Annotated in this window: 43 protein-coding genes, 1 rRNA gene and 1 pseudogene (2 of these 45 cut by a window edge); 27 read left to right on the top strand and 18 right to left on the bottom strand. The window is 73.5% G+C overall.

What is annotated here, in order from left to right:
- The 7 genes from AAC944_RS06140 to AAC944_RS06110 all read left to right on the top strand — a co-directional run.
- On the top strand, positions 1–676 hold the 3' portion of the coding sequence (locus tag AAC944_RS06140) for a pseudouridine-5'-phosphate glycosidase (RefSeq protein ID WP_030624168.1). It extends 245 nt beyond the left edge of the window; 676 of the gene's 921 nt are visible here — the last part of the coding sequence; the start codon falls outside the window, past its left edge; its stop codon occupies positions 674–676.
- Positions 677–685: 9 nt separating this feature from the next.
- Positions 686–1,579: a carbohydrate kinase family protein gene (locus tag AAC944_RS06135; RefSeq protein WP_196943360.1), complete on the top strand. Its 894-nt coding sequence runs from the start codon at positions 686–688 to the stop codon at positions 1,577–1,579.
- A 102-nt stretch (positions 1,580–1,681) separates the two neighbouring features.
- Positions 1,682–2,806 carry a glycosyltransferase family 4 protein gene (locus tag AAC944_RS06130; RefSeq protein ID WP_030624172.1) on the top strand — a complete coding sequence of 375 codons (1,125 nt, stop codon included), beginning with the start codon at positions 1,682–1,684 and terminating at the stop codon, positions 2,804–2,806.
- A complete protein-coding gene (locus AAC944_RS06125) occupies positions 2,803–4,047 on the top strand; it encodes a glycosyltransferase (protein ID WP_078888972.1) in 1,245 nt (414 codons plus the stop codon). The genes AAC944_RS06130 and AAC944_RS06125 overlap by 4 nt, the downstream gene beginning before the upstream one ends.
- A gap of 89 nt (positions 4,048–4,136) precedes the next feature.
- Positions 4,137–7,739, top strand: a complete 3,603-nt coding sequence (locus tag AAC944_RS06120) for a hydantoinase B/oxoprolinase family protein (protein ID WP_030624179.1) — start codon at positions 4,137–4,139, stop codon at positions 7,737–7,739.
- 129 nt (positions 7,740–7,868) lie between these two features.
- Complete coding sequence (locus tag AAC944_RS06115; protein ID WP_078888973.1) at positions 7,869–8,459, top strand: helix-turn-helix domain-containing protein; 591 nt, start codon at positions 7,869–7,871, stop codon at positions 8,457–8,459.
- A gap of 15 nt (positions 8,460–8,474) precedes the next feature.
- Entirely contained in the window at positions 8,475–9,845 is a 1,371-nt protein-coding gene (locus AAC944_RS06110) for an NAD(P)/FAD-dependent oxidoreductase (protein WP_030624184.1), read from the top strand.
- Between the two features lie 114 nt (positions 9,846–9,959).
- On the opposite strand, the gene AAC944_RS06105 is transcribed toward AAC944_RS06110, so the two are convergent.
- Genes AAC944_RS06105 through AAC944_RS06095 form a run of 3 tightly spaced genes read right to left on the bottom strand, consistent with a single transcriptional unit; the run spans position 9,960 to position 12,291 of the window.
- The gene (locus AAC944_RS06105; RefSeq protein WP_030624186.1) at positions 9,960–10,847 is read right to left on the bottom strand and encodes a 5-oxoprolinase subunit C family protein; all 888 of its coding nucleotides are present in this window, start codon (positions 10,845–10,847) and stop codon (positions 9,960–9,962) included.
- On the bottom strand, positions 10,844–11,485 hold the full coding sequence (gene pxpB / locus AAC944_RS06100) for a 5-oxoprolinase subunit PxpB (RefSeq protein ID WP_030624188.1): 642 nt from the start codon (positions 11,483–11,485) through the stop codon (positions 10,844–10,846). The genes AAC944_RS06105 and pxpB overlap by 4 nt, the downstream gene beginning before the upstream one ends.
- 41 nt (positions 11,486–11,526) lie before the next feature.
- Positions 11,527–12,291: a LamB/YcsF family protein gene (locus AAC944_RS06095; protein WP_030624192.1), complete on the bottom strand. Its 765-nt coding sequence runs from the start codon at positions 12,289–12,291 to the stop codon at positions 11,527–11,529.
- A gap of 262 nt (positions 12,292–12,553) precedes the next feature.
- Here AAC944_RS06095 and AAC944_RS06090 point away from each other — a divergent pair, with 262 nt between their 5' ends.
- From AAC944_RS06090 to AAC944_RS06050, 9 genes are all read left to right on the top strand, one after another.
- Entirely contained in the window at positions 12,554–13,279 is a 726-nt protein-coding gene (locus tag AAC944_RS06090) for a GntR family transcriptional regulator (RefSeq protein ID WP_051872407.1), read from the top strand.
- 99 nt (positions 13,280–13,378) lie between these two features.
- Entirely contained in the window at positions 13,379–14,086 is a 708-nt protein-coding gene (locus AAC944_RS06085; protein ID WP_030624199.1) for a DUF969 domain-containing protein, read from the top strand.
- On the top strand, positions 14,083–15,051 hold the full coding sequence (locus AAC944_RS06080) for a DUF979 domain-containing protein (RefSeq protein ID WP_030624202.1): 969 nt from the start codon (positions 14,083–14,085) through the stop codon (positions 15,049–15,051). The genes AAC944_RS06085 and AAC944_RS06080 overlap by 4 nt, the downstream gene beginning before the upstream one ends.
- 39 nt (positions 15,052–15,090) lie before the next feature.
- A complete protein-coding gene (gene pcp / locus AAC944_RS06075) occupies positions 15,091–15,735 on the top strand; it encodes a pyroglutamyl-peptidase I (protein WP_030624204.1) in 645 nt (214 codons plus the stop codon).
- Positions 15,736–15,791: 56 nt separating this feature from the next.
- The gene (locus tag AAC944_RS06070) at positions 15,792–17,315 is read left to right on the top strand and encodes a hypothetical protein (RefSeq protein WP_030624207.1); all 1,524 of its coding nucleotides are present in this window, start codon (positions 15,792–15,794) and stop codon (positions 17,313–17,315) included.
- A 163-nt stretch (positions 17,316–17,478) separates the two neighbouring features.
- The gene (locus AAC944_RS06065; protein ID WP_030624210.1) at positions 17,479–18,414 is read left to right on the top strand and encodes a hypothetical protein; all 936 of its coding nucleotides are present in this window, start codon (positions 17,479–17,481) and stop codon (positions 18,412–18,414) included.
- 90 nt (positions 18,415–18,504) lie between these two features.
- Positions 18,505–23,937: a coiled-coil domain-containing protein gene (locus AAC944_RS06060; protein WP_368396928.1), complete on the top strand. Its 5,433-nt coding sequence runs from the start codon at positions 18,505–18,507 to the stop codon at positions 23,935–23,937.
- A 101-nt stretch (positions 23,938–24,038) separates the two neighbouring features.
- Complete coding sequence (locus AAC944_RS06055; RefSeq protein WP_438272783.1) at positions 24,039–25,517, top strand: sensor histidine kinase; 1,479 nt, start codon at positions 24,039–24,041, stop codon at positions 25,515–25,517.
- Positions 25,514–26,194 (top strand): response regulator, encoded by a 681-nt coding sequence (locus AAC944_RS06050; protein ID WP_030624219.1) that lies wholly within the window; start codon positions 25,514–25,516, stop codon positions 26,192–26,194. The genes AAC944_RS06055 and AAC944_RS06050 overlap by 4 nt, the downstream gene beginning before the upstream one ends.
- Before the next feature lie 45 nt (positions 26,195–26,239).
- On the opposite strand, the pseudogene AAC944_RS06045 reads toward AAC944_RS06050, so the two are convergent.
- The 4 genes and pseudogenes from AAC944_RS06045 to AAC944_RS06030 form a co-directional block, all read right to left on the bottom strand.
- A pseudogene (locus AAC944_RS06045) lies at positions 26,240–26,872 on the bottom strand (phosphatase PAP2 family protein); the annotation flags it as partial.
- Positions 26,873–27,001: 129 nt separating this feature from the next.
- Positions 27,002–28,087: an S-(hydroxymethyl)mycothiol dehydrogenase gene (locus AAC944_RS06040; protein WP_030624225.1), complete on the bottom strand. Its 1,086-nt coding sequence runs from the start codon at positions 28,085–28,087 to the stop codon at positions 27,002–27,004.
- A 147-nt stretch (positions 28,088–28,234) separates the two neighbouring features.
- The gene (locus AAC944_RS06035) at positions 28,235–29,053 is read right to left on the bottom strand and encodes an IclR family transcriptional regulator (protein WP_030624228.1); all 819 of its coding nucleotides are present in this window, start codon (positions 29,051–29,053) and stop codon (positions 28,235–28,237) included.
- 241 nt (positions 29,054–29,294) lie between these two features.
- Positions 29,295–29,651: a hypothetical protein gene (locus AAC944_RS06030; protein ID WP_030624231.1), complete on the bottom strand. Its 357-nt coding sequence runs from the start codon at positions 29,649–29,651 to the stop codon at positions 29,295–29,297.
- A 372-nt stretch (positions 29,652–30,023) separates the two neighbouring features.
- Between AAC944_RS06030 and AAC944_RS06025 the strand changes: the two genes are divergently transcribed.
- From AAC944_RS06025 to AAC944_RS06015, 3 genes are read left to right on the top strand one after another with little or no spacing between them, the layout of a single operon-like run.
- Positions 30,024–32,657, top strand: a complete 2,634-nt coding sequence (locus tag AAC944_RS06025; RefSeq protein ID WP_030624234.1) for a sensor histidine kinase — start codon at positions 30,024–30,026, stop codon at positions 32,655–32,657.
- Complete coding sequence (locus AAC944_RS06020; RefSeq protein WP_030624237.1) at positions 32,654–33,088, top strand: roadblock/LC7 domain-containing protein; 435 nt, start codon at positions 32,654–32,656, stop codon at positions 33,086–33,088. Before AAC944_RS06025 ends, AAC944_RS06020 begins: the two co-directional genes overlap by 4 nt.
- A gap of 19 nt (positions 33,089–33,107) precedes the next feature.
- Entirely contained in the window at positions 33,108–33,518 is a 411-nt protein-coding gene (locus AAC944_RS06015; RefSeq protein ID WP_030624240.1) for a DUF742 domain-containing protein, read from the top strand.
- Between the two features lie 55 nt (positions 33,519–33,573).
- Here the strand turns inward: AAC944_RS06015 and AAC944_RS06010 are convergent, their stop codons facing one another.
- Together AAC944_RS06010 and AAC944_RS06005 are read right to left on the bottom strand one after the other, a co-directional pair.
- On the bottom strand, positions 33,574–34,347 hold the full coding sequence (locus AAC944_RS06010; RefSeq protein ID WP_030624243.1) for a sulfite exporter TauE/SafE family protein: 774 nt from the start codon (positions 34,345–34,347) through the stop codon (positions 33,574–33,576).
- Complete coding sequence (locus AAC944_RS06005; protein WP_051872408.1) at positions 34,344–35,138, bottom strand: GntR family transcriptional regulator; 795 nt, start codon at positions 35,136–35,138, stop codon at positions 34,344–34,346. Before AAC944_RS06005 ends, AAC944_RS06010 begins: the two co-directional genes overlap by 4 nt.
- 366 nt (positions 35,139–35,504) lie before the next feature.
- Here AAC944_RS06005 and AAC944_RS06000 point away from each other — a divergent pair, with 366 nt between their 5' ends.
- Positions 35,505–36,113, top strand: coding sequence for a GTP-binding protein (locus AAC944_RS06000; RefSeq protein WP_030624248.1), 609 nt, complete (start codon positions 35,505–35,507; stop codon positions 36,111–36,113).
- Positions 36,114–36,339: 226 nt separating this feature from the next.
- Here the strand turns inward: AAC944_RS06000 and glpK are convergent, their stop codons facing one another.
- From glpK to AAC944_RS05985, 3 genes are all read right to left on the bottom strand, one after another.
- Positions 36,340–37,956, bottom strand: coding sequence for a glycerol kinase GlpK (gene glpK / locus AAC944_RS05995; protein WP_368396927.1), 1,617 nt, complete (start codon positions 37,954–37,956; stop codon positions 36,340–36,342).
- A 152-nt stretch (positions 37,957–38,108) separates the two neighbouring features.
- On the bottom strand, positions 38,109–38,876 hold the full coding sequence (locus AAC944_RS05990; protein ID WP_030624253.1) for an MIP/aquaporin family protein: 768 nt from the start codon (positions 38,874–38,876) through the stop codon (positions 38,109–38,111).
- A 451-nt stretch (positions 38,877–39,327) separates the two neighbouring features.
- Positions 39,328–41,178 carry an EAL domain-containing protein gene (locus AAC944_RS05985; protein WP_078888975.1) on the bottom strand — a complete coding sequence of 617 codons (1,851 nt, stop codon included), beginning with the start codon at positions 41,176–41,178 and terminating at the stop codon, positions 39,328–39,330.
- 320 nt (positions 41,179–41,498) lie between these two features.
- Here AAC944_RS05985 and AAC944_RS05980 point away from each other — a divergent pair, with 320 nt between their 5' ends.
- From AAC944_RS05980 to AAC944_RS05965, 4 genes are all read left to right on the top strand, one after another.
- On the top strand, positions 41,499–42,611 hold the full coding sequence (locus AAC944_RS05980) for an ABC transporter ATP-binding protein (RefSeq protein WP_030624258.1): 1,113 nt from the start codon (positions 41,499–41,501) through the stop codon (positions 42,609–42,611).
- A 218-nt stretch (positions 42,612–42,829) separates the two neighbouring features.
- Positions 42,830–44,038, top strand: a complete 1,209-nt coding sequence (locus AAC944_RS05975; RefSeq protein ID WP_030624261.1) for an ABC transporter substrate-binding protein — start codon at positions 42,830–42,832, stop codon at positions 44,036–44,038.
- On the top strand, positions 44,005–44,994 hold the full coding sequence (locus AAC944_RS05970) for an ABC transporter permease (RefSeq protein ID WP_078888976.1): 990 nt from the start codon (positions 44,005–44,007) through the stop codon (positions 44,992–44,994). The genes AAC944_RS05975 and AAC944_RS05970 overlap by 34 nt, the downstream gene beginning before the upstream one ends.
- Positions 44,995–45,186: 192 nt before the next feature.
- Positions 45,187–45,999, top strand: a complete 813-nt coding sequence (locus AAC944_RS05965; RefSeq protein WP_030624266.1) for an ABC transporter permease — start codon at positions 45,187–45,189, stop codon at positions 45,997–45,999.
- Positions 46,000–46,004: 5 nt separating this feature from the next.
- Here the strand turns inward: AAC944_RS05965 and AAC944_RS05960 are convergent, their stop codons facing one another.
- The 4 genes from AAC944_RS05960 to AAC944_RS05945 all read right to left on the bottom strand — a co-directional run bounded on the left by AAC944_RS05960 (position 46,005) and on the right by AAC944_RS05945 (position 51,120).
- Positions 46,005–46,355 carry an Mpo1-like protein gene (locus tag AAC944_RS05960; protein ID WP_030624268.1) on the bottom strand — a complete coding sequence of 117 codons (351 nt, stop codon included), beginning with the start codon at positions 46,353–46,355 and terminating at the stop codon, positions 46,005–46,007.
- A 115-nt stretch (positions 46,356–46,470) separates the two neighbouring features.
- A complete protein-coding gene (locus AAC944_RS05955) occupies positions 46,471–47,340 on the bottom strand; it encodes a M15 family metallopeptidase (protein WP_030624270.1) in 870 nt (289 codons plus the stop codon).
- 186 nt (positions 47,341–47,526) lie between these two features.
- On the bottom strand, positions 47,527–48,477 hold the full coding sequence (locus AAC944_RS05950; protein ID WP_051872411.1) for a methyltransferase: 951 nt from the start codon (positions 48,475–48,477) through the stop codon (positions 47,527–47,529).
- A gap of 144 nt (positions 48,478–48,621) precedes the next feature.
- Positions 48,622–51,120, bottom strand: coding sequence for a glycoside hydrolase family 31 protein (locus AAC944_RS05945; protein ID WP_051872409.1), 2,499 nt, complete (start codon positions 51,118–51,120; stop codon positions 48,622–48,624).
- A 340-nt stretch (positions 51,121–51,460) separates the two neighbouring features.
- Here AAC944_RS05945 and AAC944_RS05940 point away from each other — a divergent pair, with 340 nt between their 5' ends.
- The gene (locus tag AAC944_RS05940; RefSeq protein ID WP_030624280.1) at positions 51,461–53,470 is read left to right on the top strand and encodes an acetoacetate--CoA ligase; all 2,010 of its coding nucleotides are present in this window, start codon (positions 51,461–51,463) and stop codon (positions 53,468–53,470) included.
- Positions 53,471–53,647: 177 nt separating this feature from the next.
- Positions 53,648–54,631 carry a DUF8829 domain-containing protein gene (locus AAC944_RS05935; protein ID WP_368396925.1) on the top strand — a complete coding sequence of 328 codons (984 nt, stop codon included), beginning with the start codon at positions 53,648–53,650 and terminating at the stop codon, positions 54,629–54,631.
- Positions 54,632–54,739: 108 nt separating this feature from the next.
- Here the strand turns inward: AAC944_RS05935 and ptsP are convergent, their stop codons facing one another.
- Together ptsP and AAC944_RS05925 are read right to left on the bottom strand one after the other, a co-directional pair.
- Positions 54,740–56,410: a phosphoenolpyruvate--protein phosphotransferase gene (gene ptsP, locus AAC944_RS05930; protein ID WP_030624286.1), complete on the bottom strand. Its 1,671-nt coding sequence runs from the start codon at positions 56,408–56,410 to the stop codon at positions 54,740–54,742.
- Positions 56,411–56,547: 137 nt separating this feature from the next.
- Positions 56,548–56,997 (bottom strand): glucose PTS transporter subunit IIA, encoded by a 450-nt coding sequence (locus AAC944_RS05925; RefSeq protein WP_030624289.1) that lies wholly within the window; start codon positions 56,995–56,997, stop codon positions 56,548–56,550.
- Between the two features lie 633 nt (positions 56,998–57,630).
- Here AAC944_RS05925 and AAC944_RS05920 point away from each other — a divergent pair.
- A 16S ribosomal RNA gene (locus tag AAC944_RS05920) occupies positions 57,631–57,671 on the top strand; it runs 1,488 nt beyond the window's last position.

Below are 57,671 nucleotides of genomic sequence, written 5' to 3'. Positions count from 1 at the left end.
GTGCACCGCGGACGGCGTGACCAAGGCCGGTGAACGCGATCTGCCGGGCGCTGTGGCCACCGGGCGGGACGCCGGGACCACGGTGTCCGCCACGGCGTTCCTGGCCCGCCTGGCGGGCGTCCAGGTCTTCGCGACCGGCGGCCTCGGCGGCGTGCACCACGGCGCGCGGACCACCTTCGACGAGTCCGCCGACCTGGTGACCCTCGCGCGCACCCCGTTGACCGTGGTCAGCGCCGGAGTGAAGTCCGTCCTGGACATCGCGGCGACCCTGGAGCGCCTGGAGACCCTGAGCATCCCGGTCGTCGGCTACCGCACCCGCCGCTTCCCCGGCTTCTACGTGGCCGACTCCGGGCACGAGATCGGGACGTCGGCGGAGTCGCCCGAGGAGGTCGCCGCGATGATCCGGGCCCGGGACGCGCTCGGCCTGCCCGCGGCGCTGCTCGTCGCCAATCCGGTACCGGCCGACCGGCAGCTCGACCCGGACCTGCACGAGCGGGCGCTGGCCGAGGCGTGGGAGGCGGCCGCGCGGCGGGGCGTCTCGGGCGCCGCCATCACGCCGTTCCTGCTGGACCGCATACGGAGCGCGACCGGCGGCCGCAGTCTGGACGTCAACGCCGAGGTCTACCGCAACAACGTGACCGTCGGCGCCGCCATCGCGCGGGCGCTCGCCGCCTGAGGGCGGCGCGTGACCGTGCTCGGGGTCCTCGGCGATCTGCTCGACGACCATGTGGTGTGGCTGCGGGAGCCGCTGCGCGAGGCGTCGGACACCGAGGTGACCATGTACCGCGTACGGGGCGGCAGCGCGGCCAACGTCGCCGCCCTCGCGGGGCAGCGCCACCCCACCCGGTTCATCGGCTGTGTCGGCCCCGACCTGGAGGGCGACCGGCTCGTGGCGGAGCTGGCGTCGCGCGGCGTCGACGTACGCGTCCAGCGCGCCGGGCGGACCGGCAGCGTGGTGGTCCTGGTCGACCCGTCCGGTGAGCGCACGATGCTGCCCTACCGGGGCGCCGCCGCGCTTCTGGGGCCGGTGGACCCGGAGTGGACCGAGGGCCTGGCACATCTGCACGTACCGGCGTACGCGTTCGCGGAGGAGCCCGCGGCGACGGCGGCGGCCGACGCGCTGCGCCGTACGGCCGTGCGAGGCGGGACGGTCTCCGTCGACGCCTCGTCCACCGGAATGCTGCGCGCCTACGGGGAGCGGCGGTTCCTGCGGCTGCTCGGCACCCTGGCGCCGCACTTCCTCTTCGCCAACCGCGCGGAGGCGGCGGCGCTGGCCCACGGGAGCGGCGGTCCGGGTCCGGCCGGCGACGACCTGTGTGCCCTGGCCCGGCGGCTGCGCCGTACCACCGTGATCGTCAAGGACGGTGCCCGGCCCACCACGGTGCTCGCCCCCGATCAGCCGCCCCTGCGGGTGGCCGTGGCACCGGTCGACGGCATTCGCGATCTGACGGGTGCCGGGGACGCCTTCGCCGCCGGCTTCCTCACCGCGTACCTGGAGGGCGCCGGCCTCCGTGAGGCGTGCGGGACGGGCCACTCCGAGGCCGCGCGGGTCCTGCGTACACCGGGCGCTTCGGCCTGACCCCGCGCCCCACGGGCCCGAGGACGCAACGCTCATGGGACGTTCCCCCGTTGGAAAGATCCCCTTGGCCCCGTCCACGCCCGGCCCGCCGACAACACCGGTATGCGTGTCGCCATCGTCACCGAATCCTTCCCGCCCGACGTCAACGGCGTCGCGCACTGCACCCTGGAAACCGCCCGGCACCTGGTACGGCGCGGACACGAACCGCTGGTCGTCGCCCCGGTGGCGGCGCAGGACCCGAGTGCCGGGCGGACCCCGCCGTGCCCGGTCGTCCGGGTGCCCTCGCTGCCGCTCCCGGGCTACGCGCAGGTGCGGATCGCGCTGCCGGGCCGCCGGCTGGCCACCGCGCTCGCCGCGCACCGGCCCGACCTCGTCCACCTCGCGAGCCCCTTCGTCCTCGGCGTGCGCGGCATGGCGGCCGCCGCCCGCCTCGGCGTACCGGCCGTCGCCGTCTACCAGACCGACCTGGGCCGCTACGCCCGTACGTACCTGGGCACGGGCACCGCGGCGGCCTGGCGGCGGCTGCGTGCCGTGCACAGCGCGGCGGACCGCACCCTGGCGCCCTCCACGGCCGCCGCCCGGGAACTGGCCGAGCACGGCGTGCCCGGGGTGCGCCTGTGGCCGCGCGGGGTGGACTCCATGCGCTTCCACCCGGACCGCCGCGACGAGGTGCTGCGCAGTTCGCTGGCCGCCGGGCGCGAGGTGCTGGTGGGGTACATCGGGCGGCTCGCGCCGGAGAAGGAGGTCGGGCTGCTGCGTGAGGCGGCCCGGCTGCCGGGCGTACGGACCGTCGTGATCGGCGACGGGCCGAGCGCCCCGGGGCTGCGCGCTGCGCTGCCCGAGGCCCGCTTCCTGGGCCGCAGAACCGGGGACGAACTGGCCCGGCTCTTCGCCAGCCTGGACGTGTTCGTGCACACCGGGCCGTACGAGACCTTCGGGCAGACCGTGCAGGAGGCGATGGCCAGCGGGGTGCCGGTCGTGGCGCCGGCGGCGGGCGGCCCGCTGGACCTGGTGTCCCACGGGCGGACCGGGTTGCTCGTCACACCGGGTGACGCGGCCGCGGTACGGGGCGCGGTGCAGGTGCTCGCAGCGCATCCGAAGCTGCGCGCCGCGTACGGGGCCGCTGGGCGGGCGGCGGTCGCGGACCGCACCTGGGAGGCGGTCGGCGACCAGCTGCTGGCGCACTACGAGGACGTACTGGGAGAACGGGAGGCGGTGCCGGTATGAGGCGCGACGGTAGGGAACACAGCGGCACGGAGCACACCGAACGGCAGTGGGGCACCGCCCACGAGGGGGACACACGGCGCGAGGGACTGCGCATCGTGCGCCTCGCGAACTTCGTCACCCCGGCGTCGGGTGGTCTGCGCACGGCGCTGCGCGAACTGGGCGAGGGATACCGGGCGGCCGGCCACGACCCGGTGCTCGTCGTGCCGGGCCCGGCCGCGGGCGACGAACGGACCCCGCAGGGACGTGTGATCACTTTGCCCGGCCCGGTGCTGCCCGGCACCGGCGGCTACCGGGTCCTCACCGGACGCGCGCGTCTGGAACGCCTGCTGCGCATCCTGGCCCCGGACCGCCTGGAGGTCTCCGACCGTACGACACTGCGCTGGACCGGGGAGTGGGCGCGACGCGCCCGGGTGCCCGCGGTGATGGTCTCGCACGAGAGCGTGGAGGGGGTGCTGCACACGTGGGGTGTCCCCCGGCACGCCGCCCGTTGGGCCGGTGACCGGCTCAACTCCCGTACCGCACACGCCTACAGCCGGGTCGTCTGCACGACCGAGTGGGCCGCGGCCGAGTTCCTCCGGACGGGCGCGCGCAACGTGGTCACCGCGCCGCTCGGCGTCGACCTGGCCCGCGCCCATCCGGGCTGCCGCAGCGGGGAACTGCATCGGCGGATCGGCGGCGGCGCGCAGGCGCTGCTCCTCCTCTGCTCCCGGCTGTCGGTGGAGAAGCGCCCGGGAAGGGCCCTGGACGCCCTCTCCTGGCTCCGCGCCGGCGGGGTGGACGCCGCGCTGGCCGTGGCGGGTGACGGCCCGCTCCGTGCCCGCCTGGAGTCCCGGGCCCGAGCGGAGCGGCTGCCGGTCGCCTTCCTCGGCCACGTCGCCGACCCCTGTGCCCTCGCCGCCCTCCAGGCCAGCGCCGACGTCCTCCTGGCGCCGGGCCCCGCCGAGACCTTCGGGCTCGCCGCCCTGGAGGCACTGGCCTGCGGCACCCCCGTGGTGGCCAACGCCGGCTCCGCACTCGCCGGCCTGATCGGCCCCGCGGGGGAGACCGCCCTCGACGACGGTGACAGCATCGCCACCGCCGTACGGCGCGTCCTGGCCCGCCCCGAGGAGCCGCGCCGCGCCGCCGCCCGCGCCCGCGCCGAGAACTTCGGCTGGCACGCCGCGGTCAACGCCTTCCTCACCGCCCACGAAGCGGCACCGCTCGCCTCCTCCCACCCCTCCGCCCTCAGGGGAGCGGCCTGACCTCCGAGGGCAGCGCAGCCGCCGTTCCGTAGGCGACGCGCCGTCCGGACGAGCGGTCCGCCGCGCGGCTCCGTTGTCACAATGGGCAGATGACGGGACGCTGGGAGTTCTGGATCGACCGCGGCGGGACCTTCACGGACGTGGTGGCGCGGCGGCCGGACGGCACGCTGGTCACGCGGAAGCTGCTCTCGCACCATCCCGAGCGGTACGACGACGCGGCCGTCGCCGGGGTCCGTGAGGTGCTGGGGATCGCGCCCGGGGAGCCGGTGCCGGCGGAACGGGTGGCCGTCGTGAAGATGGGCACCACCGTGGCCACCAACGCCCTTTTGGAGCGCAAGGGTGAGCCCACCGTGCTCGTCACCACCCGCGGCTTCCGGGACGCGCTGCGTATCGCGTACCAGAACCGGCCCCGGCTGTTCGACCGGCACATCGTGCTGCCGGACGCGCTGTACGACCGGGTGATCGAGGTACCGGAGCGGGTGGACGCGCACGGGGAGACGGTCACGCCTCTCGATGCCGGCGCGGCCCGGGGAGCGCTGACCGCTGCGTACGAAGCGGGCCTCCGCAGCGCCGCCGTCGTACTACTCCACGGGTACCGTCACCCGGCGCACGAGAAGCGGCTCGCCGAGCTGGCCACGGAGGCGGGGTTCACACAGGTCAGCTGCTCGCACGAGGTGAGCCCGCTGATGAAGCTCGTACCGCGTGGCGACACCACCGTGGTGGACGCCTACCTGTCGCCCATTCTGCGGCGCTACGTGGAGGAAGTCGCCGCGCAGCTTCCCGGTATCCGGCTGATGTTCATGCAGTCCAACGGGGGGCTGCGGCAGGCCGAGCACTTCCGGGGGAAGGACGCGGTGCTCTCCGGTCCGGCCGGCGGCGTCGTGGGCATGGTCCGCTCCGCCGCCGAGGCCGGGCACGACAAGGTCATCGGCTTCGACATGGGCGGCACGTCGACCGATGTGTCGCACTACGCGGGCGAGTTCGAGCGCGTCTTCGGCAGTGAGGTGGCGGGCGTCCGGATGCGCGCGCCCATGATGAACATCCACACGGTCGCGGCCGGTGGCGGCTCCGTCCTGCACTTCGACGGGCGCCGCTACCGGGTGGGGCCCGACTCGGCGGGCGCCGTCCCCGGGCCTGCCTGCTACCGCCGCGGTGGCCCGCTCACGGTCACGGACGCCAACGTCATGCTCGGCCGCGTCCAGCCCGCGCACTTCCCGGCGGTGTTCGGGCCGCACGGTGACCAGCCGCTGGACGCGGCCGAGGTCCGCGAGCGCTTCGAAGCGCTCGCGCGGGAGGCGGAGAAGGCGGTGGGGGACCGGCGCGGCCCTGAGGAGGTCGCCGCGGGCTTCCTGGACATCGCCGTGCTCAACATGGCCAACGCGGTCAAGAAGATCTCCGTGCAGCGCGGCCACGACGTGACCCGGTACGCGCTCACCAGCTTCGGCGGCGCGGGCGGCCAGCACGCCTGCGCGGTCGCCGACGCGCTCGGCATCGGCACGGTGATCGTGCCGCCGCTGGCGGGCGTGCTCTCCGCGTACGGCATCGGGGTCGCCGACGCCACCGCGATGCGGGAGCAGGCCATCGAGACCGAGCTGACGGCCGGTGCGATGGACCGGATCCGCGCGACCTGCGACGCGCTGGCCGGCCGTACCCGGGACGAACTCCTCGCCGACGGCGTCCCTGAGGAGAGCGTCACCACCCGGGCCCGCGTCGTCCTCCGCTACGCGGGTACCGACGCCGGCATCCCCGTACCGCTCGCCGAGGCGGACGGCATGGCCGCCGAGTTCGCCCGCGTCCACCGCGCCCGGTACGCCTTCACCATGGACAAGCCGCTGATCGCCGAGGCGGCCTCCGTGGAGGCGGTGGGCGCGGCCGGCGGCACGTCCCGGCACCGGAGCCTCGCGGCGGACCGGGAGGGCGCCCTGCGGCCGCTGGACACCGTCCGGATGTTCACGGGCGGGCGGTGGCGGGAGACCCGTCTGTACCGGCGCACGGACCTGCGGCCCGGGGACACCGTGACCGGGCCCGCGATCCTCGTGGAGGACGACGCGACCACCGTCGTCGACCCGGGCTGGCAGGCGGCCGCGGGCGACCACGGGCACCTGCTGCTCACCCGTGTCGAGGCCCGCCCGGAGCGCACGGCCGTCGGCACCGCCGCCGACCCGGTCATGCTGGAGGTCTTCAACAGCCTCTTCATGGCCATCGCCGAGCAGATGGGCGTGCGCCTGGAACACACCGCGCACTCCGTCAACATCAAGGAGCGGCTCGACTTCTCCTGCGCGCTCTTCGACGCCGACGGCAACCTGATCGCCAACGCACCGCACATCCCGGTGCACCTCGGGTCGATGGGCGAGTCCATCAAGGAGGTGCTGCGGCGGCGCAAGGAAGACATGCGCCCCGGCGACGTGTACGCGATCAACGACCCGTACCACGGCGGCACGCACCTCCCCGATGTCACGGTCGTCACCCCCGTCTTCGACGAGCGGGGCGCGGAGCTGCTCTTCCTGGTGGCCTCCCGCGGACACCATGCGGAGATCGGCGGCATCACACCGGGCTCCATGCCCGCGTTCAGCCGCACGGTCCAGGAGGAGGGCGTGCTCTTCGACAACTGGCTCCTCGTGCGGGACGGCCGGCTGCGCGAGGAGGAGACGCGGCGGCTGCTCACCGAAGGGCCGTACCCCTCGCGCTCCCCGGACGCCAACATCGCCGACCTGCGGGCGCAGATCGCCGCCAACGAGAAGGGCATCAGGGAACTGCACAGAATGATCGGGCAGTTCGGGCTCGACGTGGTGCGCGCCTACATGGGGCACGTGCAGGACAACGCCGAGGAATCGGTGCGCCGGATCATTGCCGGGCTCACCGACGGCTCCTTCCGGTACGAGACCGACAGCGGCGCGGAGATCCGCGTCGCGCTGACGGTGGACCACGAAGAGCGCGGCGCGGTGCTCGACTTCGCCGGTACCTCGCCCCAGCAGCCCGGCAACGCCAACGCGCCCAGTTCCGTGGTGATGGCCGCCGTCCTGTACGTCTTCCGCACCCTGGTCGCCGAGGACATCCCGCTCAACAGCGGCTGCCTCAAGCCCCTCCAGGTGCGCATCCCGGAGGGCTCGATGCTCGCGCCGGTCTTCCCGGCAGCCACCGTCGCCGGAAACGTGGAGACCTCCCAGGCGGTCACCGGAGCGCTCTACGGGGCGCTGGGTGTGCAGGCCGAGGGCGCCGGCACGATGAACAACGTCACCTTCGGCAACGACCGCGTGCAGTACTACGAGACGGTCGCCAGCGGCTCCGGAGCGGGTGACGGCTTCCACGGGGCCGACGCCGTGCAGACCCACATGACCAACTCCCGGCTCACCGACCCCGAAGTGCTGGAGTGGCGCTACCCGGTACGCGTGGAGGACTTCTCCGTACGGGAGGGCAGCGGCGGCCGCGGGCAGTGGCACGGCGGCTCCGGCGTCACACGCCGCATCCGCTTCCTGGAGCCGATGACGGTGGCGCTGCTGACCGGGCACCGCAGGGTGCCGCCGTACGGCATGGCGGGCGGCGCGCCGGGCGCACCGGGCGAGAACCTCGTGGAGCGCGCCGACGGCCGCACGGAGCGGCTGGCGGGCTGCGACGTGGCCGAGGTGGGCGCGGGTGACGTGCTGGTGGTCCGTACGCCGGGCGGAGGCGGGTACGGGACGCCGTCCCCGTAGCGCGTGGCGGCGAGCGGCGTGCGGCATGCGGCGAGAGGCACGTCAGTCGCACGCCGCGTCAGTGAATATTTCTGAGGTGCTGTGTAAGAACTCTTGTCCCGGAAGCCAGAGTTCTTTAGCTTCCCGGCCATGGCACATGAGCCCGCCGACGGGCGGCACGACGACGGTGCCGGGGACGTCCCCGTGGGCGGCCGGCTGCGCACCCTGCGCCGCGCCCGGCGGCTGACGCTGCGGGCGGTCGCCGAAGCGGCCGGGATCAGCGAGGGCTACCTCAGCCAGGTCGAGCGCGGCATCGCCAACCCGAGCATCGCCACGCTCCAGCAGATCGCCGCGGCGCTCGGCCTGAAGACGGGTGACCTGTTCGCCGCCGACTACACGACCGGCCCGCGGGTCCTGAGGGCGGCCGCAGCGCCGGGCCTGACCTTCGGTGTGCTGGGGCGCAAGTTCCGGCTCACTCCGGGGCCGCAGCACCATCTGGAGGCGTTCCTCGGCGAGTTCGAGCCCGGCGGGTCCACCGGCGACCGCCCCTGTACGCACGGCGACTCCGAGGAATTCCTCTACGTGCTGGAAGGCGAGGTCGAACTGCACCTCGGGGACGAGCGGTTCTCCCTGGGGCCCGGCGACAGCATCCGGCACAGCAGCGCCGTGCCGCACAAGCTCGTGGAGACCGGCGGGGACGGAGCCAGGGTCCTGTGGGTGATCAGCCCGCCCAGCTACTGAGCGACGGAGGACGCGATGACGTTGAACGGCCACATCTCCTTCTGGTATCGCCGGACCGGCGTCCCCAGCCGGCGCGATCCCCTGGACGGGCCGGCCGACGCCGACGTGTGCGTCGTCGGCGCCGGCTTCACCGGGCTGTGGACCGCGTACTACCTCAAGAAGGCCGACCCGGGCCTGGACATCGTCGTACTGGAGCGGGAGTTCGCCGGCTTCGGCGCCTCGGGGCGGAACGCCGGCTGGCTCAGCGCGAAGATCGCCGGATCGCCCGCGGTGTACGCGCGGGAGCGGGGCCGGCAGTCCGTTCTGGAGCTGCAACGGGCCATGAACGCCACGGTGGACGAGGTCATCGCGGTGGCCGACGCCGAGGGCATCGACGCCGACGTCGTCAAGAGCGGCTACCTGAGCGTGGCCCACCGGCCCGCCCAGCTGCCGCGGCTGCGCGCCGCGCACGAGAAGTCGCGGTACTGGGGCAACGAGGACGAGGTCCTGCTCTCGGGGCGCGAGGTGCGCGACCGTATCGATGTGGCCGGCGCACTGGGTGGCGTGCACAACCCGCACTGCGCCCGTGTCCACCCGGCCAAGCTCGTCCAGGGGCTCGCCCGGGCGGTCGCGGCCCTCGGAGTGCGCATCCACGAGTCCACGCCCGTCACCCGCATCGCCCCCGGACGCGCCGACACGCCCTTCGGGACGGTGCGCGCCCGCCGGGTCCTGCGCGCCACCGAGGGCTTCACCAGCGACCTCGAAGGCGAGCGCCGCACCTGGCTGCCGATGAACTCCTCCATGGTCGTCACGGAGCCGCTCCCCGACGCCGCCTGGAAGGCCATCGGCTGGGACGGCCAGGAGCTGCTCAGCGATCTCACACACGCCTACATGTACGCGCAGCGCACCGCGGACGGCCGTATCGCGATCGGCGGGCGCGGCGTCCCGTACCGCTTCGGGTCCCGCGTGGACCGGGACGGGCGGACCAGCCCGAAGACCGTACGGGCGCTGCGCGACACCCTGAACCGGCTGCTGCCCGCGACCGTCGGGGCGCGGATCGACCACGCCTGGTCAGGAGTGCTCGCCGTACCGCGCGACTGGTGCGCGTCCGTCTCCTTCGACCGGACCACGGGACTGGGCTGGGCGGGTGGCTACGCGGGCCACGGCGTCGCGGCCACCAACCTGGCCGGCCGGACCCTGCGCGACCTCGTGCTGGAGCGGGACACCGAGCTGACCCGGCTGCCGTGGACCGGCCACCGGACCCGGGCCTGGGAGCCGGAGCCCGCCCGCTGGCTCGGCGTGCACGGCATGTACGCCGCCTACCGGGCCGCGGACCGCAGTGAGGCGGCGCGCCGCACCACCACCGCACCGATCGCGAAGCTCGCCGACCGCATCGCGGGGCGCTGACATGGACGCCACCACGAAGGCCGGCACGGCTCCGCTGGTCTGCTCCCTCGTGGTGCTCGCCCGCAGTGCGCGGACGGCCGAGGAGCAGCGGCGGACGCCGTGCCCGAGGAGGGCTCAGACGCCGCGCACCCGGGGGCTGCGATGCGCCCGTACGAAGCGCACCGGAGTCCCCGGCGCGGCCTGTGCGGCGGCCGGCAGCGCGGCCTCCTGGACGACGCCGACGACCGGGTAGCCGCCGGTCGTCGGGTGGTCGGCCAGGAAGAGCACCGGGAGGCCGTTCGGCGGCACCTGGACGGCGCCCAGGGGCATGCCCTCGCTGGGGAGTTCGCCGTCCCGGGCACGTTCCAGGGCCGGGCCCTCCGTGCGCAGGCCGATGCGGTTGCTCGCGGACGACACCCGCCAGACACCGGTGAGGAGGGTCCGCAGCCCGGCCGCGGTGAACCAGTCGTCGCGCGGCCCGAGGCGGACCGGCAGGACCAGTTCGCGTACCGGTCCGGAGTGCGGCACCGCGTCGGCCGCCGGAACCGGCGCGCCCGGTGTGCCGAGCGGCAGGACGGCGCCGTCGGCGAGCGGGTCGGGGCCGAGCCCCGAGAGCAGGTCGGTGGCGCGGCTGCCCAGTACCGGTTCGGCTTCGATGCCGCCCGCGAAGGCCAGGTAGCTGCGCAGCCCGTGGGTGGCGGTGCCCACCTCCAGTACGGCGTCGGCCGGCACGTGCACCGGTGCGCCCCAGGCGGCGGGGCGGCCGTCGACGGTCACCGGGCACGGGGCTCCGGTGACGGCCACGGTGGCCGCGCAGCGCATGCGTACCGCGCAGCCGGTGACGGTGGTCTCCAGGGTCGCGGCCCCGGGGGCGTTGCCGACGAGGCGGTTGGCCAGGCGGTGGGCGTCGGCGTCGAGCGCGCCGGAGCGCGGGACGCCCAGGTGGGCGTGGCCGGCGCGGCCGAGGTCCTGGACGGTGGTCAGTGCCCCGGCGCGTACGACGGCGAATGCGCGGTCGGTCACTGGGCCGCCTCCGGGCGCTGATCGAAGGGTTGCGGGACGAAGCGTACGAGTGTGCCGGGTGCGAACAGTGCCGCCGGCTCCCGGGACGCGTCCCACAGCACGGCGTCCGTGGTGCCCAGCAGTTGCCAGCCTCCGGGGGAGGAGCGCGGGTACACGCCCGTGTACGGGCCCGCGAGGGCCACCGAGCCCACCGGGAGGCGGGTCCTCGGGGTGGCGCGGCGCGGCACGTGGTAGCGCTCGGGCAGGCCGGTGAGGTATCCGAAGCCGGGGGCGAAGCCGCAGAAGGCGACGCGGAATTCGGTGCCGGAGTGGATCCGTACGACCTCCTCCGGGGTGACGCCCCACAGCTCGGCGACGTCGGCGAGGTCGGGGCCGTCGTATCGGACGGGGACCTCGATGGTCCGCGCACCGGAGCGGGTGGCCGGCGGGACGTCCCAGCGGGCCAGCTCGGCGGCGAACCGCTCCGGTTCGGCGAGTCCGTCGATCAGCACGGTGCGTGCCGCGGGCACGATCTCGCGGGTGGCGGGCAGCCGGCCGGCTGCGGCGCGGCGCAGCAGCTCCGCGTGGAGCGCTTCGACGGCCTCGCCGCTGTCCAGCTCGACGAGCAGACCGTGGTCGCCCACGGGCAGGGCGCGCATACGGAGGGCGCGGTCCTCGGCGGTGCCGGCCGGGAGTGCGGTCATGCGAACGCCGCCACACGGACGCCGGCGGCCGTCAGTTCGTCGCGTACCCGCCGGGCGAGTGCCGCGGCGCCCGGGGTGTCACCGTGCAGGCACAGGGACTGGAGGTCGACCTCCACGCGCTCCCCGTCGATCGAGGTGACGGCGTGGTCGCGGGCGAGGCCGAGGGAGCGCTTGACGACGGCATCCGGGTCGTGGACGACCGCGCCGGGCTCGCGGCGTGACACCAGCGTGCCGGCGGCGGTGTAGGCGCGGTCGGCGAACGCCTCGGCGACGGCGGGCAGTCCCGCGGCGCGCGCCTCCGCGTGCAACTCCGAACCGGGAAGCCCGAGGACGGGCAGCGGACCGGCAGCGCGCCGGATGCCCGCCACGACGGCGGCCGCCTGTTCGGCGTCGTGCACGGCACGGTTGTAGAGGGCTCCGTGCGGCTTGACGTACGAGACCCGGGACCCGGCGGCGCGCGCGAAGACCTCCAGGGCGCCGATCTGGTAAGCGATCTCGTCGGCGAGTTCGTCCGGGGGCACGTCCATGGCGCGGCGGCCGAAGCCGGCGAGGTCGCGGTAGGAGACCTGGGCGCCGATGCGGACACCGCGCTCGGCTGCCGTCTCGCACACCCTGCGCATCGTCGAGGGGTCGCCCGCGTGGAAGCCGCATGCGACGTTGGCGCTGGTGACGACGGAGAGGAGACTGTCGTCGTCGGTGAGGTGCCACCGTCCGAACCCTTCACCGAGGTCGGCGTTGAGGTCGATCACCGGGTCCGTCATGTGGGTCCGTTCCAACAGGCCGGCGGTGCCGGGCGAGGGGCAGGGCAGGGCAGAGCCGGCCGGCCCGTTCCGTAGCGGCTGTCCTCCTGGGGCGCTCGGGCCGACCGGCTTACCGCTTCAAGCTAGAGGATTGTTGAACGATAGGACAAGAGGGTTGTTGTCTTGTCCGGCGATCTGGGATTGACTGCGTGCCCTTGTGAGCGGCCGCGGGGCCGCTGTCGTACGCGGTCGCGGTGACCGGGGGACGAAAGTGAGGCACGACGTGGCGAAGGGCATCGACCGGCGGCTCCCGGAGCCGGCGGGACTGGCGGTGGACCGCGCGCTGCTGGGGCGGACGAGCACCGCTGAGCGGGTCGCCGACATACTGCGCGACCGTATCGCGGAGGGGTTCTTCCCGCCCGGAGTGCGGCTGTCGGAGGACTCCATCGGCGGGGCCCTGGGGGTCTCGCGCAACACCTTGCGGGAGGCGTTCCGGCTGCTCACGCACGAACGGCTGCTGGTGCACGAGCTGAACCGGGGCGTCTTCGTGCGGGTGGTCGCGGTGGACGACCTCCTCGACATCTACCGGGTGCGCGGCATGGTCGAGTGCGCCGTGGTACGCGGCCTCGGTGAGCCGCCGTACGACCTGGACCAGGTCGAGGCGGCCGTGGTGGCGGGGGAGCGGGCCGCCCTGGAGCGGTCCTGGCAGGACCTGTCGACCGCCAACATCCGCTTCCATCAGGCGCTGGTGGCGCTGGCCGGCAGCCCGCGCACGGACGAGCTGATGCGCGGCGTCCTCGCCGAGCTGCGGCTGGTGTTCCACGTGATGGACGATCCGCGCCGCTTCCACGAGCCGTACCTCACGCGGAACCGGCAGATCCTCGAAGCGCTCCAGGGCGGCGACACCGTGCAGGCCGAACGGCTTCTCGCGTCCTACCTGGAGGACTCCCGGGCGCAGCTGGCGAGCGCGTACGCCCAGCGGCTGCCCGGACAAGCTTCCGGCCGGTAACAGAACGTTCAACCTATTGTCGGATCGTAGAACGATCCTCTACCGTCCTGGCACATCCTCACGACACCCCGTGGGGTCCTGCGTGCGAAAGGCGGTCCGGTGATCGTTCTTCTGGGCGTTCTCGTGGTGATCATCGGATTCGCCACGCGGCGCAACCCCTTGCTGGTCGTGGGGGTGGCGGGCATCGCCACCGGCTTCCTCGGCGGACTGTCCCCCCAGAAGGTCCTCGCGGCCTTCGGGGACGGCTTCGCCTCCAGCCGAGCCGTGACGATCTTCGTCATCACGCTGCCGGTCATCGGCCTCCTGGAGCGCTACGGCCTTCAGGAGCAGGCGCGCAACCTCATCTCGCGCTTCGCCAAGCTGACCACCGGGCGCTTCCTGACGCTGTACCTCGTGCTGCGGCAGGGCTTCGCCGCGCTCGGCCTGCGGGACCTCTTCGGCCCCGCGCAGACCGTGCGCCCGCTCGCCGCCCCGATGGCCGAGGGCGCGGCCGAACGCCGCTACGGGACGCTGCCGGACAAGACCCGGGAGAAGATCCGGTCCTTCACCGCCAGCGCCGACAACGTCGGGCTCTTCTTCGGCGAGGACGTCTTCCTGGCCGTCGGCTCGATCCTCCTGATCACCGGCTTCGCCAACTCGACGTACCACACCCACCTCGAACCCCTGCAGCTCGCTCTCTGGGCCATCCCGACCGGGCTGTGCGCCCTCGTCGTGCACGGCGGCCGGCTGCTCCGCATGGACCGCACGCTGGAGCGCGAACTGCTCGGCGCCCGCGTGGAACTCGCCACCCAGGAGGCCGCGAAGTGATCAAGGCAGAGTGGTTCTACTGGCTGGTCGGCGCGCTCTTCCTGGTGATGGCCGCCCAGATGGCGGCCGACCGCACCAACCCGAAGCGCTTCGGCACCGCCGCCTTCTGGGGCCTGCTCGGCGCCGGCTTCGTCTACAGCTCCTGGGTCGTCGACAAGTCGGCCCCCGCCGAGCCCCTCGGTGCCGCGGTCCTCGTGATGATCTGCCTCGCCGCCTTCGGGTTCACCGGGCGCGGCAAGCCCCGTACCACCACCACGGAGGAGCGGCGGGCGAGCGCCCGTAAGCACGGCAGCAAGCTGTTCATCCCCGCCCTCACCATCCCCGCCGTCGCCCTCGTGTGCGCCGTCCTCGTCCCGAAGCTCTCCTTCGGGGGCACGCCGCTCCTCCAGAAGGGCAGCGAGACCATCCTCGGTCTCGGGGTCGGCGCCATCGTGGCGCTCGTGCTCGCCATGGTGATGCTGCGCGATAAGAAGGTCGCGGCACCCCTGCACGCGGGCCGCTCGATGCTGGAGTCGATGGGCTGGGCGATGCTGCTGCCGCAGCTGCTCGCCACGCTCGGTACGATCTTCGCGGTCTCCGGGGTCGGCAAGCAGGTCGGCATCATCACCGAGGCGGTGCTGCCGCACGATTCGGTGCTCATCGCGGTCGTCGTCTACTGCGTCGGGATGTTCCTCTTCACGGTCATCATGGGCAACGGCTTCGCGGCCTTCCCGGTCATGACCGCCGCCGTCGGCTGGCCCGTCCTCATCGAGCAGGCGAACGGCAACGCGCCGGCGATCCTCGCGATCGGTATGCTCTGCGGTTTCTGCGGCACGCTCGTCACGCCGATGGCGGCCAACTTCAACGTCGTGCCGGCGGCACTGCTGGAGCTGAAGGACCAGTACGGGCCGATCAAGGCCCAGCTGCCCACCGCGGTCGCACTGCTGGGCTGCAACATCGTCATCATGGCCGCCTTCGCCTTCTGACCCCACCGCACACGCTCCGACCACGCCGAGGAACAGCGCATGACACGGGTACTTCTGACGGGGTTCGCCCCTTTCGAGGGGAATGACGCCAACCCCTCCTGGCAGGCCGTGCAGGCCGTCGCCGCCGATCCACCGCCCGGCATCGAGGTCACGGCCGTCGAGCTGCCCTGTGTCTTCGGGGCGGCGAACGACGTGCTCCGCGGGGCCGTCGAGGAGGCCGACCCCGAGCTGGTGCTCTGTGTCGGTCTGGCCGGCGGACGCCCGGACGTCACCGTCGAGCGGGTGGCCATCAACGTCGACGACGCCCGCATTCCCGACAATTCGGGTGCGCAGCCCATCGATGTGCCGGTCGTCGAGGACGGCCCCGCCGCGTACTTCGCCACGATCCCGGTCAAGGCCGCCGTCGCCGCCGTACGTGAAGCGGGGCTGCCCGCCTCCGTCTCGCAGACCGCCGGCACCTTCGTCTGCAACCACGTCTTCTACGGGCTGATGCACCTCGCCGCCACCGAACGGCCCGGCATGCGCGGCGGCTTCGTGCACGTCCCGTACGCTCCCGGGCAGGTCACCGACAAGGGTGAGCCCTCGCTCCCGGTCGCCGCCACCGCCGAGGCGCTGCGCGTGATCATGGTCACGGCGGCGGGCCGCAGCGAGGACATCAAGGCTGTGGGAGGCGCCACACACTGACCCGCTGGGCCGTGCCGTTTCGTCCGTTGTCAGTGCGACGGCCTAATCTGTTCACCGTGACTTCTCCATCCCCCCAGAGCGCTGCGTCCCAGTTCAGCGGGGTGACGCGACCCGCGCCGGGCCCGGCCGCCGACGAGGGCCTGGCCCGGCGGCTGCGCGCGCTCGCGTGCACGGCGCCGCTGCACGACCTCGACGCGCGCAAGGCCAACCTCGCGGGGGAGTACGGCGTCTACGCCATGGCCGAGGTCGCCCTCGCCGCGATCGACCTCGTCACGCTCCACATGGACTTCGACACCGGCGCCGACCACGAGCAGATAGTGGCCAGGCTGCAGCCCCGCATCGCGGCCCAGGCCCCGCGGCGCCCGGCGGCCGAACACGAGCGCGTCGCCCGCTGGGTCCTGGAGAACCTCATCAACGTCGGCAGCGTCGACCGCGGCTTCCGCGCGGTCTACGGCACCTTCACCGCCGACGGCGACTACGTCCGGCGGGACTACGACTTCAAGCTCATCGAGGAGGTCCCGGGCCCCGGCGGCACGGTCTACCTCCGCACCACCGACGAGGCGGTCAATGTCCTGGTCGGCGCGCTGGACACGGACGTCACCAGCGCCCAGATCGCCGCCGAGGTCAAGCTGGAGGTGCTCATCAGCCGCGGCCGCCTCGCCGACGCCCAGCTCGCCGCCGAGCAGGCGCGGTACCGCACCGTGCAGTACGCCGAGACGCTCCGCAAGACCCTCGACGCCACCCGGCGCAACGTCCGCGCCGTCGACTGGCTGCGCGCCGTCCCCGACATGATCACCGAGGCGCTCGACCACGTCGCGGACCGGTACCGCCACGAGAACGCCATCCTCACCAACATCCGCCGCGCCCGCGACGAGGCCGAGGGCGCGGAGCACAAGCGGCGCGCCGCCGAGCTCGTCGACATCGTCAAGGACTGCATCCGCCGCCACACCCAGCTGCAGTCCCGCCTCCTGGAAGCCGGCCCGCTCTTCCGTGCCGAGCAGGACCGGCAGGCCTTCGCGCCGCCCGCCGCGCACGCCGGGCTGGACCTGTACGGCCAGCTGGTCGCGCCCGTGCTGCCGCTGCCCGTCGAGCAGTCCACCCGGGTCACCGACGCCTTCTTCGCGCAGGGCACCGGCCTGCGCACCCCCACCGCCGTACGGGTCGGTGACCTGGTCGGGATGCTGCTCACCCCGCCCCAGGAGCGCGAGCACCTGGGCGCCGAGATGCCCGAGCCCGACCTGATCGCCACGCCCGACGACAGCCGGTTCAGCGAGGAGCAGCTCGACGCCGCGACCGCGCTGCTCACGCTGCCCGCCGACGCGCCGCGCCGGCTCTCCGGACTGCTCGCCGAAGCGCGCCGCCAGGACCCCGAACTGCCGTACCTGGTCGCGCTGCTGGCGGTGCACGCCGCGAGCCCGCCGGTCGGCACGGCGTACCGGCAGGGCGAGGGCCGGCTGCTCTTCGCGGTCGACGACGGCACGGAGCTGGTGGACCCCGAGTTCGGCGGCGCCGACCTGATCGTGGGCACCGCCCTGCTGGACGCGGCGGGCATGGCGGCCGAGCGCTCGGAGGTGGCGTGATGGCCGGAGCCGTGACAGGCGCGCCTGCATCCCGCTCGGCGACCGCCCCGAGGGGGCCCGCCGAGGGCCGCGCAGGAGCGGAGCCCGTAAGGGGACATGCAGGAGCCGGGCCCGCCGAGGGGTGCCCAGGAGTCGACACCGTGAGCCGCAAGGAGCCAGATTCGTGACCGAGTACGACGCCGACGACGCCGCGCGGCCGGACCCGACGGCCGCCGCGGGCGACGGCTGGGGCCTGCCCGCACCGGAGGCGGAGCCGTCCGCCAAGGGCCCCGCGCCGGTCACCCCCGCCGACGCGGCGGACGCCGCCCGCCTGGTCTCCTTCGGCCTCCAGCCCAAGCTGCTGCCCGCCCGCGACGTCGAGTACGGCGAGCTGCTGCGGCGCTACCGGGACGACCCCGCATTCGCGCGTCTCGCCGACGCCGTCGCCTCCGGGCTCGGCCTGGTCGTCCTGGAGGTCTCCACCCGCGCCGGGATGGCCGTCACCGCGGCCGAGGACTCCGTCTTCGCGGTCCGCATGGGCGACTACGCCCGCCGCGCCTCCACCGACGCGGGCGACCGCTTCCTGCACGGCCTCGCGCATCTGGCCGTCGCCGCGATGGCCTTCCCGCGCCCCGAGGACCTCGCCGACGACGGCTACATCGGCCGGATCACCGTCAACGGCGTGGACGCCTTCGTCCGCCAGGCCTGCCGCCGCCTGGAGGAGCGCGCCGCCGAGGCCGGCGAGAACACCGACCCCACCAGCGGCGCGCCCGGCCTGGAGGCGTCCTGGCGGGTGTACGCCCGGCGCAGCTCGACGGGTGCCACCAAGGACGCCCGGCGGCTGGCCGGTTCGACCACCGGCATCATCGCCAAGGCCGTGTCCTTCCTCGTCGACTCCGGCTTCCTGCAGCGCACCGGGGACGACTCCGGAGGCACGTACCGCACCACGGCCCGCTATCAGCTCCAGGTGCGCGACATGGCGGGTACGGCGGCCATGGCCGAGCTGCTGGAGCTGGGCGTGGTCCCGATAGCGGACGGCAGCGCCTCGCTGCTGCCCGCCGAGGACACCGACGACCTGGACCTGGTCGCCGACGCCGGACTGCCCTTCCACTCGGGCTGATCCCGCTCCCGTACACCGCAAGGTCCCCCGACCGACGGCCGGCCCCGGCCGGCCACCGACCCACCGTCACGACAACGAGAGTCCGCCTCTATGTACGAGCTGTCCCGGGTTCGCCTCTACTCCATCGGGCCCGCCGGTGCGCGCTACGCCGACACCGTCCTGGACCTGCGCGGAGTCGGTGAGCCCGTGCCCCGACCGGCCCCGGCCCAGGCGGACTTCTTCGAGGAGGAGCCGGTCGGCCCGCCGCGCCGCCCGGCCCCCGCCGGCGTGCTCTTCCTGGAGAACGGCGGCGGCAAGTCCGTACTGCTCAAGCTGATCTTCTCGGTCATGCTGCCCGGCCACCGCAACACCCTCGGCGGCGCCAGCTCCGGCGTGCTGCGCAAGTTCCTGCTCGCCGACGACTGCGGCCACGTGGCGCTGGAGTGGCAGCACACGGTGACCGGCGAGACCGTCGTGGTCGGCAAGGTCAGCGAGTGGCGCGGCCGCCAGGTCTCCAACGACCCGCGCAAGTTCGCCGAGGCCTGGTACAGCTTCCGGCCGGGCCCCGGCATGAACCTGGACTCCCTCCCGGTGGCCGAGTCCACCGCCGTGCGCCCGGTCGTCGAGGGCGCGTCCGGCGCGCAGGGCCGCCGCCGCACGATGAAGGGCTTCCGCGACGCCCTCACCGAGGCCGGGAAGAACTACCCCAACCTCGACGTCGCCTGGGTCGAGATCCACGAGCGCTGGAACGAGCACCTCGGCGAGCTGGGCCTGGACCCCGAACTCTTCCGCTACCAGCGGGAGATGAACGCGGACGAGGGCGAGGCGGCCGGCCTCTTCGCGGTCAAGAACGACTCCGACTTCACCGACCTGCTGCTGCGCGCCGTCACCGACACCCGGGACACCGACGGCCTCGCCGACCTCGTGCACGGCTTCGCGCACAAGCTCGGCCGCCGCGCCGAGCTGACCGCCGAACGCGACTTCACGGCCGGCTCCCTCGACCTCCTCTCGAAGATCGCGGAGAACGCCGAGCACCGGGAACGCGCCCGGGAGGTGCACGCCGGTGCCGAGCGCCGTACGCGCCACCTCGCGCAGCGGCTGCAGGCCCGCGCCACCGAGGAGCGCGGCCGCGCCGCCGAACTGGCCGAGCAGGTCGCCGCCGCGTCCCACGCCGTCACCGAGGCCGAGGCCACCCGCGAGCGCCGCTCCCTGATCTCCGCCGAGATCGCCTACCGCCACGCCTCGCTGGCCCTGGCCGCCGCCGAGAAGGGCGCCGCGGCCCAGCGCCGCGAGCTGAACGACGCCCGGACGCTGCACTCCGCCTGGCAGGCCGCCGAGACCGTGCTGCGGCACCGCGCCGCGGCCGACCGGTCGGCGCGCGTCGCCGCCGCGATCCAGGAGGCCGAGCGGGACGCCGCACCGGCGCTCGCCGCCCGCAGCAAGGCCGCCGCCGACCTCGTACGGGCCCTGCACGCCGCCGCCACCGAAGCCGAGACCTGGGCCAACCAGGAGGAGGAGCGGTCCGCTGCGCTTCAGGAGACGAGCGAGTCGGCACACCGTGACGCCACCGCCGCGGCGACCGCTGCGCAGCGCGCCCGCAGTGAGACCGAGCACCTCAAGCAGCGCCTGACCGAGGTGGAGCAGGAGACCGCCGAGGCCGTACGGGCCGGCTGGCTGGACGACTCGGCGCCGGACGCCGACCCGGCCCGCGCCGCGCTCGCCGCGACGGACGCCGAGAAGGCCGCGGTCGAGGCCTGGGACACCGCCCGCGAGACCGCCCGGCAGACCGCCGACCGCGCCAAGGAGGCCGCGGCGCGCCAGTCCCGTGCCGAACTGGCCGCGGCCCGCGCCGAGGACGCCGCGCTCGCCGCCGAGCGCGCGTACGAAGCGGAGCGCCGTGCCGCCGAGTCCATCGGCGCGGAGCCGCGCCTCGCGGAGCTGCTGGGCCTGCCGTCGGCCCCGGACCCGGTCACGCCCGGCCTTCCGGGCCAGCGCGGCGGCGGCCGCCCGCTCGCGGCGGAGGCCCGGCCGCCGTTGCGCGTGACGGTCCGGCTGGACGACGCGGAAGCGGCACTCGCCGCGGACACCGGCGCGGACGACGCCGAGCCGGACGACGGGTACTTCGCCGGTCCGGTCATGGGAAGCGGCGCGCCCGTAGAGGCGCGTACCGCGGCCCCCGAAGAGGCCACCGCCGGCACCGGGGACGCGATGGCCGTACGGGGCGGCTCCTGGGCGTCGGGCGTGGTGGGGCCCGGAGCCTCGGCCGACGACTCGGCCGACGGGGAGCCGGACGGTGCGCGGCCCGCCGGGGGACGCGGCACCTACGCCGCCGATTCCGGCTCCCGCGACGAGGTCTCGGCGCGGATCGACTCCGGCGCAGCGGACGGTGACGCCGCGGCGGACGTCCGCGAGGGTGAGCGGGCCGAGGCGGCGGACGAGACGCCGGATGCCGACGCCCCGGATGCCGGCACTCCGGATACCGCCGGTGCCGCAGAGGCCGCCGCGCCCGCCACCGAAGCCGAAGCCGGTCCCGAAGCCGAAGCTGCCCCGGAAACCGCGTACGCCCCCGAAGACGAAGCCTGCCCCGAGGACGAGGGCGCCGACGGCGGCACGGCCGACGGCGACGGCGGCGCGGCCGGGGCGCGGGGCGCGGCCCCCGCCCGCCACCGGATCACCGGCGCCAAGGGCGCCCCCGGCCCCCTCTCCGCCGAAGAGGTCGACCGCAACGCCGACGCGCTGCAGGAACTCCTCGACGAGAGCGTGAGCTCCGCCGAGCGGCAGCTGTTCGAGATGCGGACCGCCGCCGCCGACGACGCGCGCATCCTCGGCGCGCTCGGCGACGGCGGGCTGCTGCCGCCCGGCCCCGATGTGCTGGCCGCCGTCGAATACCTCGGCGAGCACGGTGTCCCGGCCCTGCCCGGCTGGCGCTACCTCGCCCAGGCCGTCGACCCCGTCGACCACGCCCGGGTGCTCGCCGCCCGCCCCGAGCTGGTCGACGGCGTCATCATCACCGACCCCGACACCCACGCGCGCGCCCGTGACGTGCTCGCGCAGGCCGCGCTGCTGCCGAGGTCGGCCGTCGCCGTCGGCACGGCCGCCGCCCTCCTCGCGCCGACCCCGCCCCCGGAGGCCGAGGACAGCGGTGTCTTCCTCGTGCCGCCGAACCCGGCCATGCACGACGAGTCGGCCGCCGACGAGGAGCGGCAGGCGCTGCGCGCCCGGGCCACAGCACGTGACGAGGAGATCCGGCAGCTCGCCGCCCGGCTCTCCGCTGACCGCGCGCTGGCCGCCCGGCTCGCCTCGTGGCGCACGGGCTGCCCGGCCGGGCGGCTCGCCGAACTGGCGGCCGCGGCCGAGGAGACCCGTACGACGGCCGACGCCGCCGCCGAGGAGCTGGCGGAGTCCCGTACGGCACGGGCCGAGGCGGACGAGGCCGCGGCGGAGGCCGCGCGCGTACGCGACGAGCGCGGCGAGGCCGCACAGCGCGCCCGCCGGGTCGCCGACGCGCTGGCCGGGCTGGCCTACCGCCTCCGTGAGCGCGCCGCCTGGCAGACCAAGCTGCGTGAACTGGCCGACGAGGGCGCGGAGTACGAGGCGCGTGCCGAGGAGTGCGTCGACCGGGCGCGCGCCGCCGACGAGGACCGCCGCGCCGCCCAGCGCGCCGCCGACGACGCCCGCCGCACCGCCCGCGCGCTGCGCGCCGAGCGCGCCGAGATCGCGGGCGTACCGGACGACCTGGGCGAGGAGGAGGCCCCGCCGGAGTCCTCGCTGCCCACCCTGCGCGAGGCGTACCGCGCCGCGTCCCAGCTGTACGAGAAGGTCGGCGTCGGCGCCGACCTGCGGGCCGAGCAGGCCCGTGCCGAGGGCGACGAGAGCAACGCGCGCAACGAACTGGACCGGCTCACCAACAAGGTCCGCACCCGCGCCGAGACCCTGCTCCAGAGCCCGGACGCGGCCGACGGCCCGTCCCGGCAGGCCGCGGCCGCCCGCGCCGAGGAACTGGTCGCGATGCTGGAGTCGCGGGCTTCCGCGGCCAGCGAGCAGCTGGGCCGGCTGCGTGGCGAGGCGGAGCGGCTGGCGCCGCCCGAGGGCGTCGAGGCGCACACCGAGCTGCCCGAGGAGCTGGTACCGGCCGACGCCGACCGCGCCAAGGAGCTGCTCCGCACCGCCAACGCCGAGCTGGCCACCGCCACCGACGCGCTGGACACCGCCCGCGCCACCCACGCCGAGCTGCTGCGCGGCCACCGCGCCGCCGAGGACGCGGCAGGCGGCTTCGACGAGATTGCCGCGATGCTGCGCGACATCCTCCGCGACAACGCCCCGGAGGACGACCAGGAGGCGCCCGAGCCGTACCGGGGCAGGCTGGAGGAGGCCCGCCAGGCGGCCGCCGAGGCCCGCCGCTCGCTGCGCGGCTGCGCGAGCGACCTGTCGGCGGCGGACTCCGCGGTCCGCGAGGCCAGCGACGTGCTCGTACGGCACGCCAACTCCACGCGGTACGAGATGGTCAAGACCCCGGCCCGGCAGCAGATCCGCGAACTGCCCGCAGCCGCGCTGCCGGACCACGCCGCGAAGTGGGCGGAAGCTTTCGCCCCCCGGCTGCGCGTCCTCACCGACGAGCTGGAGCAGCTGGAGCGCAACCGCGACAGCATCGTCGACCGGCTCCGCGGCCTCGTCGAGTCCTCGCTGGCCACGCTGCGTTCGGCGCAGCGGCTCTCCCGGCTCCCCGAGGGGCTGGGGGAGTGGTCCGGCCAGGAGTTCCTGCGCATCCGCTTCGACGACCCGGACCAGGCCACGCTCACCGAACGGCTCGGCGAGGTCATCGACGAGGCGACCCGCGCGGCCGTCAAGCGCAACAGCGACCTGCGCCGGGACGGCATGTCCCTGCTCCTGAGGGGCGTCGCGGCGGCCCTCCAGCCGCGCGGCGTCGCGGTGGAGATCCTCAAGCCGGACGCCGTGCTCCGTGCCGAGCGGGTGCCGGTCGGGCAGATGGGCGACGTGTTCTCCGGCGGCCAGCTGCTCACCGCGGCCATCGCGCTGTACTGCACGATGGCGGCGCTGCGCAGCAACGACCGGGGCCGCGACAAGGAGCGGCACGCCGGCACGCTGTTCCTGGACAACCCCATCGGCCGCGCCAACGCCACGTACCTCCTGGAGCTCCAGCGGGCCGTGGCCGACGCCCTCGGCGTCCAGCTGCTGTACACCACCGGCCTGTTCGACACCACGGCGCTCGCCGAGTTCCCGCTGGTCATCCGGCTGCGGAACGACGCGGACCTGCGCGCGGGCCTGAAGTACATCAGCGTCGAGGAGCACCTGCGGCCCGGACTCCCGCAGCAGCGCGCCGAGTCGGAGACGATCCACGGCGAGATCACCGCGACCCGGATGTTCAAGCGCCCGGAGGAACAGGAAGCCCCGCGGATCCCGCAGGTCGACCGCACGGCCCCGGAGGAGGAGCCGGCCGCCGCACCGGACGGGCCCGACAGCACGGACACCACGGATGCTACGGACACTACGGACACCTCGGAGGAACCGCCCACGGAGCGGTAGCCGGAGCGCCACCCGCCCAGGCCGCAGCGTCGTTGTCCATAGGCCGTCCCTAGGCCTTTCGGCAGTGCCGGACGACCGCCGCCCTTCATAGGGTGGCGGTCGTGGAGCGACCGATCACTGAGGCGGGGACCGTGCCGACGGAAGAGACGGGTACGGGCGGCGTCCGCCGGTTACCGGGCCCGGGAGGCCTGCTGCTGGCGGGCGCCGCGGTCTCGGCCGGGCTGAGCCTCGTGTTGCCGTGGTGCGCCCTGCCGACCGCGGTCTGCGCGTTCCTGGCGGGACGGCGGCGCGGCCGCACCCGCGCGGTGGTGATGGCCCTCATCGCCGCGCTGGCGGCCGGGGTGCTGGCCGTCTCCGTGGTTCCCGAGTGGATGACCTGGGGGAGCAGGTTCGTGGCGGTGCTGGCCGGCGCCGTCATGCTGCCCTGGTTCGTGGGGCGGTTCCGGCGTCAGTACCGCGATCTGGTCCGTGCCGGGTGGGAACGGGCCGAGCGGCTGGAGCGCGAGCAGCGGCTGATCGCCGAGCAGGCCCGGCTGCGCGAACGGGCCCGTATCGCCCAGGACATGCACGATGTCCTCGGCCACGACCTCAGCCTGATCGCCCTGTCCGCCGGGGCGTTGAAGCTCGCGCCCGGCCTGTCGGACACGCACCGGGCGACCGCCCAGGACATCAGGGCCAGGGCGGCGGCCGCGGTGGAACGGCTCGGCGAGGTCATCGGCGTACTGCGGCAGGACACGGAGGAGGCACCGGCACGGCCCGCCGACGCGGGCATCGCCGATCTGGTCGACGAGGCGTCCGCCGCGGGACTCGCGGTCGAGCTGCGCATCGAGGGCGCGCCGGACGGTCTCCCTCCAGTGGTGGAGCGGGCCGTCCACCGCGTCGTACAGGAAGCGCTGACCAACGTCGCCAAGCACGCACCGGATTCGACGGCGGCCGTCCGCCTCCGGTATGCGGCCGGGGAGACGGAGGTACGGGTGGAGAACGGGCCGCTGCCGGCTGCCGCACGGGGCCGGCGCGGCGAAGGCTACGGCCTCACGGGGCTGGACGAGCGCGTCACGCTGGCCGGCGGCTCGTTCACGTACGGCCCTACGGAGGAAGGGTTCGCCGTCCTCGCGCGCTTCCCGCACACCGCTCCGGCCCGGCCGTCGCGGACCGGTACCGCGGTGGCGTCCCGCCTGCCGGACGGGGCCCTGCCCGGCGCGCACGGGCGCGCGCACCGCCGTTCCGCGCGCCGGGCGCTGGCCGCCGCGTTGATGATTCCGCTGGTCACCGGGGCGCTGCTCAGCGGCTCGCTGCGGGTGTGGGAGGTGGTCTCGGCCGGCGGAACGGTGCTGCCCGCCGAGGACTTCGCCCGGCTGCGGGCCGGGCAGGACCGTGCCGAGGTGGCGCGTCGGCTGCCCGACCGCCAGACGGTGCACCGGCCGAAGGCCGCCGAACCGAAAGGCCGGGGAACGGCGTGCGAGTATTACGCAATGACCGCCGATCCCTTCGACGACCGGTCGGGAGACGTCTACCGACTGTGCTTCCGGGCGCACCGGCTCATCTCCGCCGACGCCTTCACCGGGGCGGACGTCCGGTGATCCGCACGCTGATCGCCGACGACGAGCCGATGATCCGCGCGGGGGTCCGGGCCGTACTGGCAAGCGACCCGGACATCTCCGTCGTCGCCGAGGCCGCCGACGGACGCCAGGCGGTGGACCTGGTGCAGCGCCACCGCCCCGAGGTGGCCGTGCTCGACATCCGTATGCCGGGGCTGGGCGGCATCGAGGCGGCGGCGGAGATCCGCCGGACGGTACCGGCGACCGGCGTCGTCATGCTGACGACCTTCGGCGAGGACGACTACATCCTCCGGGCGCTGAGCGGTGGCGCCGCGGGCTTCCTCATCAAGTCCGGCGAGCCGGAGGAACTGATCGCGGGAATCCGCGCGGTGGCCGACGGCGCCGCCTATCTGTCACCTCAGGTCGCGGCGCGGGTCGTGGCGCACCTCGCGGCCGGTGGCGCGGGGGCCGCGGCCGGGCGCCGGGCCGCCGCCCGCGAGCGGACCGACGCGCTCACCGCCCGGGAACGGGAGGTGCTGGCGTTCCTCGGCAGCGGACTGTCCAACGGGCAGATCGCCCGCAGGCTGCACCTCGCGGAGGGCACCGTCAAGGCTCATGTCAGCTCGGTCCTGGGCCGCCTGGGCGTCGACAACCGCGCCGCTGCGGCCGTCGTGGCCCACGAGGCGGGGATCGCCCTGCCGCCCGCGGCCGCACAGTAGCGAGGCCGCCCGCACCGCCGGAGCCAGGAGCAGCAGTGTCGCCACGGCCGCGACGGTGGCGCCGAGCAGCGCGCCGGCGAGGACGTCGTGCGGGTAGTGCACGCCCACGGCCACCCGGAGCAGCGCAGCCAGCCCGGCCAGCGGCAGCGTCACCGCCGCGAGCCGGGGCCGCAGCACCGCGAGTCCCACCGCCAGGCCGGCGGCCAGGGTGGCGTGGTTGCTGGGGAAGGACCAGTCACCGGCTTCGGGGCAGGGCGCGAGCGCCAGGGCTCCCCGTACGGCGCGGCACGGCCGTTCCTCGTCCACCACCAGCTTCAGCGCTTCACTGGCCGCGTAGGCGGCCACGGTGGCGGCGCCGGTCAGGGCGGTGCCGGCGAGGCCGCGGGCGTCCTTGCGGCGGAGGGCGGACCAGAACAGCCACACGAGCAGCAGCCCGAGCACGACCAGCGTTCCCTCGGTGGCCGCTTCCAGGGCGGGGCCCGCCCAGGAGGGTGCTTCCGCCACGAGGTCCGTCAGCGAGTGGTAGGTCTCCGCCGAGGTGCCTCCGGTGACCTGTACGGGGTCGGGCTGGCCCAGGCCGCCGGGTGAGAGCGCGGTCACGGCTGCCGCGCCGGCTCCGGTCAGTACCGAGGCGTGCAGCAAACGGCGCCGGAAGGGGGCGTGAAGAACGGTTTCCATGGCCGCCGACCGTAGGCAGCGGGACGGCCGGCGGCCCGGGCCGAACGGCCCGGATGCGGTACGACGTTCGTCAGGGTTGACAGGGGGCGCGCCACCCGGGAAGCCCGGAGGGCCACCGGGACCGGCGGTTCACAGCACCGCCACCGACCGCAGCACGTCCCCCCGTTGCAGCCGTCCGAAGGCGCTCTCCAGGTCGTCCAGGGCGACCGTCTCCGAGACGAAGGCCTCCAGGTCGAGCTTGCCGCGCAGGTGGAGGTCGATTAGGACGGGGAAGTCGCGGCTGGGCAGGCAGTCGCCGTACCAGGAGGTCTTCAGGGCGCCGCCGCGGGAGAACAGGTCGTGCAGCGGCAGTTCGACGTGCAGGTCCGCCGCGGGGGCGCCGACCTGGACCAGCACTCCGGCCAGGTCGCGCATCGCGAGGGCCTGCCGGAAGGTCTCCGGGCTGCCGACCGCGTCGATGGTCACGTCCGTGCCGTGCCCGCCGGTGAGCGTGCGGACCGCCGCGACCGGGTCGGTCCAGCGGGAGTTGACGGTGTCGGTGGCGCCGAAGCGCTCGGCGGCGTCCAGCTTGCGGGCGTTGACGTCCACCGCGATCACCCGGCGGGCACCGGCCAGCGCGGCCCCGGCGATCGCCGCGTTGCCCACTCCGCCGCAGCCGATGACGGCCACGGTGTCGCCGTTGGCCACCCGCCCGGTGTGCACCGCCGCGCCGTACCCGGCCATCACCCCGCAGCCGACCAGCCCGGCGGCCTCGGGCCGGGCCGAGGGATCGACCTTGACCGCCTGGCCCGCGGCGACCAGCGTCTTCTCGGCGAACGCGCCGATGCCGAGCGCGGGCGTCAGCGGCGTACCGTCCAGCAGGGTCGTCCGGCCGCGCGCGGTACGGGAGTCGAAGCAGTACCAGGGGCGGCCGCGGCGGCACGAGCGGCAGGAGCCGCAGGGGGCGCGCCAGGCGAGGACGACGTAGTCGCCCGGCGCGAGGTCGCCGCAGCCGGGGCCGGCCGCCTCGACGATGCCGGCCGCTTCGTGGCCCAGCAGGTAGGGGAAGGCGTCACCGGCGGCGCCGTCCCGGTGGTGCACGTCGGTCGGGCAGACGCCGCACGCCTGCACCTGTACGAGCACTTCTCCGGGGCCGGGGTCGGGCACCAGGACCGGCAGGACCTCGACCGGCGCCCCCTTTTTCACGGCGATGACGGCGCGGGCTTCGTGCGGCATGTCTTCACTCCTCGACAGCGCCCTTGGCGGCGGAGGTCGGTGCCGGACCTTTGTTGCCTATGATGCGGTCTGTTGCATCATATGAGACATGCTGGGATCAGGTCGGCGATCCGTCAAGGGGGTTTTCGCCCTGCGGCGCAAGGGAGTTCAGACCGCGTAGCCCATGGCGCGGGAGAGGTCGGCCGCCGCCTTCGCGGCCCGTTCGGCGAGCTCGGGCAGCAGCTCCCGCTCCATGCGGTACGCGGGCCCGGACACGCCGATCGCGCCGATCACCGCGCCGTCGTGCGCCCGGACCGGCGCGGCGACCGCGTTCAGGCCGATCTCCAGCTCCTCCGCGGTGCAGGCGAAACCGCGCTCCAGCGCCTCGGCCAGCTGTGCGCGCAGGGCCGCGGTGGTGAGGGTGTGCTCGGTGAAGCGGGGCAGCGAGCGGGTCAGCAGGCCGTCACGGCGCTCCCGCGGCAGGTGGGCGAGGAGCACCTTGCCGCTCGCGGTGGCGTGCAGCGGCGTGCGCCGGCCCAGCCAGTTGTACGCGGTGACCGCGGCACCGCCGCGCGCCTGCATGATGTTGACCGCCGCGTCGCCGTCCAGTACCGCGACGTTGGCGGTCTCGCCGGTGTCCTCGGCCAGCGCCCGGCACACCGGGCCGCCTTCCTGGGAGATGTCCAGCCGGATCGCGGCGGCGCCCGCCAGCCGCAGCACGCCGGCGCCCAGGTAGTACTTCCCGCGCTCGCCCTCCTGCTCGACCAGTCCGCGGTTCTCCAGCACGCCGAGGATCCGGAAGGCGGTCGACTTGTGCACGCCCAGTTCCTCGGCCAGCTCGGTCACTTTGGCCTCGCCCAGCCGGGCCAGGATCTCCAGCACGCTCACCGCCCGGTCGACGGACTGGACGGAGCCGGTCCCGCCGCGTGTGCTGTCGCCGGTTTCCTCGGTCCCGTTCGTGGCGCTGGTGTCGGTCGTCTTCGGCATCGGTCTGTGCGTCACCGCCCGGTGGCCCGGTGGGGCCAGTCGTCGGGAGCCCGTCGTGACCCGCTCCCGGATCTCGGTCTGTTGCGCGTTTCCCCGTTGCGTATCGCGCGATGAGATGCGCAATGGGGAACGTCATCATACCGATCGGCGTGAAGGGGGCCAGATGATACCCGCATCCAAATGTTTTCTTGACGTTCGCGGGACGGTCTCCTGCAAGAGCGTCCGGGCTCGCCGGACGGCGTCACGCGGCCGCCGAACGGCGCTCCTGCCGGCGTGCACGCCGCCGTTCCCGCCGCAGCGCCCTGGCCGTGCTGCTCGGGCGCGACTCCACGCCGTTGCGCTGGATCCACACCTGCCGGGTCACCCAGACGTCCAGCACGCCCCACGTCGCCACGATCGTCGAGGCGACCGTACTGAGCACCGCGGGAAAGGCGAGCCAGGAACCGGCGAGCGTACTGAGGAACGCCACCATCGCCTGGACCAGCGTCACCGCCACTATGATCACCGCCCGTACGGCGGCGGTGCGTACCGGATCGGGCATCCTGGGGCGGGTGGAAGGCTCCTCCTGCCACAGCGTGTCGCCTCTGCCGATGTCCATGACAGCGTCACTCTCCCCGTGTTTCCCCGCCTGTCCGGCTGTTCGGTGGCTGCCCGGGTTTCCCCCGGTACATGCCGTCGCGCACCCGTGCTCCCGATCTTAGGCTGACCCGCCGCGCGGCCCTCGGTGTCGGTGGCGGCGGGGCCGTTCCGGTCAACCGGCAAGGCGCGAAAGGGAGTACGGGCAAGGTGGCGGAGGACACATGGGCGGGCGGGTTGTCCCGGAATCACCGGACAAGGTCGGCTATCCGGCCCTGACCTGCGGCCCGGTCCGCTGGACAGCTCTTCGAGTTGATCCCCCGACAGTAGTAGGCTCGCGCCGTTTGTTGACGGAACACCATCCCCGCGCGCCGGGGTTGACGTAGGGGAGGCCATGCGCTTTCGCGGGAAGTCCATCCGCCGGAAGATCGTGGCGTTGCTGCTCGTACCTCTGGTGTCCCTGACGGCCATGTGGGCCTTCGCCACCTACGTCACCGGCAGCGAGGCCCGCCAGCTGCTGAAGGTCGCGGTCATCGTCGACAAGGTCGGCTACCCGACGGAGGACGCCGTCCAGGCCCTCCAGAAGGAACGCCGCGCCACCCTGGTCTACCTCGCGGACCCGCGCATCGCCGGCTCCCTGACCGACCTGCGCCGCCGGACCCGCGCCACCGACCGTGCCGTCGCGCAGCTGCGTACCAACGCCGAGTCCTCCGACGTACGGGAGGACCTCCTCGGCGGCGCCGGCCCGAAGCTGCGTACCGCCGTCGACGGCTTCGCGGGCCTGGACGAGCTGCGCGACCAGGTGGAGAACAACACCCTCACCCGCCGCGAGGCGTTCGAGCAGTACAACGCGCTGGTCGACCCCTGCTACGGCTTCCTGGGCAGCCTGCACTTCCTGCCCGACGCGGACATCTCCAAGGAGGGCGGCGCGCTGGTCGACGCCACCCGCGCGCGCGAGGCCGTCTCCCGTGAGGACGCGGTGCTCAGCGCCGCTCTGGTGTCCGGCTCGATGACCCAGCGCGAACTGCGGGACTTCGCCGACCGGGTGGCCGAGCGCAAGCTGCTGTACGACAACAGTCTCCCCTCCCTGCCCGCGGGCGAGCGGGCCGTCTACGAGGACTACTGGAACAGCGCCAAGCCGCGTGAACTGGAGGCCTTCGAGGACAAGGTGATCGCGGCCGGTCCGGCCCGTGCCCCCGCCGCGGTCAACGCCGAGCGCTGGCACAGCGTCGCGGGGCAGGTCCTCGGCGACCTGGACCGGATCGACAAGGAGGCCGGCGAGCGCTTCGCCGACCGCGTCCAGCCCGCCGCGATGACCGTTCTCGCCAAGGCGGCCTTCGCCGGTGTCCTCGGGTTCGTCGCACTGCTCGCCTCGGTCGTCGTCTCCTTCCGGCTGGGCCGCCGGCACGTGAAGGACCTCAGCCGGCTCCGCAAGGACGCGCACGAGGTCTCCGGCGTACGGCTGCCCAGCGTCATGCGCCGCCTCGCCGCCGGCGAGCACGTCGACGTGGAGAAGGAAGCGCCCCGGCTGGAGTTCACCCAGGACGAGATGGGCCAGGTCGCCCAGGCGCTCAACACCCTGCAGCGGGCCGCGATCGAAGCCGCCGTCAAACAGGCCGACATGCGCCGCGGCGTCTCGGAGGTCTTCGTCAACCTCGCCCGCCGCAGCCAGGTTCTGCTGCACCGTCAGCTCACCCTGCTCGACGCCATGGAGCGGCGTACGGAGGACACCGACGAGCTGGCCGATCTCTTCCGCCTGGACCACCTCACCACCCGTATGCGGCGGCACGCCGAAGGCCTGGTCATCCTGTCCGGCGCCGCGCCGTCCCGGCAGTGGCGCAAGCCCATCCAGCTGATGGACGTCGTACGGGCCGCCGTCTCCGAGGTCGAGGACTACGAGCGCATCGAGGTGCGCCGGCTGCCGCGGCTCGCGGTGGACGGCCCGGCCGTCTCCGACCTCACCCACCTCACCGCCGAACTCCTGGAGAACGCCACGGTCTTCTCGCCGCCGCACACCGCCGTGCAGGTGGTCGGCGAGCGGGTCGCCAACGGCTTCACCCTGGAGATCCACGACCGGGGCCTGGGCATGGCGCCCGACGCGCTCCTGGACGCCAACCTGCGGCTCGCCGAGACCCCCGAGTTCGAGCTGTCCGACACCGACCGGCTCGGCCTCTTCGTGGTCAGCCGGCTCGCCCAGCGGCAGGGCGTCCGCGTCTCGCTGCAGCCCTCCCCGTACGGCGGCACCACCGCGGTCGTCTTCATCCCCGGCACCCTGCTGACCGAGAGCAACGACGGGCGTGGGGAGGGCCGGGGCGAGAACACCGGCTCGGTGAAGCGGCCGGCCGCGGCCGGCGCCGCGCGCCGCGACCTGTCCGCGCTCGCGCAGGTACCCGTGCCGCTCCCGGAGCGCGACACCTCGGGTACGCCGGTGACGCGGCAGGCCGCCGACGAGGACGAGAGCGTCTTCCGCGGCCCCCGAAGACAGCGCCGCACCGAGGAGAGCCGCCCCGCGCTGCCTACGGGCCCGGTGCCCGCCGAGTGCGAGCAGCACCAGCCGGCCCGCGACCGGGCCCCGGGCGACGGCCCCGCGCCACTGCCGCGCCGCCGCCGCTCCCCGGCCCTGGTCAGCGACCACGGGCGCCCGGTGGCGGACGCGGATCGCTCCGCCGAGGACGCCCGCGGCGAGCAGCGGCCCACCGAGGCCGCGCGCCCTGAGGCCGCGCCCGCTGAGGCCGCGCGCCCTGAGGCCACGCCCGCTCCCTCCGAGGAGGCACAGCCCGCGACAACGGTGCGCGGCCTGCCCCGGCGGGTACGGCAGGCCAGCCTCGCCCCCCAGCTCAAGACGTCGCCCGACCGGCAGGCCGGGGCGGCGTCCGAGGCCGCGGACCCCGCGGCCGACCGCGACGCCGAGGCCGTACGGGCCCGCATGGCCTCGCTCCAGCGCGGCTGGCAGCGTGGCCGGCGGGAGTCCGGCGACGACGGCAGCGCCACAGCACCGAGAAAGAACATGGGAGGGGACGGTCGATGACCGCACCGAAGGCAACAGCAGCCGGGACCGCAGCGAAGGGCTCGGGCGAACTGGGCTGGCTGCTCGACGAGCTGGTCGGCCGGGTGGGCTCCGTCCGCAAGGCGCTCATCCTCTCCAGCGACGGCCTGGCCACGGGCTTCTCGGCCGACCTGTCCCGGGAGGACGCCGAGCATCTGGCCGCGGTCGCCTCCGGCTTCCACAGCCTGGCCAAGGGCGTGGGCCGGCACTTCGAGGCGGGCCAGGTGCGGCAGACCATGGTCGAGCTGGACGAGGCGTTCCTGTTCGTGAGCGCCGCGGGCGACGGCAGCTGTCTGGCCGTGCTCGCCGATGCCGACTCGGACGTGGGCCTGATCGCGTACGAGATGACGCTGCTGGTCAAGAGGGTGGGTACGCACCTGGGTACGGCTCCCAGGTCCGACCGGCCCAGTTGAGGATGACGACGGTGACCGCATGAACCGAAAAGATCAGGCCGGGCCCGGGGCGGGCCCGGCCCGGTGGTTCGACGACGAGGCGGGCCCGGTCGTACGTCCGTACGCCATGACGCGTGGCCGCACGGCCAGCGGGGCCGTCGCCAGACTCGACCTGATCGCGCAAGTGATCGCGGAGAGCCGTGCCGACGAGCCGGTCACCGACCAGTCCCTGTCGCCCGAACACCTCGACATCGTCGACCTCACCCGGGAGTCGCCGCTCTCGGTGGCCGAACTGGCCGCCGAACTGGACCTGCCGATCGGCGTGGTGCGGGTCCTGATCGGCGACCTGCTCGACGCCGAGCTGGTCCGGGTCAGCCGGCCCGTCCCGCCCGCCGAGCTCCCGGACGAGGGCATCCTGCGCGAGGTCATCAACGGCCTGCGCGCGCTGTGAGCGCCTGGGCCGGGCCCGGACGCTCCGGGGGCCCGGCCCGCCCGCGTACGCCCGCTCAGCCGCCGTACAGGGCCAGATACGGGGCCAGTACGAACAGGGCCACCACCAGGCCGGCCTTGAGCGTGCGCGCGGGCAGCACGCGGGCGACGCGCCAGCCGATCAGCACGCCCGCGAGCTCGGGCACGCCGACGAGGGCGGCCAGCGGCCAGTCCACCGCGCCGTGCGCGACGTAGCCGAACGTGCCGACGGTGGCGATCACCACCGACTGGGCCTGCGCGACCGCGAGCGCCGCCAGTACCGGCATCCGCAGCGCGACCAGCAGCGGCACGGTGAGCATCGGTCCGCCCACCCCGAAGACGCCGCTCACCACCGCCACCCCGAAGCCGAGCAGCAGGGTCACCCAGGCCGAGGGGAACGCCGCCCCTGTAGGCGCGGCGCGGCGCTCGCGGTACCGGACCAGTACCCCGACCAGCGCCACGAAGGCGCCCAGCAGCAGCCCGAAGACGCGCCCGGAGACGAGGGTGTTGGCCAGCACGCCGAGCGGGGTGCCGAGCACGGACGCGCCCGCCAGGAGCCACGCGGTACGCCGCGTACCGGGCTCCCGCAGCTCGCCGGAGCGTACGTACGCGGCCGTGCCCAGCAGGCCGGTGGCCACATGCGTGACGAGGGCGGTACCGGCGACCTGGGCGGGGGAGAGGTCCGTGAGCACGAACAGCCCCACCGTCGCGAGCACGCCGCCGGGCCCTACCGCCGTGATGCCCACCCCGGCCGCCAGCCCGAAGAGCGCCAGCAGCACCACGGTCGTCGTGTCGGGACCCACGCCGGTCATCGCGTGTCCTCGGAGGCCGGGCCCCGGTGCAGCGTGGCATGGAGAGCCAGCCGGTCCGCCCTGATGTGCAGCGACTCGGCGTCCACGGGGCGGCCGTCGGCGAGGTGCGTGAGCCGCTCGATGGCGAAGACCGCGGCGCCCGCCGCCACGCCGAGCAACGCGGCGGTGTCGGGATCGGCGCTGACCGCGTGCACCGACACCTCGGCCCGGCCCAGCCGCTGTCCGGAGGTCTCCTCGATGAGCGCGAACAGGTCGCGGTGCGCCAGGTCGCAGGCGAGCAGCGGCGTCCCGATGTCGGCCGTGAGGTAGGTGGTGTCCAGGGACAGCGGAAGGCCGCCCAGCCGGCGCAGCCGCTCCACGTACACCGCGCCTTCCCCGGGCGCCAGGCCGAGCCGCTCCGCGACGGCCGCCGGCGGAGCGGGTACCGGGCAGGCGGCGCGTACCTCGTTGGTGACCGCCCCGTGGCCGGTCAGCGTCTCCGCCAGACCGGCCAGCCGGTCCAGTCCGTGGCCGTACTTGGGCATGACGACGGTGGTGCCCACGCCCTGTTTGCGGGTGATCAGCCCTTCGTTGCGCAGCAGCGCAAGCGCCTCACGGACGGCGTTGCGGGACGCTCCGAGGTGCGCGCCCAACTCGCGTTCGCCCGGTAGCACCCCGCCGTCGTACGCGCCGCTGGTGATCTGCCGGCGGAGTACGTCGGCCAGTTGCCGGGCGCGCTCGGCCCGGGGCCGGGAGGACACCCAGGGTCCGTCGTTCCCGCCCTCCGCACCCGGTGGTGCCGTCTCCCGCATGGCTGACTCCCTTCCGTGGCGCCGCGTCGCGCCCACCGGTCCTCCGGAGCGGTCGACAGTACTGCGAGTGCATTACGCCAGAGTTACGCCACCCCGATTGACCTGCGCAAACGCCTGACCAGCGGATATGTGCGGGGAGAGTGGGGGATCCGCCGGGCCGGCCCGTCCGAGTGCCGCGATCCGTACGCTCAGTGATCATGAGCACATCACATAGGGGCGGTGCCGGGCCGCGGGCTTGTCGTCGGTACAGTCGGTGCGGAACGATCCACTCCCGCACAGGAGTTGTCGTGCTCCATCAGATGTCATCAGCCACGGTGCGCCGGCCCGTCGCTGACGTGGCACCACCGAAAACGGAGGAAGCGGTCAATGGTCTTCGGGCGCGCTGAGCGACGCCGCAACAAAGCCGTCGAGCCGGTCACGCTCAAGATCCTGGTCGCGGGCGGCTTCGGCGTCGGCAAGACGACCCTGGTCGGCTCGGTGAGCGAGATCAAGCCGCTGCGCACGGAGGAGCAGCTGACCGAGGCGAGCCTGCCCTTCGACGACACCGCCGGCGTGGAGGGCAAGCACACCACCACCGTCGCCATGGACTTCGGCAGGATCACCCTCCGCGAGGACCTGGTCCTCTACCTCTTCGGCACGCCCGGCCAGGACCGCTTCTGGTTCCTGTGGGACGAGCTGGCCACCGGCGCGCTGGGCGCCGTCGTGCTCGCCGACACCCGCCGCCTGGAGGACTCCTTCGCGGCGATCGACTACTTCGAGCGGCGCGGCATCCCCTTCACCGTCGCGGTCAACTGCTTCGAGGGCGCCGATCGCTATCCCGCCGAGACCGTCCGCGAGGCGCTGGACCTGGACCCGGAGGTCAGCGTGGTGGACTGCGACGCCCGGGAGAAGGACTCGGCGCGCGACGTCCTCATCGAGGTCGTACGGCATGCCCTGCGCATGAGTGAGGAGCAGCGCGAGCCGGCGCTGTCCTGAACCTCCGGCCCGCCGCCCCGCCCTGCGCCCGCCGCCCCGCGCAGGGGCCCGCCGCCCCGCGCAGGGCCCCGAAGCCTCCGGCGGCGCCGTGCGGCCCGTACCCCGCCGTCCGGAGTACGGGCCGCAACGGGCCCTGCGGACGGCCCCGCAGACGCCGTGCCGCGGCCCCGCGGGACGTCCTGTCCGTTCCGGTCGCTGTTCCGGTCGCCGCTCTACTCGCGCCCCTCTATACGCCGCTCTGGTCGCCGTTCTCGTCCAGCCAGCCGAAGCTGCGCTCCACCGCCTTGCGCCAGTTCGTGTACTCCCGCTCCCGGACCTCGCCCGGCATCCGCGGTGACCACTCCGCGTCCTGCTTCCAGTGCGCCTTCAGCTCGTCCAGGTCCTGCCACACCCCGGTGGCCAGGCCCGCCGCGTACGCCGCGCCCAGACACGTCGTCTCCGCGACCACCGGCCGGATCACCGGCACCCCCAGCACATCCGCCTGATGCTGCATCAGCAGGTTGTTGGCGGTCATCCCGCCGTCCACCTTCAGCGTCGTGATCTGCACCCCGGAGTCCTGGTACATCGCGTCCACGACCTCGCGCGTCTGCCAGCTGGTCGCCTCCAGCACGGCACGCGCCAGGTGCGCCTTGGTGACGTAGCGGGTCAGACCGGTGACCACACCGCGCGCGTCCGAGCGCCAGTACGGCGCGTACAGCCCGGAGAACGCCGGGACGATGTACGCGCCGCCGTTGTCCTCGACGCTCGCCGCCAGCGTCTCGATCTCCCCGGCGGAGCTGATGATGCCCAGCTGGTCGCGGAACCACTGCACCAGCGCGCCGGTGATCGCGATCGAGCCCTCCAGGCAGTACACCGGGGCCTCGCCGCCGAGCTGGTACCCCATCGTGGTCAGCAGCCCGCTCTTGGACGGCACGGGCCGGTTACCGGTGTTGAGCAGCAGGAACGACCCCGTGCCGTAGGTGTTCTTGGCCTCGCCGACGCCGTAGCAGGTCTGCCCGAACACCGCGGCCTGCTGATCACCCAGCGCCGACGCCACGGGCACGCCCGCCAGCTGGCCGACGGCCGTCCCGTACACCTCCGCCGAGGACTTGATCTCCGGCAGTACCGCCTCGGGTACGCGCATCGCCGAGAGGATCGCCGGGTCCCACTGCAGCGTCGACAGGTTCATCAGCATCGTCCGGCCGGCGTTGGTCACGTCCGTGACGTGCACCCCGCCGTCCGTACCGCCGGTGAGGTTCCAGATCAGCCAGGAGTCGATGGTGCCGAACGCGATCTCGCCCGCCTCCGCGCGCGCCCGCAGCCCGGGTACGTTGTCCAGCAGCCAGGCCGCCTTCGGCCCGGAGAAGTAGCTGGCCAGCGGCAGGCCCGTGGCGTCACGGAACCGGTCCTGGCCGTCCTCGCCGCCCAGCTCGTTGCAGAGCCCCGCGGTCCTGGTGTCCTGCCAGACGATCGCGTTGTGCACCGGCTTGCCGGTCCGCCGGTCCCACAGCACCGTGGTCTCCCGCTGGTTGGTGATGCCCAGCGCGCTGAGCTGGTCGGCGCGCAGCCCCGCGTTGGCGAGCGCGCCCGCCACCACGGCCTGCACCTTGGACCAGATCTCGGTCGCGTCGTGCTCCACCCAGCCCGGCTTGGGGAAGATCTGCCGGTGTTCGCGCTGGTCGACGGCGACGATCGCGCCGTCCTGGTCGAAGATGATGCAGCGGCTGGAGGTGGTGCCCTGGTCGATCGCGGCGACGTACTTCTGTGTGCTTGGGCGTGAGCTTGAGCTGGAGCTCGTGCCCGTAGCCGTGCTGGTGCCGGTGGCCGTGCTGGTGCCGGTGCTCTTCTGCGTGCTGTCCGTCATGGCGTCTCCTCGGTCGGATGACCGCGTCTCAGTCGGATGACCGCATCTCAGTCACATGACCGCATCTGAGTCACATGACCGCGTCGGCGAGCGGTGGGTGCCCGCAGCCAGGCTGCGGGCGGAACGGCGCGGTCGGAAGGCCGCGCGCGCCTTCAGAAGGCCGCGTTGTAGACGAGCGCGGAGAGCACCGCTCCGATCAGCGGCCCGGCGACCGGCACCCAGGCGTAACCCCAGTCGGACGTCCCCTTGTTCGGGATGGGCAGCAGCGCGTGCGCGATACGGGGACCGAGGTCGCGGGCCGGGTTGATGGCGTACCCCGTGGGGCCACCGAGGGACAGACCGATGCCGACCACCAGCAGGGCGACGAGCAGCACGTTGATGCCCGACCCGTAGACCCCGCCGCCCTCACCCGGGATCGGGCCGATGCCGATACCCCTGTTCTCGCCGAAGAACAGGATCGGCAGCACGAGACCGACGGTCGCGATGATCTCGGTGACCAGGTTCGCCACGGGCTTGCGGATCTCCGGCCCGGTGGCGAAGATCCCCAGCGTCGGCTGGGCCTTGTCCGCTTGCCTGTTGGCGGCGAACTGCGCGTGGTACACGCCCCAGGTCAGCGCCGCACCGATGAGCGCACCGATGAGCTGCGCCGCCATGTAGAGCGGCACCTTGGACCACGGGGTGCCGCCCGCGACGGCCGAGCCGAGGGTGACGGCGGGGTTGAGGTGGCCGCCGGACAGCGGCGCCGAGGTGTAGGCCCCGGCGAGCACGCCGAAGCCCCAGCCGAACGCGATGGCCACCCAGCCGGCCGACTTCGCCTTGGAGTGATGCAGGGTGACGGCGGCGCAGACGCCCGCGCCGAAGAGAATCAGGATCGCGGTGCCGATGACTTCACCGACGAATATGTCCCCACTGGAATACATCTGCGGCTCCTTGGTCCCTTGCCCGGGGACGGACCCCGGTCCTCCGTGCAGGGTGCGTACCTCTCCCATGGCCCGGCCACATGAATTCCGGACGCGCCACGGTGTGCGTACGGGGCGGAGCCGACGGCCGTGCTTCCCGCGTCCCCCGGCCTCCGCGACGAGCGCGTCAGCACGGCAGGGCACCGATGGGGCACAGGACAGCGCGCGGCAGCACCGCGCGGTCGGGGGATCCTGCGTACGGCACGCCGACTGACACCGGAAGTGTTCACCGGCCGTGTAGGAGCGTCAAGGACATGGACAGCAACGACCGGCGCCACCGGTATCACCCGGCATGCCGCGCGTAACGAGAGGCGCAGAGGGCACGGGGGGCACGGGCTTCGCCGGAACCGGGGGTCGTCGCCGGAACCGGGCTTCGCCGGCACGGGCCCCGGCGTGCCCATGGGGAAGGCCCTCAGTGCGTGGTCCGGACCTCGCGCCCGTGCCGGCTCGACATCTCCTCGGGCGGTACCCCGGTGGCCGCCTCGGGCGGTACCCCGGTGGCCGCCTCGGGCGGTACCCCGGTGGCTGCCTCGGGCAGCTCTCCGGTGGCCGCCCCGGGCGGCGGCGGTACGTTCGCGGGCCCGGCCGCGGGCGCGGCCACCCGCCCCCGGCGTACCTCGTGCTGCGCCGTACCGTGCCGGCTGAGCACCCAACTGGCCCCGGCGAGCCCCTTCGCCGCCTTCTTCAGCGGTGCCAGCGCGGCCGCCGCCTCCGCGTGCCCGGTGACCGCGCCGGCCGGGCACACCACCGTCGCCAGGGACAGCGTCACCGTCCGCCCGCCCGCCGACCACGGCACGTCCAGCACCGCGGCGGCGACCGCGTCCAGCCCGTCGGGGTCGGTCAGCACCAGGAAGTCGTCGCCCCCGATGTGCCCCACCCGGCAGGCCGCGTCCCCGCTCGCCGCACGGGCCAGCGCCGCGCCCACCGTACGGATCAGCTCGTCCCCCGCCGCGAACCCGGCCCCGTCGTTGACCTGCTTGAACCCGTCCACGTCCAGCCAGCTCACGGCGAAGGCCCGGCCCTGCGCGATCCGCCGGTCCACCTCCCCGTTGACCGCGTCGGAACCCGGCAGCCGGGTCAGCGGATTGAGCCGCGCCGCCTCCTCCACCCGGCTCTCCGCGAGCGCCCGCAGGATGTCCGCCAGGTGCACCACCCCGACGCACCGCCCCCGCTCGTCGACGACCGCCACGTCGTCCCCCGTGCGGTCCCGGTCGCCGTCCGCGATGACGTCCAGCACCTCCCACGCCGTCGCGTCGGCGCCGACCGTACGGGGCCGGTCGCCGAGCCGCAGCGCCGGCCGGTCCGCGTACAGCGCGTGCCCGTACCGCCCGGACAGCGACAGCAGGAACCGGTCCCGGTCCACCGCCCGTACGGGAACGCCGTCCGCGTCCACCAGCAGCACCCCGGAGACGTCCGGCAGTCCCGTGAGCCGGCTGCGCACCTCCTCAGCGGAGGCCGTCACCGGGAGCAGCGCGGCCGGCTGCACGAACTGCGCGACCGGCGGCCCGGCCGGCGTCCCGCTCGGCGCCGGCGCGGGCGCCACCTGCGCGGACGGTGCCTGCGCGGACGGTGCCTGCGAGGGTACGAAGACCTCAGCCGTGGGCCGCCGCGCCGGCGGCCCGAACAGATGCCCCTGACCGAGCTGCGCGCCGGCCCGCCGCACCGCCGCGAAACTCCGCTCGGTCTCCACGCCCTCCACCGCCAGCAGCCCGCCCAGCTCGTCGCAGAGCTGCCGCACCGTCCGTACCACCGCGGCGCGCCCCGGCCGGGCGTCCAGGTCCGTGCAGAGCGAGGCGTCCAGCTTGATCACGTCCGGTGCCAGGTCACCCAGCAGCCGCAGCGGCACGTCCCCGTCGCCCACCCCGTCCGCGCAGATCCGGAACCCGTCGGCGCGCAGCCCCGCCACCGCCTCCAGCAGCCCGCGGGCCGGTACGTGCGTGTACGGCCCCGTCAGGTCCAAAGTGATCTCGCACGGCCGCCGGCCCGTCGCGCGTACCGCCGTACGCAGCGCGGTCAGTTCCGGCAGCTCGGCCGCGGTGGCGGCGAAGAGGTTCACGTGGAGCGGCAGCAGCGTCTCGCGGTGTGAGGCGTGCCGGACCGCCAGCGCGGCCAGCTCGACGTCGAGGGCGGGGGAGCGGTGCGCCTGGGCGAGCACGTCCCCGCGCTCGGGGCGGGCGAGTATCTCCAGCGCGGCGACGGCACCGGTCGTGAGGTTGACGACGGGCTGGTACGCGAATCGGAGCTGGTCCGTCCAGGCAGGCACGCGGACAGCATGCCTCCCGCCCGCCACATACGCAGCAGGGTTCACGCGCTGTTCACGCACCCTTCCGCCGCGTAAGGAGAATGCAGCCGAGCCGGTGCCCGCCCTCTGCGGCCGTCTGCGCGATCGCTCCGCGCCACCGCCCCGCGCGGTCGCTCGTGCGACCGTCCGCGCGTCCGCCCTCGCGTCGCGTCCGGGCCGGCCCCCGCCCCCGTCGCCGTACCTCCGCCGCCTGGTCCCCTGGTCGGCGCTCGTGACGCGGAGCGGGCCGTCCCGGTACAGTCACCCGGCGCGATCAAGCCGTCCCACTCGGGGGAGACCGCATGGCCGACGACAACGCGACGCCCGCAGCGGCGGTCCGCCTGACCGCCCTCACCAAGGACTTCGGTACCGTACGCGCCGTCGACCACACGGAACTCGCCATCCGCGAAGGCGAGTTCTTCTCCCTCCTCGGCCCGTCCGGATCGGGCAAGTCCACCCTCCTCCGCCTCATCGCCGGCTTCGAACACCCCACCTCTGGCCGCGTCGAACTCGCCGGCCGCGACGTCACCGACCTGCCGCCGCACCGCCGCGACGTGCACACCGTCTTCCAGGACTACGCCCTCTTCCCGCACATGACGGTCGAGCAGAACGTCGGTTACGCGCTCCTCGTCGCCGGCGTCCGCAAGGACGAACGCCGCGCCCGTGCCCGGGAAGCGCTCGCGGCCGTACGGCTCGACGGCTTCGGCGACCGGCGCCCCGGCCGGCTCTCCGGCGGTCAGCGGCAGCGCGTCGCCCTCGCCCGCGCCCTCGTCGACCGCCCCGAACTGCTGCTCCTGGACGAGCCGCTCGGTGCCCTGGACCTCAAGCTCCGCCAGCAGATGCAGACCGAGCTCAAGCAGATCCAGCGCACCACCGGCATCACGTTCCTGCTGGTCACCCACGACCAGGAGGAGGCGCTGACGATGAGCGACCGGGTCGCGGTCCTGGACGGCGGCCGCATCGAACAGATCGGCCCGCCGCTGGAGGTCTACGACCACCCGGCCACCGCCTTCGTCGCCGGCTTCGTCGGCGTGACGAACCTGCTGCGGGGCGCGGCGGCGCAACGCGTGACGGGCCGCCCGGGCACGTACAGCATCCGCCCGGAACGCATCCGCCTCACCCCGCTCGAAGCCGCCCCGGGCGAGGCGGGCACCCGTGACGCCGTCTCGAACGACGTCGAAGCGGGGTACGCGGGCTCCCGTGACGCCGACCCGGGGGAGCGGTCGGTCACCGGCCGGATCACCGACATCGCGCACGCCGGCCCGCACACCCGGTTCAGCGTGCGGCTCGACGAGGGCGGCGACCGCCTGACCGTGCTCCGCCTGAACACCCCCGGCCACCCACTCCCGGCCCGCCCCGACTCCCCGGTCCGCCTCGCCTGGAACCAGGACGACGCCTACCCCGTACCGAGCTGACCCCTCCCCGCGCCCAACCGTCTCCCTTCCCCGCGGCGGCGATGAGTCATGCCCCAACGGGCCCGCCAACTCGGCTCATTTCCCCCCTACTTGACCCGATCGTTTCCCGACGCGCTCTGGTGGAGTGCGCCCTTGATCCGGATACTGGCGACGCTCAGCGCCCGTGTCCGACGACTGACGACTGACGACTGACGCCGTGTGCGACGGGAGAGAACCGGATGCGCAACACGAACGTGTGGAAGGCCGCGGCAGCGGCCACGGTCCTGCTGCTGGCCGCCGGGTGCGGCTCCGGCGGTGGTGGCGGAGGCGGCGGCGACGCCCAGGGCAGCGGCTTTCGCGCACCCGACGTCCCCATGAAGAAGACGCTCGGCAAGGGCGAGGGCCAGGTCAACATCATCGCCTGGGCGGGCTACGCCGAGGACGGCTCCAACGACCCGAAGGCCGACTGGGTCCACCCCTTCGAGAAGCAGACCGGCTGCAAGGTCAACACCAAGATCGCCGGGACCTCCGACGAGATGGTCTCGCTGATGAAGACCGGCCAGTACGACACGGTCTCCGCCTCCGGCGACGCCACCCTGCGCCTGATCGCCTCCGGCGACGCCGCGCCCGTCAACACGAAGCTGGTACCGAACTACAAGGACATCTTCGCCGGCCTGAAGAAGCAGCCGTTCAACTCCGTCGACGGACGGATGTACGGCATCCCGCACGGTCGCGGCGCCAACCTCCTGATGTACCGCACCGACAAGGTCAAGCCCGCGCCCGACTCCTGGCGAGCCGTCTTCGAGGACGCCCCGAAGCACACCGGCAAGGTCACCGCCTACGACTCACCCATCTACATCGCCGACGCCGCGCTGTACCTGATGAAGACGGAACCGCAACTCGGCATCAAGAACCCCTACGCGCTGGACCAGAAGCAGCTGGACGCCGCCGTCGCGCTCCTCAAGAAGCAGCACGCCCACATCGGCGAGTACTGGAGCGACTACCAGAAGGAAGTCACCGCGTTCAAGGGCGGCGACAGCGTCGTCGGCACCACCTGGCAGGTCATCGCCAACCTCGCCGAGGCCGAGAAGGCCCCGGTCAAGGCCGTACTGCCCAAGGAGGGGGCCACCGGCTGGTCGGACACCTGGATGGTCGCCGCCAAGGCCGAACACCCCAACTGCGCGTACAAGTGGCTCGACTGGATCGTCTCGCCCAAGGTGAACGCCCAGGTCGCCGAGTACTTCGGCGAGGCCCCCGCCAACGCGAAGGCCTGCGAGGAGACCTCCGACGCCCAGCACTGCGCCACCTACCACGCCGACGACGAGAGCTACTACAAGCGCGTCCACTTCTGGACCACGCCCGTGAAGCAGTGCCTGGACGGCCGGACGACCGTGGAGTGCACCGACTACGCCCAATGGACCCGAGCCTGGACGGAGATCAAGGGCTGACAGGGCGGCAGCCGGTGACCTCCCCGAAAGAAAGCACCCCCAAGGCAGCCTCCCGGCCCGCTCGGCCCGCTCGGCCCGGTCGGCCTGGTCGGTTCGGTCGGCCCGGTCGGCCCGGCCGGCCCGCTCGGGCCGGAGCGCGGCTGAGGCTGGCGGCGCTGCTCACGCCGCCCCTGCTGTGGCTGGGCCTCGCCTACCTCGGCTCGCTCGCCGTGCTGTTGCTTTCCGCCTTCTGGACCACCGACAGCTTCACCTCCGATGTCGTTCACCTCTGGAACACCGACAACTTCCGTACGGTCCTGACCGACCCGGTCTACCGCACGATCACCCTGCGCACTCTCGGCGTCGCCGTCGCCGTCACTCTCATCGACGCCCTCCTCGCCTTCCCCATGGCCTTCTTCATGGCGCGGGTCGCATCAGGGCGGTGGCGGCGCGCCCTGCTCGTGGCCGTGCTGACGCCCCTGTGGGCCGGCTACCTCGTCAAGGCGTACGCCTGGCGCGTCATGCTCGGCGAACACGGCCTGGTCAACGCGGTCCTCGCACCGCTCGGCCTGAGCGGCCCCGGCTACGGCCTGCCCGCCGTCGTCCTCGTACTCGCCTACCTCTGGCTTCCGTACATGATCCTCCCCGTCTTCGCGGCCCTGGAGCGGCTGCCCACCCACCACCTGGAGGCATCCGCCGACCTCGGTGCCGGCGCCTGGCGCACGCTGCGCCTCGTCGTCCTGCCCGCCGTACGTCCCGCCCTGTTCGCCGGCTCCGTCTTCACCTTCTCCCTCAGCCTCGGCGATTACCTCACCGTCCAGATCGTCGGCGGCCGCACTCAACTGCTGGGCAACGTCATCGCCTCACAGGTCACCCTCGACCTCCCGCTGGCAGCCGCGCTCTCCGCCGTACCGGTCGTCCTGATCGTCTGTTACCTGGCGGCCGTACGCCGCGCGGGAGCGCTGGACTCACTGTGACCCCCCGTATCCGACATCGCTTCCCTGCCCTGCTCTCCGTCCTGTTTTCCTTACTCACCGTGACAACGGACCGCCGTCCGCCCCAGTTCCCGCACTCACCACCGAATCCGCACCGCTTCTCACACCGGCCCCGGCACCGGTACCCACCGCCGGGCCCCGCACCGGTTCCCGCGCCCGCGAGGAGGACGTGACGTGCACCTGACCCGCACCGCCCGCACCGTGCTCGGTGTCCTCATGGCCGCAGGGCTGGCGGTCGTCCACGTCCCCCTGCTCCTGGTCGTCCTCAACTCCTTCAACGCCGACCGCTCTTTCGCCTGGCCGCCCAGCGGACTGACCGGCGAATGGTGGGTGCGAGCCGTACACAGCCAAGGCGTGCGGGACGCCCTGTGGACCTCGCTGAAGGCCGGCCTCGCCGCCACCGCCATCGCCCTCGTCCTGGGCGTACTGGCTGCCTTCGCCGTCCACCGGCACCGTTTCTTCGGCCGGCAGACGGTCTCTTTCCTGGTCGTGCTGCCGATCGCCCTGCCGGGCATCGTCACGGGCATCGCCCTCAACGCGGCGTTCCGCACGGTCCTGGACCCGCTCGGCATCGGCTTCGGGCTGTTCACCGTGATCGTCGGGCATACGACGTTCTGCGTCGTCATCGTCTTCAACAACGTCGCCGCCCGGCTGCGCCGTATCGCGCCCTCGCTCGCCGAGGCCTCCGCCGACCTGGGCGCCCGCCCCGCCCAGACCTTCCGGCATGTCACGCTGCCCGCGCTGCGATCGGCCCTCTTCGCGGGCGCCCTGCTGGCCTTCGCGCTCTCCTTCGACGAGATCGTGGTCACCACGTTCACCGCGGGCCCGGGAACGGAGACGCTGCCCATCTGGATCTACGAGAACCTGGCCCGCCCGAACCAGGCCCCGGTCATCAACGTCGTTGCCGCCCTGCTCATCGCCCTGTCGGTGATCCCGGTGTACGTGGCTCAGCGGCTCTCGTCGGACTCGGCGGGCGGCCGGCTGTGACCGGCTTACCCGGCGTTCTCCGCGAGCCACTTGCGGGCGATCTCATCCAGCTCGGCGTCCCGCCCCGCCAGCATCATGCGGATCATCTGCGCGTCACCACGCAGCGACCAGGCCGGATGCCCGAAGGTGGCCGGGTTGTTGCCCTCGATGAGGAAGTGCGCGGGCCAGGCCGTCCCGTATCCGATCAGCGGCAGCCCGAGCAGCAGCTTCCGGCGCCGCCGTATCAGCCCGTACGCCGAGACCGCGAGCCCGGTGAGGGTGCCCGTCAGGTGCACCCACCGGGTCGCGGCCTTGGAGTGCATCGCGACGTAGTACGGCCAGAAGTCCTCGTACGTGGTGAATTCCCGTGTCGTCATGGGCGCACGGTAGCGCCGGTGCGCGGCGGCTGTCAGTGCCTGCCGTGCGTGAGCGGGAAGGGCGCGTCCGCCGCTGCCAGTGCCATGTGTGCGCAGGGAACGGCGTCCACCGCTGTCAGTGCCGCCCGGCGAGCGACTTCCGTGAGGCGGGGAAGTCGAAGTAGGTGTCGGGGAACGTCTCCGGCTGGAAGGTGTAGTGCCACCACTCGTTCTCGTAGTTCACGAAGCCGGCCTTCGCCAGCCCCTCCTTGAGCAGCAGCCGGTTCTTCCGCTGCTCCCCCTGGATGCGCGGATCGAGGGTGTGCGCCAGGGTGTCGAAGCAGTCGAAGCCGGTGCCCATGTCGAGCGAGTTGTCGGGGAACCGCTGGTCCTTGGGGCCGTAGCAGGGGCGCAGCGGCTCGCCGGGCACGTACGGGCGGGTGGGCAGGGCGGGCAGCTTCGCGAGTGTCAGGTCCACCGTGCTGCCGCGGCTGTGCCCGGACTTCTCCGCGATGTACCCGTCCTCGAAGAGTGTCGACTTGTCGACCTGGGGATAGAACTCGCCCTTCATGCGCTGGTCGTCCAGGTCCTTGGCCCACTCCACGAAGTGGTTCACCGCCCGCTGCGGCCGGTAGCAGTCGTAGACCTTCAGCGTGTAGCCCTTCTTGAGGAAGGACCGCTGCGCCCGGTGCAGCGCCTTCGCCGCGTCCCGGGTGAGCAGGCACATCGGCTTCTCGTAACCGGTGACCGGCACGCCCATGAAGTTGTGCGGCGTGTAGTACCGGATCTCCTGCCGGATCGTCGGGTCCACGTCCCGCAGCGCCACGAACTCCTCGGGCGCCTTCGGGTCCTTGGCACCCCTGGCCGGTGCGGCCGGTGCGGCCGGTCCCGTGGACGGCGTTCCGTGCGGCTGCTGGGCCTCGGCCCCCGAGGGCAGCGCGGCGACGGAGACCAGGGTGGCGGCGGTGACGGCGAGGCCGCGCAGCGCGGCAGCAAGTCTTGGCATGCCCCTCGTCTACCAGGCCCGCCCCGGCCGGGGAAAGACCACCACGCGCGGCCAGGAGCCGCCTCCGGCCGAACGCCCCGCCACCTTCCTCGGGCGCCCGACTACGGCCACCCTCCTCGAACCCCCTCCTCGGACCCCCTCCTCGGGCTCCCTCCTCAGACTGCCCGTCTCCGGCCGAACGCCGCGTCAGCGGACCGTCAGCTCCACGACCGCCAGCCGCCCCGCCGGACGGACCCCGCTCACCTCCAGCCCCGCCTGCGCCGCCAGCGTCGACAGGTCCGTGACGCCGCGCTCGCGGGCACCGAAGTACACCAGCACCCGGAGGTCCATCGCCGTGCTGACCGCTTCGCCGCCCGTACCGAACTTCTCCACCACCAGCACCTTGCCCGTCCGGCCCGCCGCCCGCGCGCAGCTCCGCAGGATCGCCACCGCCGACTCGTCGTCCCAGTCGTGCAGCACCGCACACAGCAGATAGCCACCCGCACCGGACGGCAACTCCCCGAAGAAGTCGCCGCCCACCGCGTCCCCACGGTCCGCCACCCCCGCCGCCGCGAGCGTGGCCCGCGCCGCCCGCGCCGTCTCCGGCTGGTCGAACACCGTGCCCCGCAACTCAGGATGGGCTGTCAGCAGCGTGGCGAGCATCGTGCCGTTGCCGCCGCCGACGTCCACCAGACGCCCGAGCCCGGCCCAGTCATACACCGGCAGCACGGCCTCCGCCCAGGAGGCCACGTCCACCGCCATCTGAGCGTCGTAGTCGGCCGTCCGTGCCGGATCCGTCCGCAGGTCGGCCCAGAAGTCCTTCCCGTACCGCTCGGGGAACGCCGCCGCGCCGGTCCGTACGGAGTGCGGCAGTTCGACGAAGGCGAGGTCCGCCCGTCCGATCGCGGTTCCGGTGTCCAGCCTCCGGCGCAGCCCGCCAGGGTGCCCGTCCCGCAACTCCTCGCCCGTGGCGGTGAGCTCGTACCCGGGCCCGGCGTCGTCGGCCCGCCGCAGCAGTCCCGCCGCGACGAGATGACTCAGGAGTTGCCGCAGCGCACCGGGGTCGCTGCCCGTGACGCCGGCGAGTGCGGGCACCGTCCGTATGCCCTCGGCGATACGGTCGGCGAGCCGCAGCGTCGCCGCCGTCCGAACGGCCATCGGCGTCACCAGATCCGCCAGCTCCGACGCGCTCCGGGACGCGCCGCCGGCAGACACTACCGAAGCCTCCGCGAGCCCTTCTTCCGCGGACTCGCTCCCCACCCCGTTCTCCGCTCCGGCCGTCATCCTGCTGTCCGCCCCCTGTCACGTTTCCCCGTGTGTGCCGGACCCGTCCTCTCCGGCCGCCGCCTCGGATCCGCTACCCAGGACACGTACCCGATAGCCCACCGGCTCCCCGTCCGGCCGGCTCACCACCACACGCCCCGACACCCACTGCGACTCCATCCGTTCAACGCACGGAGGTTCCCAAGCGTCCCCGGAATCCGGTACGACGATTCCGCCGCCCTTGCGCCCCGGAGAAGGCGCCCAGGCCTCCAGCTCCACTTCGCCGTCCGCACCCGCCACCGGCAGCACCGCACCCGCCCGCGCCAGCACCGGAATCCGCGACAGAGGGGCGTCGACCACCACCGTCCCGGGCCCGTCGTACGCCCGGCCCGTCGCGGTGTCGTACCACCGCCCACGCGGCAGCCGCACGGACCGCCGCCGCGCCCCCTCCTCCAGCACCGGCGCCACCAACAGCGCGTCGCCGAGCAGGAATGCGTCCTCGCAGTCGCGCAGCGCACGGTCACGCGGCGTGTTCCACCACAGCGGGCGCACGTAGGGCGCACCGCTGAGCCGGGCCAGTTGCCCCAGCGTGAACACGTACGGGAGCAGCCGCTCACGTTCGAGGGCCGCCGTACGGGCGTGCTCCAGCACCTCGTCCCCGAACTCCCACGGCTCCCGGCGCCCCGCGTCGTGCGCGCAGTGCGTACGGAACAGCGGCAGGTAAGCGCCCAACTGGAACCACCGCAGATACAGCTCGGCCGACGGCACTCCCGAATAGCCCCCGATGTCGGGACCGCTGTACGGGACACCGCACAGCCCCAGTCCCAGTACCAGCGACAAGGAGGCCCGCAGCCCGGACCACCCGGTTGCCACGTCCCCCGACCACGTACCTCCGTAGCGCTGCAGCCCCGCCCACCCGGAACGCGAGAAGAGGAAAGGCCGCTCCTCAGGACGCAGCTCGCACAGCGCTTCATAGCCGGCACGCGCCATCGCCAGCCCGTAGACGTTGTGCGCCTCCCGGTGGTCCCCGCCCCGGCCCTCCAGGGCGTGCCGCGCCGACCGGGGCAGCGTCGGATCCCCGAACGCGGCGAAGGACGACGGCTCGTTCATGTCGTGCCACACCCCGGCGAACCCCTGGGCCAGCCGCTCCGCGTACAGGCCGCCCCACCACTTGCGCACCCGCGCGTCCGTGAAGTCGGGAAAGACCGCCTCGCCCGGCCACACCGCGCCCCGTACCTCGCGCCCGCCCGCCTCCCGTACGAACGCGTCGGCCGCCGCCCCGCTCTCGTACACCGCGTTCCCCGGCTCCGCCTTCACCCCGGGATCCACGATCGACACCAGCCGCACTCCCTCCTGGCGCAGCTCGGAGGCGAGCCCCGGCAGATCGGGGAAACGCGTACGGTCCACCGTGAACACCCGGTGGCCGTCGAAGTGATCGATGTCCAGGTGGAGCGCCGACAGCGGCACACCGCGCGCACGGTAACCGGCGGCCACCCGCCGCACCTCCGCCGCGTCACCGAAACCGAACCGGGCGTGCTGGTGCCCGAGAGCCCAGCGGGGCGGCAATGCGGGCGCCCCCGTGAGCGACGCCCAGCCGTGCAGCACCCGGGCAGGCGTCCCCGTCAGCACCCAGTAGCGCAGCGGACCGCCGTCCATCCGGAGCTCACACGAGCCGGCCCGGTCGTGCCCCGAGCCCCTGCCCTCCTCACCCTCGCGGAGCGAGACCCGCCCGTCCCAGGAATTGTCGTGGAACACCAGATGCGTACCGGCGTCCGCGACGACCAGCTGCACCGGCATCGTCAACGACAGCGGATCATCGCCCGGCCCGAACGCGCCTCCGGGGTCGGTGTTCCACAACCGGTACGTGCCGGCCCGCAGCCTCGGCCCGCCGGCCCGGCCACCCAGCCCGAAGAACCGCGCGTCCGCCGCCACCTCGGAGCGCTGCACCCACCGCGACTCACCGCCGTACGTGATCCGCCCCGCCTCCTCGGCACAGCCACCGCCGGGCCCCGCGGCCCTCTCGGGACCGCCCTCCGGCGCGCCGCCGTCTCCGGGGGCCGCCTCCGGCACCACGTCCCACCACCTGGGCGGCAGCTCCCGGCGCAGCACCACCCCGCCCGGCGTACGGATCTCCACCGCACCGAACCGCGACACCGCGACCGTCACCCGCTCCGACACCACACGCCAGCCGCCCTCGGTGTCGGGTTCCAGCTCCGCCCGGCCGTCCGCCTCCGGGCCCGTCCCCACCAGCGCGTACGACGGCTCCGGCGCCGCACCGTCCCAGCCGCAGAACACCGCGCCGCCCGCCGTCACCCTGATCCGCAGCGAGGACCGCGCGAACCGCACCACTCCGCCCCCCGGCTGCGGCTCCGCCCCCACCGCCGCACCGGGCACCCGCGCCCGCTCCGCACCCCGCCGCGGCAGCCCCGCCGCATCGGCCCGCCTACGCCGCAGGGCCGACCGTACCGACAACCACCCCTGCGCGGCGCCCACCGCCCTGACCGTCCGTGCCGACCGCACCAGATCCCGCCCGTCCATACAGCTCAGCCTGCCATCAGCGCACCCCTGTGAAGGCATCGTTCAGCTGCCGTTCACCTGTGTTGACCTGCTGTGTCCCCAAAAGAGACACCGCACTCCGGGGCCTGCGGCCCGTCTTCGGGCGCGCCGTTCACACCGTGTCCGCGCCACACACCATTCCCCCTGAATATGGGGCGCCCACCCTGGTGCGGAAGTCGATCACGTGGCATCGTCCTGAGCAGTCGTGTCCTGCGCACCCCTACGGACGCGTCGGGCACCACCGGACGGGGACGGCCGGCGGCACCGCCCACCGCGGCGCACGGACCGGCACACCAGCCGTGTACAGCCCGGGAGCCGCATGATGACCACCGCACCGCAGCCCGCAACCCACCCGGAGCCCCTGTGGCAGCCCGGAGCGGACCGTATCGCCGGAGCACAGGTCACCCGCTTCCAGGAGTGGGCCGCCCACCACCACGGCGCGCCGGCCGCCACCCCAGGAGACCCCGCCGCGAGCTACGCCGCCCTGCACCGCTGGTCCGTCGAAGAGCTGAGCACCTTCTGGCGCGCCGTCGCCGAATGGTTCGACGTCCGCTTCAGCACCCCCTACGACACCGTGCTGACCGACGCCACCATGCCCGGCGCCCGCTGGTTCCCCGGCGCCACCCTGAACTACGCCGAGCACGCCCTGCGCGCCGGCGAGGACCCCGCCAGGGCCGCCGAACCCGCCCTCCTGCACGTCGACGAGAGCCACGAACCCACCCCCGTCACCTGGGCCGAACTCCGCGCCCAGGTCGGCTCCCTCGCCGTCGAACTCCGCCGCCTCGGCGTCCGCCCCGGCGACCGCGTCAGCGGCTACGTCCCCAACGTCCCGCAAGCGGTCGTCGCCTTCCTGGCCTCCGCCGCCGTGGGCGCCGTCTGGACCTCCTGCGCCCCCGACTTCGGCGCCCGCAGCGTCCTGGACCGCTTCCAGCAGGTCGAGCCCGTCGTCCTGTTCACCGTCGACGGCTACCGCTACGGCGGCAAGGAACACGACCGCCGCGCCACAGTGGCCGAGCTGCGCGCCGAACTCCCCAGCCTCACCGCCGTCGTCCACATCCCGCTGCTCGGCACCGAAGCACCCGAAGGCGCGCTCCACTGGGACGACGTCGTCTCCCACGACGAAGAGCCGGTCTTCGCACAGGTGCCGTTCGACCACCCCCTGTGGGTCCTGTACTCCTCCGGCACCACCGGCCTTCCCAAGGCCATCGTCCAGTCCCAAGGCGGCATCCTCCTCGAACACCTCAAGCAGACCGGACTCCACTGCGACCTCGGCCCAGAGGACCGCTTCTTCTGGTACACCTCCACCGGCTGGATGATGTGGAACTTCCTCGTCGCCGGCCTCCTCGCGGGCTCCACGGTCGTCCTGTACGACGGCAGCCCCGGCTTCCCCGACACCGGCGCCCAATGGCGGATCGCCGAACGCACCGGCGCCACCCTCTTCGGCACCTCCGCCGCATACGTCATGGCCTGCGCCAAGGCCGGCGTCCACCCCGGACGCGACTACGACCTCTCCCGCGTCAAGTGCGTCGCCACCACCGGATCCCCGCTGCCCCCCGACGGCTTCCGCTGGCTCCACGACGAGGTCGCCGAAAACCTCTGGATCGCCTCCGTCAGCGGCGGCACCGACGTCTGCAGCTGCTTCGCCGGCGCCGTACCGACCCTCCCCGTCCACATCGGCGAACTCCAGGCCCCCTGCCTCGGCACCGACCTCCAGGCCTGGGACCCGCAGGGCAAGCCGCTCACCGACGAAGTCGGCGAACTCGTCGTCACCAACCCGCTGCCCTCCATGCCGATACGCTTCTGGAACGACCCCGACGGCAGCCGCTACCGGGACAGCTACTTCGAGATGTACCCGGGCGTCTGGCGGCACGGCGACTGGATCACCCTCACCGCACGCGGCACCGTCGTCATCCACGGCCGCTCCGACTCCACCCTGAACCGCCAAGGCGTCCGCATGGGCTCCGCCGACATCTACGAAGCCGTCGAACGCCTTCCCGAGATCCGCGAATCCCTCGTCATCGGCCTCGAACTCCCCGACGGCGGCTACTGGATGCCCCTCTTCGTCCACCTCGCCGAAGGCGCCGTCCTCGACGACGACCTCCGCGGCAGGATCAAGCAGACCATCCGCACCCAGCTCTCCCCGCGCCACGTCCCCGACGACATCATCGAAGCCCCCGGCGTACCGCACACCCTCACCGGCAAGCGCATCGAAGTCCCGGTCAAGCGCCTGCTCCAGGGCACCCCGCTGGAAAAGGCCGTCAACCCCGGCTCCGTCGACAACCTCGAACTCCTCCGGTTCTACGAGCGGATCGCCGCCGACCGCGCACAGTGATCACCCAGCCGCCGGAAATGCCTGATCACAGCCGCTTCCGGCGGCTCGCGACCGCCATTGTCAGACCCCTCGCTTACGCTCAGTGAGCAATGAGTCGTCGGAGACGACGGCACCCGAGCCCGGGCCGGCCCCACAGCCGGCCCGCGCCCGCTCACCAGCGTCATCAAGGGGGAAACCATGACCAGCACCGCCCGCCGCACCCAGCCAGGAGCCCAACGACGCCACGCCCGCCGGGCCCGCGGCCCGGCAAACCGCGCCCGCCGGGGGAGCGCCGCCACCCAGCGCCGGCTGAGCCGCGAAATCCCGGGCACCCTCGCCGTCCTCCCGACGCCCGACGACCTCGCGGCCATGGCCCGCTACCGCACCTTCCCCTTCACCGGCCAGGACCACTCCGAGTACCTCCGCCGGCTCGACGGCCTCCTCCGCACCCTCGCAGCCCAGGGCCGGCACACCGCCCTCACCCTCTTCGACCCGGGCGAGTACGCCGCCTACTGCACCGACAGGGGACTGGACCCCGACCGGCCGGAAAGCCGCGCCCGCTACACCACCGAAGTCACCGCGGCCGGCGCCACCGTCCCGTACACCGGCCGACGGCTGACCGACACCCTGCCCGCGCTCCTCGACGAGGCCGACCGCCAGGACACCTGGGACCGGGCCGGCGCCCTCCTCTCGGACACCGGCCGCTGCCCCACCTGCAACGGCGACCTCGCACACGCCGCCTTCGAACGCGCCACCCAGGCAATGCTGCGACTCCTGGAGGCCCTCGGCCCCGGCAGACACCACCTCGTCTGCAGCGTCCCCTCAGGTGACGGCGGACCCCTCCTCGCGGCGGTGTCCGTCACGGCACAGCAGGACGGCCGCCTGCACCTCGCCGAAGCGGACGCGCTGACCTTCTGCACCGTCCTCGCCGCCGGCATCGCCGTCCGCGTCCCCGGCGGCGTCGTCACCCGCACCCTCGACGACGAGCACGGCGACGAGGTACGCGGCTGGTCCCTCCGCGACGACTGGCTCACCGCCCTCACCGCCGCCGAAGTCTTCTCCGCGTACTGCACCGACGCCAGGACCGGCGACCCCGTCCCACCCGAACCGGACGTCGACTACCTCCCGGGCATCGCCCTCCCGGCACCCGACCACCCCCACCAGCACTGCGGGCACACGTAGGACCCACGTGCCCTCGAACACGGCGATGGCCGCCCCGCCACAAGGGCGGGACGGCCATCGACACCACGGCACCACACCGCTGAACGAGGGTCCTCGAGGACCCCGCGGTCACTCTCCTGAGAGCACCGCCTGCGCCGCCAGACGGGCCTCCTCGGCCGTGTCCGCCGCACGCGCCGCCGACGCGGCACGCTCGCACTGCGCCAGCGTGTGCTTCGCCAGCGTTGCGCGCACATAAGGAAGCGACGCCGCACCCATGGAAAGGCTGGTGACGCCGAGCCCCGTCAGGACACACGCGAGCAGCGGGTCGGAAGCCGCCTCGCCGCACACACCACAGCTCTTGCCCTCGGCCTTGGCGGCCTCCGCCGACGTCGCCACCAGGTCGAGCAGCGCGGGCTGCCACGGGTCCTGCAGCCGGGACACCGCACCGACCTGACGGTCAGCGGCGAAGGTGTACTGCGCCAGGTCGTTGGTGCCCAGCGACAGGAACTCCACCTCCTGCAGGATCGAACGCGCCCGCAGCGCGGCGGACGGAATCTCCACCATCGCACCGAACTTCGCCTGCAGCCCCGCCTCACGGCACGCGTCGGCGAACGCCTTGGCATCCGTACGGTCCGCCACCATCGGCGCCATGACCTCGAGGTAGACCGGCAGCCCCTCCGCCGCCTTGGCCAGCGCGGTGAGCTGGGTCCGCAGCACCTCGGGGTGGTCGAGCAGGGTACGCAGACCCCGCACGCCCAGCGCCGGGTTCGGCTCGTCCGACGGCGTCAGGAAGTCCAGCGGCTTGTCCGCGCCCGCGTCCAGCACGCGCACGACCACCCGGCCCTCCGGGAACGCCTCCAGCACCTGGCGGTACGCCTCGACCTGCTTTTCCTCCGACGGCGCGTTCTTGCTGTCGTCGAGGAACAGGAACTCCGTACGGAACAGCCCGACACCCTCGGCACCGGCCTCGACCGCCGCCGGCACGTCCGCCGGACCACCGACGTTCGCCAGCAGCGGCACCTTGTGCCCGTCCGACGTCGCACCCGGCCCCGTGGCGGCGGCCAGCGCGGCCTTCCGCTCCTCGGCCGCCCGCTCCATCTCCGCACGCTTCTCGTCGCTCGGATTGACGAAGATCTCGCCGGTGCTGCCGTCCACGGCCACCACCGTGCCCTCCACCAGCTCGTGCGCGCCCGGCAGCGCGACGACGGCCGGCACGCCCAGCGCCCGCGCCAGAATCGCGCTGTGGCTGGTCGGCCCGCCCTCCTCGGTCACGAAGCCGAGCACCAGCGACGGATCCAGCAGCGCCGTGTCGGCCGGCGCGAGATCCCGCGCGATCAGCACGTACGGCTCGTCACTGTCCGGCACACCCGGCATCGGCACGCCCAGCAGCCGCGCAACGATCCGGTTCCGCACGTCGTCCAGGTCCGCGACCCGGCCCGCCAGGTACTCGCCGGCACCGGCCAGCAGCGCCCGGTACGCGGCGAACGCGTCGTACACACCACGCTCGGCCGTGCTGCCCACCGCGATCCGGCGGTCGACGTCGGCCATCAGCTCGGGGTCCTGGGCCATCAGGGCCTGGGCCTCCAGCACCGCCTGCGCCTCACCACCGGCGAGGTTGCCGCGGGCGATCAGGTCGGCGGCCACGGCTTCCACGGCCTGGCGGGCGCGCCCCTGCTCACGCTCCGCATCCTCGGCGGGGATCTGCTTGGCCGGCGGCTCCAGCACCGCCGTTCCCATGTGCCGTACCTCGCCTATGGCGACACCGTGGCTCACGCCGACGCCTCGCAGCGTTGTCTCCATTGCACCCGTCTCCGTGTGATGCGACGGTCACTGCCGTCGCGTTGAACTGTCGTACGTGCGGCCCGATACGGCCGCTCGGTCCACGCTGCCGGTCCGCGCGCGCCACGCGCGCGTGCCCTACGGAACGGCGCCGCGCATCACTGCCAGCTGAAGAGCTGATCCCCGGCCTTCACGTCGCCGTCCTCGCGCACGTCACCGAGCGCGTCGGCGGTGGCCTCCAGAGCGACGACGGGGCAGACCGGCGACTTCCCGGCCTCCTCGACGGCGGCGGGGTCCCAGCGGACGACGCCCTGGCCGCGCGTCACGTTGTCCCCCTTGTTGACGAGCAGCTCGAAGCCCTCGCCGTTGAGCTGAACGGTGTCGATGCCCAGGTGCGTCAGCACGCCGTGCCCTTCGGCGTCCACGACGACGAACGCGTGCGGGTGCAGGGAAACGACGACGCCGTCCACGGGCGCGAGCGCAACGGAAGGCTCGCGAGCCGGGTCGATCGCGGTACCGGGCCCCACCATCGCGCCGGAGAAGACGGGGTCAGGCACTGCGCTGAGCCCGATGGCGCGTCCGGCGAGCGGGGACGTCACGGTGGTCATGGGAAGCCTCCCAGGGGTGGAGATCTATCAGGTCGCCGTCACTACCTGTCCCGGACGGCGCACCGGTCAGAGCGTAAGTCATAAGAAGTGGACGCTCCGCATGACAGACGCGAGGCGCGATCATGCGTGTGAAGGGGTGCCGCTGGACGGCGGCCTTCCCCCGATTTGCCTCGCCCCAACCCCACCTGTACTGTCTAACACCTGCCCCGGACACGAGGACGCAATCACTGCGGCTCAGGAACGGGACAGCACCCCATCAGAGTCTTGATCCGAGAATCTCGATCATTTCTGCCTGCCTGCATCACCTCTAGTGATGTGTGCATTGACTGCAGAAAAGACCGCGGTTCGGAAGACCGAAAAGGCCTGATAGAGTGTGAAACACCGAAGGGAAGCGCCCGGAGGGCCCGGTGAAACGGGACCGAAGGAAGCGTCCGTTCCTTGAGAACTCAACAGCGTGCCAAAAGTCAACGCCAGATATGTTGATACCCCGTCCCAGCAACTCTGCTGGGACGAGGTTCCTTTGAAAGCCCTCCCGAGCTTGGGAGGCAACACAGCGAGGACGCTGTGAACGGATCGGACTATTCCTCCGATCTGTTCCGCTCTCGTGGTGTTCGCCCCGATCACGGGGAAGCATTCACGGAGAGTTTGATCCTGGCTCAGGACGAACGCTGGCG

The organism is Streptomyces sclerotialus (assembly GCF_040907265.1).
Taxonomy (GTDB): Bacteria; Actinomycetota; Actinomycetes; order Streptomycetales; family Streptomycetaceae; genus Streptomyces; species Streptomyces sclerotialus.
This window is presented reverse-complemented; position numbering and strand designations above follow the sequence as displayed.

Coding starts and splice junctions, on each gene's coding strand:
- AAC944_RS06130 (WP_030624172.1), top strand. CDS start 1,682: ATGCGTGTCGCCATCGTCACCGAATCCTTCCCGCCCGACGTCAACGGC.
- AAC944_RS06125 (WP_078888972.1), top strand. CDS start 2,803: ATGAGGCGCGACGGTAGGGAACACAGCGGCACGGAGCACACCGAACGG.
- AAC944_RS06120 (WP_030624179.1), top strand. CDS start 4,137: ATGACGGGACGCTGGGAGTTCTGGATCGACCGCGGCGGGACCTTCACG.
- AAC944_RS06115 (WP_078888973.1), top strand. CDS start 7,869: ATGGCACATGAGCCCGCCGACGGGCGGCACGACGACGGTGCCGGGGAC.
- AAC944_RS06110 (WP_030624184.1), top strand. CDS start 8,475: ATGACGTTGAACGGCCACATCTCCTTCTGGTATCGCCGGACCGGCGTC.
- pxpB (WP_030624188.1), bottom strand. CDS start 11,485: ATGCGCGCCCTGCCCGTGGGCGACCACGGTCTGCTCGTCGAGCTGGAC.
- AAC944_RS06095 (WP_030624192.1), bottom strand. CDS start 12,291: ATGACGGACCCGGTGATCGACCTCAACGCCGACCTCGGTGAAGGGTTC.
- pcp (WP_030624204.1), top strand. CDS start 15,091: ATGACACGGGTACTTCTGACGGGGTTCGCCCCTTTCGAGGGGAATGAC.
- AAC944_RS06060 (WP_368396928.1), top strand. CDS start 18,505: ATGTACGAGCTGTCCCGGGTTCGCCTCTACTCCATCGGGCCCGCCGGT.
- AAC944_RS06040 (WP_030624225.1), bottom strand. CDS start 28,087: ATGCCGCACGAAGCCCGCGCCGTCATCGCCGTGAAAAAGGGGGCGCCG.
- AAC944_RS06035 (WP_030624228.1), bottom strand. CDS start 29,053: ATGCCGAAGACGACCGACACCAGCGCCACGAACGGGACCGAGGAAACC.
- AAC944_RS06030 (WP_030624231.1), bottom strand. CDS start 29,651: ATGGACATCGGCAGAGGCGACACGCTGTGGCAGGAGGAGCCTTCCACC.
- AAC944_RS06025 (WP_030624234.1), top strand. CDS start 30,024: ATGCGCTTTCGCGGGAAGTCCATCCGCCGGAAGATCGTGGCGTTGCTG.
- AAC944_RS06020 (WP_030624237.1), top strand. CDS start 32,654: ATGACCGCACCGAAGGCAACAGCAGCCGGGACCGCAGCGAAGGGCTCG.
- AAC944_RS06015 (WP_030624240.1), top strand. CDS start 33,108: ATGAACCGAAAAGATCAGGCCGGGCCCGGGGCGGGCCCGGCCCGGTGG.
- AAC944_RS06010 (WP_030624243.1), bottom strand. CDS start 34,347: ATGACCGGCGTGGGTCCCGACACGACGACCGTGGTGCTGCTGGCGCTC.
- AAC944_RS06005 (WP_051872408.1), bottom strand. CDS start 35,138: ATGCGGGAGACGGCACCACCGGGTGCGGAGGGCGGGAACGACGGACCC.
- AAC944_RS06000 (WP_030624248.1), top strand. CDS start 35,505: ATGGTCTTCGGGCGCGCTGAGCGACGCCGCAACAAAGCCGTCGAGCCG.
- glpK (WP_368396927.1), bottom strand. CDS start 37,956: ATGACGGACAGCACGCAGAAGAGCACCGGCACCAGCACGGCCACCGGC.
- AAC944_RS05990 (WP_030624253.1), bottom strand. CDS start 38,876: ATGTATTCCAGTGGGGACATATTCGTCGGTGAAGTCATCGGCACCGCG.
- AAC944_RS05980 (WP_030624258.1), top strand. CDS start 41,499: ATGGCCGACGACAACGCGACGCCCGCAGCGGCGGTCCGCCTGACCGCC.
- AAC944_RS05975 (WP_030624261.1), top strand. CDS start 42,830: ATGCGCAACACGAACGTGTGGAAGGCCGCGGCAGCGGCCACGGTCCTG.
- AAC944_RS05970 (WP_078888976.1), top strand. CDS start 44,005: ATGGACCCGAGCCTGGACGGAGATCAAGGGCTGACAGGGCGGCAGCCG.
- AAC944_RS05960 (WP_030624268.1), bottom strand. CDS start 46,355: ATGACGACACGGGAATTCACCACGTACGAGGACTTCTGGCCGTACTAC.
- AAC944_RS05955 (WP_030624270.1), bottom strand. CDS start 47,340: ATGCCAAGACTTGCTGCCGCGCTGCGCGGCCTCGCCGTCACCGCCGCC.
- AAC944_RS05950 (WP_051872411.1), bottom strand. CDS start 48,477: ATGGCCGTTCGGACGGCGGCGACGCTGCGGCTCGCCGACCGTATCGCC.
- AAC944_RS05945 (WP_051872409.1), bottom strand. CDS start 51,120: ATGGACGGGCGGGATCTGGTGCGGTCGGCACGGACGGTCAGGGCGGTG.
- AAC944_RS05940 (WP_030624280.1), top strand. CDS start 51,461: ATGACCACCGCACCGCAGCCCGCAACCCACCCGGAGCCCCTGTGGCAG.
- AAC944_RS05935 (WP_368396925.1), top strand. CDS start 53,648: ATGACCAGCACCGCCCGCCGCACCCAGCCAGGAGCCCAACGACGCCAC.
- ptsP (WP_030624286.1), bottom strand. CDS start 56,410: ATGGAGACAACGCTGCGAGGCGTCGGCGTGAGCCACGGTGTCGCCATA.
- AAC944_RS05925 (WP_030624289.1), bottom strand. CDS start 56,997: ATGACCACCGTGACGTCCCCGCTCGCCGGACGCGCCATCGGGCTCAGC.